The sequence below is a fragment of the Acidimicrobiia bacterium genome (assembly GCA_036396535.1).
Lineage (GTDB): Bacteria > Actinomycetota > Acidimicrobiia > Spongiisociales > UBA5794 > DASWKR01.
This window is the reverse complement of record DASWKR010000072.1, coordinates 1-57671: the sequence shown is the minus strand read 5'-3', so window position 1 is coordinate 57671 and position 57671 is coordinate 1. Positions and strand designations below refer to the sequence as shown.

Sequence of the window (57671 nt, the reverse complement as noted above, 5' to 3'; positions counted from 1 at the left end):
TGCTGACCTCCGACGGTGACGAGGCCCGCCGCCTCCGGTCGCAGTACTTCAGCTCGGACGACGGCCGGATCACCATGGGACTCGCCACACGAGGACCGGGCTTCTGCAAGCCGGACGTCGTGCGTCATGACTGGGAGCTGGCCAAGGAGCTCGGCATCGACATCACGGTGCACGTCGCCATGGACCGGTTCGGCTACACGAAGGGGCAGATCACCGCGTTGCGCGACATGGATCTCCTCTATCCCGGCACGACCTACGTCCACGCCTCGCACTTCACCGACGAGGAGTGGCAGTTGGTTCGCGACTCCGGGGGGAACGTCAGCTTCGCACCGCAGATCGAGATCCAGATGGGACACGGGTGGGCGCCGGCGGTCACCGCGGTCGAGTACGACATTCCGATCGGGCTCTCGTCGGACGTTGCGACGACCGCACCGGCGGATCAGTTCACCCAGATGCACGCTGTCTTCGGCACCGAGCGCGGGCGCAAGCATCAGGCGGCTTGGGACGACGGCCTGGATGGCCTGCAGGCATCGCCCGGTCTGATCACCTCGCGTGACGCACTCTCGTGGGCCACGATCGGTGGAGCCGAGGTGGCGGGGATCGCCGATCGCACCGGGTCGCTGACCCCCGGGAAGAAGGCGGACGTCGTGATCATCGACGGGTCGGCCGTGAACATCGCGCCGATCATCGACGCCGTGGGTGCGGTCGTCTGCGCGGCCGACATCTCGAACGTGAAGACCGTGCTCGTCGATGGCGAGGTGCTCAAGGAAGACTTCAAGCTCGAGGCGTCGCTCGATGCGCCGCGCAGGGCCGTTGAGGCGTCGCGTGACTACCTGCTCGACAAGTTCGGCGATCCCGAGCCCGGCTGGCTGGTGGCCGGCCGCTGACTGACCACCGGCGAGCACGGCTGGTCGGGAGATCCGTCGGCGATGGCTGTCGGCTTCTGCAATAGTCAAGCGGCGCGTGACACCCCGCCCCGGACTCAAGTGGAACTCCTTCGAGAGTGACGTCATCGGTGCCTGGGTGGCGGAGATGGACTTCGGTCTTGCACCCGCCATCACTGAGGCGCTCCACGCTGCGGTCGACAGAGCGGACACGGGGTATCCCTACCCGGCTGCCTGGAACGCCGTGGCCGAGACGGCATCAGTATTCTGGGCCGGACGCTTCGGCTGGCGGGTGGATCCCGGTCGGGTCTTTCACGTGCCCGACGTCGTCGAGGGTCTTCGGAGGGCCGTGATGCATCTCACTGCCCCCGGCTCGCCGGTGATCCTCCACCCACCGATCTACCACCCGTTCTTCACGATGGTGGCGGCGGCAGGCCGGGAGCACATCCTCGTGAGGTCGTACCCAGGTGAGGACGGTCGCTGGTGCCTCGACCTCGACGGGATCGATCGTGCCTTCGCCGCCGGGGCCGGGTCGATCGTCCTCTGCAATCCATGGAACCCGGTCGGCCGGAGTCTGACGGCTTCCGAGGTGTCAGATGTGGTCGCCGTTGCGGAGCGCCACGGAGGGCGGGTGGTCGCCGACGAGATCCATGCGCCGCTCACCTTCCCCGGACACAGTCATGTGGTAGCCGCCGGCCTGTCCCCGGCCACGGTGGTGACCGTCACCGCGGCAACGAAGGCTTGGAACCTCCCCGGTCTCAAGGCGGCCCAGGTGGTGCTGACCAACGACCACGATGTCGATGTGTGGTCTCGACACTTCGTTCCTCACATGTGGGGGGTCGGAACCTTCGGCCTGCTGGCGAGCGCTGCCGCGTACCGGGACGGCACGAGCTGGTTGGAGGACGTGCTGGCGAGGCTCGAGGCGAAGCGGGCGACTCTCGGCAGCTTGTTGGCCGAACTGCTCCCCGGAGGGCGCTACACGAGGCCCGAGGCCACATACCTCGCCTGGGTGGATCTCAGCGCCTACGGATGGGATCCGCCCGGGGCGGTCCTGCTGGAGCGGGCGAGAGTGGCGGTCTCCGAAGGTGCCTTGTTCGGCCCCGGAGGAGAGGGACATGTCCGTGTCAACTTCGCAATGGACGACGGCCTCCTCGTCGAGATGGTCGAGCGGATCGCCGCCATCGTCTGAATGATCGGCGACGGCCTTGTCACCATCGAACCCGTCGGCCGCAAGGCCGGTCTGGTCCGTGCAACGAGTGACGCTCCTCGAGTCGGCACGTCCTCCGGGAGCGAGCCGTCGCGGCAACACGCGGTACCGTGCGGGGATGCTGCGGTACGACGTCGTGACAGCCGGTGCACAGTCGGTGCGTTCGATGCTCGAACCGGCACTTCGGGTCGAGGCGTGACGTGACGACGCCTCGGCTCGACCTCACGCGGGCGCAGATACTCGCCTTCCGGCGGCGGGTGGGAGCACTCGACGAGCGGCTCCCACCCGGACGGCGCTCGCTACGCCGAGCCGCCTGGGTGGGCCTGCAGGACAGCATGCCTCGAGCCGCGCTCCTCTCGATCCACGCCCGCCTCGAGGGGACCCAGCCCACGACCTGGGAGGATCCCTCCCTCGTCCAGATCTGGGGTCCGCGGTACAGCGCCTACGTCGTCGCCGAACGCGATCTCGCAATCTTCACGCTGGGGAGGCTGCCCGACGATGCAGGCGCCCGGCGGATCGCCGAGGATCTCGCCGGTCGCCTGGGCGCCCTTCTGGACGGGACCCGGATGGCGTACGGTCAGGCAGGGCGCGCCCTCGGCGAGCAACACAACCGGCTCAGGTACGCGGCAACCACCGGCACGGTCGTGATTCGGTGGGACGGCGCTCGACAACCGATCATCTGGACCGTGCCGCCACCTGACGTCGCACCACGGGACGCCCGCCTCGAGCTCGCCCGCCGGTACCTCCACACATTCGGTCCCGCCACCCCCGAAGCCTTCGCCGCCTGGGCCGGGATCGCCTCACGGTCGGGCATCGCGGCGTTCGACGCCCTTCGCAGATCGCTGACCCCGGCGAGGACCCCCATCGGGGAGGCGTGGATCCTCACCCGCGACGAGCCGGCTTTCCGCGCCGCCCCCGGGCCGGTAGCACCCGCCCGGCTCCTCCCGAGCGGGGACGCCTATTACCTCCTCCAGGGTGACGACCGCCAGCTCCTGGTCGCCCAAGCCGATCATCGCGCCGCCCTGTGGACCTCTCGCGTGTGGCCGGGCGCCATCCTCGTCGACGGCGAGATCGTCGGGACGTGGCGGCGTTCCCAGCACACGGTGACGATCCAGACCTGGCGACGCATCTCCCGCGGCGCACGCGAGGCGGTCGAGTCGGAGGCGACGTCCCTGCCCGTACCCGGTATCGCGGGGCCGATCCTCACCCGCTGGGATGACTGACACGAGCTGCTCCCGCGCCGGCGAGCTCGGACGACCCGGAGGATCACTCAACGGCTGCCCGCGTGATGCCGGCCCCCCATGCTCTTCGCGTACGCTGTGCCGCGTGTCCCGCTTCGTCGACCCGAGATCCGATGGCAGGTCGGTGTGAGGGCAGTCGTCTACGACCGTTACGGCCCGCCCGACGTGCTGCGGGTAGCGGAGGTCCCGGCGCCGTCTCCTGACGCCAACCAGGTGCTCGTCGCGGTGGCGGCGACGTCGCTCAACCTCTCTGATTGGGAGTGCTTGCGCGGGACCCCGCTGTACGCACGGATCGGCGGGCTGCGCGCACCGGCGCGCCGGACGCTCGGCTCCGACATCGCCGGGCGGGTCGAGGCCGTCGGGTCCGCCGTCACCCGATTCCGTCCCGGCGACGAGGTGTACGGCGAGATCCAGATGGGCGGCTTCGCCGAGTACGCGGTTGCGCGCCAGTCGGCGCTCGCCCACAAGCCGGAATCGTTGACCTTTGCCGAGGCGTCGACGATCCCGCAGGCGGGTGCTATCGCGCTCCAGGGAACCGCCGGAGTGGGGGAAGCGCAGCGGATGCTGATCAACGGTGCCGGCGGCGGATCGGGGTCCTTCGCCATCCAGCTCGCCAAGCGTGCCGGTGCGCACGTGACCGCCGTCGACAATGCCGGCAAGCTCGAGTTCATGCGGTCGCTGGGAGCCGACGAGGTGATCGACCATCGCAGTCAGGACTTCACCCGCGGCGAAACGTACGACCTCGTACTTGATCTCGTCGCCCACCGTTCGGTGTTCGCTTACCGACGGGCGTTGGCTCGCGGCGGTCGCTACCGCTGCGTCGGCGGGTCCGTGTCGGCCCTGCTGAGGGTCGTGACGATCGGGGCCATCGCCGGTCGGCTCACGGGCCGCCGGCTGGGCCTGCTCGTCGTGAAGCCGGGCCCGTCGCACTTCGAGCCCGTCGCCGATCTGTGCGTCTCAGGCGACCTCCAGATCCACATCCACGGCACGTATCGGCTCGATGAGGTGCCTCGAGCGCTGGCGGAGGTCGGTGAGGGTCGCGCCCTGGGCAAGGTTGTCGTCGACATCGCCTGAAGACGGCACATACGACACCAGTCAGAGCGACAGACACGTCCGGTCCGCCGGCAGGTGATGCCTGATCCGACAGCCGCGCCCGAGCGAAGCCGAAGAAGCCACGGCAGGTGTGCCCACGGTACCGTGGGGGTCGTGCCGCACATCGAGGAGATCCCGCCCGAGAGCGCCACCGGGGCGACGAAGCGTGCCTACGACGAGGCGATGCGCCGAGCGGGACGCATCTGGAACATCGTCTCGATCATGAGCCAGAACGGCCCGGCGATGGGTGACTCGATGCGCTTCTACGCCACCGTCATGTTCGGTGAGTCACCGCTGAGCCGGGCACAGCGGGAGATGATCGCCGTTGTCACCTCCAAGGCGAACGGCTGTCACTACTGAATCCGGGCGCATCTACACGACCTCAGGTTGGAGGTCGCCGACCAACAGATGGTGGACCGGTTCACCGAGGATTGGCGTACCGCCGGCCTCGACGAAGCGACCGAAGCGCTCCTCGCCTTCGCCGAGAAGCTCACCCTCACCCCCATCGCCTGCACCGCCGGCGACGTCGACGAGCTGCGCCGCGCCGGTTGGGACGACCGTGCGGTCCACGACGCGGTGCAGGTGTGCGCCTGGTTCAACTACATCAATCGGGTTGCCGAGGCTCTCGGCGTTCACCCGGAGGAGTGGATGGACGAGACCGGGCGGCCGCTGACATAGATCAGCCGAAGCCCGGCGACTCAGTTCGGACGGCTCGTCGCGGCACAGACGCGAGGGCGGTACAGAGGAGTTCGGCGGGGCCCAGCCGGAACCCGTTTGGGATCGAGCCGGTATCGGCCTTGATGCCGGTTGAGTTGCCGCGGATCTTGCCGTGCTCTCCGGCCGACTCACCCTGTGGACCCGTGGGTCTGGGCTGATCAAGTCACGACGCCATGCTTCGGTCCCCTGCTCACGCCGGCTCCAGCGTGGAGGTCGGGTAGAAGCGTCGCCGCGCCCAGAGGGCGACGTAGACAAGTCCGACGAGGACCGGGACTTCGATGAGGGGTCCGACGACGCCGGCGAGAGCTTCGCCTGACGTCACCCCGAACACGCCGATGGCAACGGCGATGGCGAGCTCGAAGTTGTTGCTGGCCGCGGTGAAACTCATCGACGCGTTCTTGGGGTAGGGCATGCGAAGGCGCAAACCCAAGGCGAAGGAAGAGGCCCACATCAGGACGAAGTAGAGGAGGAGTGGTATTGCGATACGGGCGACATCGAAGGGTCGGGCGGTGATGGTTTCCCCTTGGAGGGCGAAGAGCACGACGATCGTGAACAGGAGCCCGTAGAGGGCCCAAGGGGCGAGTCTGGGGAGGAACCGGTTCTCGTACCACTCCAACCCGCGGCTGTGTTCACCCCATCGCCGCGTCACGTATCCGGCGACGAGGGGGATGCCCAGGAAGACGAGGACGATCCTTGCGATCTCCCACATCGACACGTCCAGACTGGTGGTATCGAGGCCGAGCCATCCCGGGAGCAATTCGAGATAGAGGTAGCCGAGGACGGCATAGGCGACGATCTGGAAGACAGAGTTCACGGCGACGAGGACCGCGGCAGCTTCCCGGTCTCCGCAGGCGAGATCGTTCCAGATCAGGACCATGGCGATGCAGCGGGCCAGCCCGATGACGATCAGCCCGGTGCGGTATTCGGGCAGGTCGGGGAGCAGCAGCCACGCGAGAGCGAACATGAGGGCCGGGCCGACGACCCAGTTGAGAGTCAGCGAGGTGGCCATGAGTGTGCGGTCGGTGGCGACATCGCCGATCTGTGAGTACCGGACCTTGGCCAGCACGGGGTACATCATCGCCAGCAGGCCTACGGCGATGGGAAGTGACACGCTGCCGATCTTGACGGTGTCGAGCCAGTCGTTGAGGTCCGGAATCAGCCGTCCCAGGACGAGCCCGGCGACCATGGCAGCGCCGATCCACAGCGCAAGGAACCGGTCGAGCGTCGACAGCCTCTCGAGGACCGGAGCGTCGCGTTGAAGCGTCATGCTCCCACTCTCTCCTTCGACGCAGGTGAGACGCCCCGCCGGCACAGCACGATGACCCCTCCGCCGAGCCGCCTGATCGGGACGTCTCGGTGGCGCGCATCCTCCCCTGGACAGCGGGGTGGCCGAGCCTGAGGAGCGTCGCCGCCGTCGACAGCGACCGCGAACATCGAATGCATGGGTCTCGTGTCAGCCTCCGACGTCGTAACCGTCACGCCGTGCCGCCTCGCGTAGCTCCGCCGCCGGGTAGAACCCGATCGCATCCTCGGCGTCGTCGGCGACCGTCTCGGCGACGGATCCCTCGGCGTCGAACCCGTATGTGATACACCCTCCTTCGAAGGTGAAGTACCAGGAGCCCCGGTAGAAGACGTTCGGCACGCTCTCTTCGATGATCTCGAGCGCCTTGTCCGGCGTGATCCCGCGGGCCGTGACCGCCGGATCGCTCCCGCGCAGCTCGACGGTTCCCTCCGCGGCGTCGAGCTCGTCGATGATCCAAACGTAATCGGCCTGCTGCACGGCCCGGTCGACGCGTGAGCGTATCGGCTCGTCGAGGCGGTCGTCGATCGTCAGTATGACTGGGCGGTGGTCGATCTCGGCTCCCCTGAGCTCGTCGGCACTCGAGCGGGCCCGCACCATGGGTTCCTCGCCGGCGGGGACGATGGTTATCGTGATCTGAGGCGGTTGCGACGTGACGTCCTCGTAGCGCTCGATGTCCTCATGTCCGGAGGTCACGCTCTCCGCGGTAGAGACGTCACACGACTCCGTCACCGTCACGGTCAGGAACGGGTCGAACGTGTGGACGATCTCCATGCCGGCCCGGCCGTCTTCGAAGAACCAGTGCACCTCGTCCCAGCCGAGGCGGAGCTCGTCCAGGCAAGGCGTGTACCTTGCCGAAGGAACTGCCTGCACGGTGAGGATGGTCGCCGGGGACACGGAGCGCTGACTAGGCGTGCAGTCGGCTTCGCCGAGCCCCAGGTTGCCGCACGCGGTCAGAGCCGAAGCCAGCGCCACGATCGTGATCCCATGCCTCACAGGACGCCCGCCCCCACGACCTCCTGGGCCACCAGGACTACGAGGAGGGCGACCACCAGTGCGGTTGCCAGCGTCAGCCAGAGGCGACGCGGCGTCCACCGTTGGATCGAGATCGGCTCGGTGGCGGGTGCCAGTCGGCGGAACTCCTCGACCAGGTCGATGCCTTGCTCTCGCTTGAAGAGCGCCAGGGAGCTGCGGGACTGTGTCGGAAGGGTGACGCTGCGCGTCGCCGCGAAGGCCTCGGCGATGTCCCGAGGAGCGAACTGCAGCAGCGCACGGTCGTACACGCGCTGCGCACCGACTCGCAGCCCAAGGATGACCATCATGTTGGCGAGGTCGACCGCCTGACGCCACGGGCTGGGGCGGACGGTGCCGAAGGCGACGTCGATGAGCACGACGCGTCCGTCGTTGAGCATGACGTTGGCCGGCTTGATGTCGCGATGGGCGAGACCGCCGTCCCACATCGAGCGGATCACCCGGAGAGCGTCGTCGATGACCTCGTCGTCGATCTCGGCCCGGGTGAGCTCCACCGAGCCCTCCAGGAACTCGCTCACCATCAGATACTCCCGCTCCGGGCTGATCTCGACGATGCCGAAAGGCCTTGCGCTGGCGACGCCGGCATCTCGCATCAAGCGCTGGACGTAGTCCTCGTACTCGACCAGGCGCCGCACCGACGTGAAGCGCACCTCGTTCTCGAGTGACCCATAGAGGATCGTCCGGGCGAGCTTGTACCACCGATCGGAACGGAGATGGGTTTGGCTGTAGAGCTTGGCGAAAACGTGCTGGTTGGGCTCACCGCGAACCTCGAGGCGCAGCGGCGTCGATCCACCCGAGCCTTCCAGGCCGAACGGCTCGATACTGAGCACTTCCATGCCGAGCTGCTCTCCCATGGCGCGTGAGATCGCCTCACCGCGCGCACCGGTCACGTCGAGATGCGCCGTGACGCCCCGCTTCCAGGTCACCGGGAACGCCGCTTCGGGCGCGAACCAGCGAAACACGACGACGGTCACGGCCACGGAGAACGCCGCGGCGACGACCGTGTCGGTCGGATGGTTGACGCCGAGGTAGAGCAGCGCCAGGCTGAGGAGCACGATGAGGGCGGCAGCCGTGCCGAGGGCGTAGCGGCGCCAGCGGCCACGCGGCACGATTGCGTATGCGATCGCCGTCAGCGTCAGGCCGAGGGCCGCGACGGGAGCCGACGGGTGTGACGGTCCTTCCCACGAACCGATGATCGGGACGAATGGCCGGGGTCGCCCGACCGCCTCACGGACCGCGTCGACGGCCCCCGCTACGACGAGGACGGTGATCATCACCGCGAAGAAATGCCGCCAGCGACGTACGAAGACGAGCGCCAGCAGGGTGCCTACACGCAGGATCCGAACGAACCAGGTCTCGCCGAGCACGGCGACCGCGTTGGCGATGGTCGTCAAGGGGTCGCTGCGAATGGCAACGAGCCGCTGCGACAGAGCGTTGTCGTGACGGGTCCACCAGTCGGCCGTAGCCGGAAAGGCGAACAGTGATATCCAGAGCACCACGGTGACGATGCCGCTGAGGAGCCACACCTTCCCCGCGGTGCGCAGCTCGCGATGCATCGGAGCCTTCTCGCCGCTGGGGCGGCGCCGTCTACCCGAGACACGGATTCCCGCGATCCGCATCTCGCGACGTTGGGCGACGGCGGGAAGCTCGCGCTCGATCGGCCCAGGCGGCTCCGGCGATGCGTCTCGTGTCTCCACACTCACCCGACTGGCGGTATCGCCGCGACGCTACAGGAATGCGTCAACGGTATGGCCCAGCCAGCCCATGCTCGTCATCGGCGGGGCCGGCGTCCCGCTGCGAGGCTCGTGATCCGGACGTCGCCGGTGCCCGGACTCCTCGTGACGCGATGACGGGCCCACCGATCGGAACTCAGACGTTCTCGTACTCCGGTGGCGCCGCCTCGAGGACGTGGCCCTCCACGGCGATCCTCGGGGTGAGCCGATCGAGCCACTTGGGCAGCCACCAGTTGGCGTCACCGAGGAGCTCCATCGTCGCTGGGACGAGGAGCATGCGCACGACGGTGGCATCGAGCGCCACGGCGCTGGCGAGGCCGATCCCAAACAGCTTGATGATCCGATCGCTCTCACCGATGAAGCTGCCGAACACCACGACCATGATGGCGGCAGCCGCCGAGATGACCCGGGCAGTGGCGGCGAGGCCATCGGCCACCGAGACTCGGCTGTCACCCGACTTGAGGTATTCCTCCCTGATCCTGGACAGCAGGAACACCTCGTAGTCCATCGACAATCCGAAGAGGATGGCGAACATCATCATCGGCACGAAGGGCTCGATGGGCGCCGGTTCGATGTTGATCAAGCCGCCGAGCCAGCCCCACTGGAAGATGGCGGTCACGACGCCGTAGGCCGCCCCGATGGAGAGCAGATTCATGATCACGGCCTTGAGCGGTACGAGCAGTGACCGGAACACGAGCATCAGCAGGACGAACGAGAGCGTGAGGACGACGCCGATGAAGGCGGGCAGCCTCGCGGTCAGGTACTCCGAGAAGTCCACGGTGGCGGCGACGCCCCCGGAGACGGCGATCTCGAGCCCCGTGCCTTCGGCGGCTCCCGGTATCACCTCGTCTCTGAGCCGGTAGACGAGCTCAGTGGTCGCCTCATCCTGTGGTGCCGTGGTCGGGAAGAGCCGCCACAGCGCGGCGCTCGGCGCGGCGGGGTCGTTGGGGATGGCCGGGGTGACGAAGGCGACGCCCGGATCACTCGCCAGCGCGCTGCTCACCGTTTCTAGCGTCGCCGGGTCTGCTCCGCTCGGGATCTCGGTGGCCAGGATGAGCGAGCCATTGAACCCGGGACCAAACCCTGCGGCGAGCAGGTCGTATGCCTTGCGAGTCGTCGTGTCCTCCGGGAAGTTGCCCTCGTCCGAGAAGGCGAGGCGGAGGCTGAAGAAGGGAAGCGCAAGGGTCACCATGATGACGACACCGGACAAGGCGGCGATCCAGGGCCGGCGCTGGATGAACCTGCTCCAACGGTAGGCAACGGTCTCGCGGAGGGGTCGACGTGCCCGTCGGGGCACCTCGCGGCGCAACGGAGCCACCGCCAGGCTGGCGAGGATCACGACGGCGGCGAGGGCCAGACCGAAGATGGCCAGGGGCTGGACGGCGAGGGCGACACCGACCAGGCCGATGGCGACGAGCAGTGCCGCGGCCAATCCCCGCCATCTGGTCACCTCGACGCGCTCCGCCGCGAAGCCGAGGAGCGCAGGCAGCAGCGTGAGCGACGCCACCGCAGTCACCGCCACGACGGCGACCGATGCCACTGCCAGGCCCGTGATGAATGCGAGGTTCATCAAGACCATGCCGAGGAGCGAGATGACCACCGTGGTGCCGGCGAAGGCGACCGCCCGTCCGGCGGTGTCGATGGCCAGGACGGTCGCTTCCTCGATCGAGGCCCCATTGTGCAGGTTCTCCCGATAGCGGGTCACGATGAAGAGGGCGTAGTCGATCCCGACACCGAGGCCGAGCATGACTGCGACCGTCGTCGCGAAGTCGGGGATCGAGAAGACGTTGCTGAAGAGCCCGGCGAGCAACGAGCCGAGCCCGATGCCTGCCAGCGCGATCCCGACCGGGAGGCCCATGGCCAGCACTGAGCCGAAGGCGAGGATGAGGACGATGATGGCGAAAGCGAGGCCGAGCAACTCCGAGCTCGGGACCTCGAACTCGGCGAAGATCTGCCCGCCGATCTCGACTTGCAGCCCGTCCACCGTCGGGATCAGCTCCTTCAGCTCGGAGCTGATGACCGTCGCCTCCTCGAGCGTGATGTCACGCGGGACACCGATCTGCGCGTAGGCGATCAGTCCGGCCTCGGGCCCCTGCGATGCGACCTGTTGCGCTCCCTCGGGTGTGTACGGGCTCACCAGTGTGATGCCCTCGATCTGACCGGCAGCGTCGAAGAACTCGGTCATCGCCGCCTGGACCCCTGGGTCGGTGACGCCCTGCTCGGCTCGGAACACGATCGTCCCGCCTTCGCTGCCTGCCCCCGACTCGGTGAAGTGCTCGTCGATGATGTCGAAGCCGCGCTTGCTCTCCACGTCGGGTAGGGCGAACTCGGTGCTGTAGGCGGTGCCGACCACGTTCGTCAGGGTGACGCCGAGCACCAGCGCCCCGACCCACATGAGGGCCACCTTGCCTCGATTGCGAAAGCACCACCGGCCCAGCGCCGCGAACAAGTCATCTCCTCGTGTCGAGTCGGTCGAGACTACCGGACTCGGGGCCCCCCGCCGCCTCGGAGCCAGTTCGCACGTGTTCCCGCCTTCAGTTGGGATGCAGGAGCCTGTCGAGACCGTCGAGGATCAGCTCGAGTCCGATCTCGAACTCGTTGCCGTGGTCATAGCCGGGCTGGAGGACATGCTCCGTCGCCAACTCGGCGAGGTGGGGATACTCGTCGGAAGGGAACTGCGCAATGATGGCCCCCGCCACGTCCGGAGCCGTCTTCCTGTCGAATGGCAGGACGGCTTCCTGAAGGGCGAAGCCGTACACGTAGCTGTCGAGCAGCGAGTAGGCGTGGGCGGTCATCTGGATGGAGAAGCCGGCGGCGCGGAGGGAGCCGATCACTGCGTCGTGATGCCGCAACGTGGCCGGGCCGGGGTTCGTTCGTGACTCCATGAGCGGGGTGGCCCAGGGGTGGCTTGCGAGCACGCGGCGGGCAGAGATCGCACGGTGACGCATGGCGGACCGCCAGCCGGCGTCGGCTGGGGGGAGTTCGATCTCCCCGAACACGACATCGATGATGCCGTCGAGGATCTCCTCCTTGTTGGCGACGTGGTGGTACAGGGACATGGGCTTGACGCCGAGCTCCTGGGCGAGCGACCGCATCGTCAACGCTGCGTTGCCTCTCTCGTCGGCAATGGCGATGGCACTGCGGAGCAGCCGTTCGCGGCTGAGCGGAACCCGCTTCGTCGCACCCTCGCCGACCCTTGCGGGCATGTCACATCCTCACCTGTCGTCGGAGCCCGGACTCCGCACGTGCCCAGGGCAGTCCCTTTTGCCAACCGGCAGCATAGCCTGTACCGTACTTAGTAAGCGTACTTAGTACGGTCAGACCGGCAGGGATCGACGCCCTCCCGGCTCCACAGCAGATAGGACACGACCATGGAACAAGCGCAGCGAATCGAACAGGCGCCCGAAGTCGCGGCGCCGAGCGCCCGCGAACAAGTCGAAGGCCCTGCACCGCAGCGCCCCGAAGGTGGTGTGATGCGAGCCATCGTCCAGGACGGTTACGGCTCGACCGAGGTGCTCAGACTGGCGGAGGTCGACCGCCCCGACATCGCGCCGCACGAGGTGCTGGTGAAGGTCGGCGCCGCCGGGATGGATCGCGGCACCGCGCATCTCATGACCGGCAAGCCGTACCTGATGCGCATCCTGGGGTTCGGGTTTCGCCGGCCGAAGAACCGCGTACCTGGGCTGGACGTGGCCGGAACGGTCGCGGCGGTCGGGTCCGAGGTGACGAGGTTCGCGCCCGGTGACGAGGTGTTCGGCGTCAGCCGCGGGTCGTTCGCGGAGTACGCGGCCGCTCGCGAGGACAAGCTGGCCCACAAGCCGGCGAATCTCACGTTCGAGCAGGCGGCGGTCGTTCCCATCTCCGCCTCGACTGCCCTCCAGGGCCTGCGCGATTCCGGGCGCATCGAGGCAGGACAGAAGGTCCTCATCATCGGTGCGTCCGGCGGCGTCGGCACCTATGCCGTGCAGCTCGCCAAAGCATTCGGAACTGAGGTCACCGGGGTGTGCAGCATCTCGAAAGTCGATCTCGTGCGATCGATCGGTGCCGACCACGTCATCGACTACACCCGGGAGGACTACCTCGACGGTGCCCGGCAGTACGACCTCATACTCGATATCGGCGGGAACAGCGGGCTTTCCCGACTGCGACGGACGCTCACTCCCGCCGGGACGCTCGTCATCGTCGGCGGGGAAGAGGGCGGCAACCTCATCGGAGGATTCGACCGCCAGCTCCGTGCCGTGGGCCTATCGCTCTTCGTGCGTCAGCGACTCACCATGCTCGTCGCCAAGGAAGACCACTCCTACCTGGAAGCGCTCAACCCGTTCATCGAGAGCGGCGAGGTCGTTCCGGTCATCGACAAGACCTACCCGCTCTCCCAGGTGTCCGAAGCCATGGGACACCTCGAATCCGGACGAGCGCGAGGAAAGATCGCCATCACGATCTGATGCGTGGTCGGGAAGAGAGAGGCAGATGAAGCGATCGAACGACCGACGAAGAACGGTGCACCGATGATGGTCGTCCCACATTCGATGATGGGTAAGACCGTCTTGATCACCGGCGGTACCGGCGGGATCGGCAGGGCGGCGGCGATCGGCCTGTCCTCCATGGGTGCTCGCGTGGGTGTCACCGGGCGCGATCGAATGCGCGCCGAGCGGGCCGCTGCCGCCATCGCCGACGAGTCGGGTAACCCCGCCGTCGACGTCTTCGTCGCCGACATGTCCTCACAGGCCGAGGTCCGGCGCTTGGCCGACGAGGTTCTCTCCGCCTACCCCCGGCTGGATGTTCTACTCAACAACGTCGGCGGGTTCTGGGCCCACCGTCACGTGACGGCCGACGGGTTGGAGCGCACGTTCGCCCTCAACCACCTCGCGCCGTTTCTGCTGACGGGCCTGCTGCTCGATCGGCTGACAGCCAGCGCGCCGGCTCGCGTCGTCACCGTGTCGTCCAGAGCACAGGCCTTGGGCAAGATCGACTTCGAGGACTTGATGGGCGAGCGGAGGTACTCCGGGAAGCGGGCGTACAACCAATCGAAGCTCGCCAACGTCATGTTCACCCATGAGCTCTCCGGGCGACTCGAAGGAACGAAGGTCACCGCCACGGTGCTGCACCCCGGCATGACCCGCACCGCTTTCAGTGCGGAGGACCCCGCCCGTGCGATGGCCCCGATGGTCGTCGCCATGCGACCCTTCATGAAGAGCCCCGAGAGGGGTGCGGACACCGCCGTCTACCTGGCCGGCTCGCCCGAGGCCGAGGGTGTCACCGGCCAGTACTTCGCCAACCGCAAGGCCAGGAAGTCCCATAAGTCCTCCTACGACTCGGCGACCACCGCCCGACTGTGGCGAGTCAGCGCCGATCTCGTCGGCTTCCCGGTCGGCGCACCGCACTGACCCGGAGGTGCCGGCTCACGAGAGTCACGGGGCGGCGGCTACGTTTCGCCTCGGGTAGACGGACCGCACACGGGTCCACAACAGGACCCGCTCTGGCGTCCCACGGTCGCATATGTGCGACGTGGGGACGCAAGAACGGGAGGGGAGGGGCGGGCCGACCGGCGGAGTGTCGCGTCGGCTGTTTCTCACACTTGGCTATGGTCGATCCGATGCGCAGGGCACCTTGTGAGCCGCAAGCGATCGACGAGTGAGACGGCTCACGCTGGCGCAAGCGCGGCGAGCTTCGATCGCCGCCCAGGGACTCGCCTCGCCGCGTCCCGAGGTGACGCCGAACCTCGGGCACGTGCGCCGGGCGGTGCGCACGATGGGGATCCTGCAGATCGACTCGGTGAACGTCGTCGAGCGGGCCCACCATCTCACCCTGTTCTCCCGGCTGGGTCCGCACGACCCCGACCTGCTGTGGCGTGCCCTGGAGGAACGCCGACTCTTCGAGTACTGGGCCCGGATGGCGTCGTTCTCGCCGATCGAGCACTTCCCGCTCTTCAGGCACCGCATGGACCGGCACGCCGAGGGCAACTGGCGGAGGATCCGGGAGCTGAAGGCCAAGGCGCCCGGGTATGTCGAGTCGGTGTACCGGCAGGTCGCCGAGCGTGGTCCCCTGACGGCGGCCGACCTCGACGAGCCGGGGCAGCAGGGGCGGCGGGGGGACCCATGGTGGGGCTGGGCCGACGGCAAGGTCGCCCTCGAGTACCTCTTCGCGGCGGGCCGGCTCGCCGTGTCCCACCGCCGCAACTTCACCCGCTACTACGACGTGTCAGAGCGAGTGATCCCGGCCGAGCAATTCGACATCCCGGCGCCCGACAGGCGGGCGGCGCAGAAGCAGCTCGTCCTCCAGGCGGCGCAGGCCCTCGGCGTGGGGACGGCCCGCGACCTCATCGACTACTTCTCGATTCGGGTCGCCGAGGGCATGCCGGCGATCGACGGCCTCGTCGCCGAGGGTTCGCTCGTGGAGGTCGAGGTCGCAGGCTGGCCCAAGCCCGCCTACCTGCTCGCCGGGTCGGTCATCCCGCGTAGTGTCAGGGCGAGGGCGCTGGTGAACCCCTTCGACCCACTGATGTGGAATCGGGAGCGCATCGAACGCCTCCACGACTTCTACTACCGAGTGGAGATCTACGTTCCCCAGCCCAACCGCGTCCACGGCTACTACGTGTTCCCGTTCCTGCTGGGCGACGACCTCGTCGCCAGGGTCGATCTCAAGGCCGACCGCAAGGCCGGGGTCCTCAACGTCCCGGGAGCCTTTCTCGAGGATGGCGTCGATCCTGTCCACGTCGCCCGGGAGCTGGCGGCCGAGTTGCACGAGATGGCACGCTGGCTCGGGCTGGGTCAGGTCGCTGTCGGGGGGAAGGGCGATCTGGCCAGCCACCTCCGCCGAGTGGTGTGAGCTTGCCTTCGGCGCGTCATGGCATCCCCTCGATCGTCCGTCCCAAGAGCCGGTTGAAGGCGTCGGGGTCCTCCATCATCGGGAAGTGCCCGACCCCTGGCATGATCACGGTGCCCACCCCGTGGGCGCCGAGGGCCGCCACGTCGGTCGGCCGGTAGTCCGGGTTGATGGCAACCACCGTGAGGTCGAGCTCTCGCAGACCGGAGACGACGGCTCCGTCGTTGGTGAAGGCGTGCTCCAGGGCGTCGACCGCGACGTCGACGGGCGCGGACGACATGTCGGACGCCACCCATTCGACGAGGTCGGGGTCGGACGACGGCACGAAGAACGTGTGGACGAGCCTGCGGGTCGCCGTGACGAAGTCGCGGCGGAACGGAGCTATGAACGCCTCGAGTTGGTCGGACGTTCTCGATTCTCCAAGCGTCCTGTAGGTGTCCACCCAGACGAGGCCGGTGACCCGACCCGGTAGTTTGCGGGCAGCTTCGACGACGACGTCGCCGCCCATGGAGTGGCCGATGAGCACCGCCTCGTCGAGCTGGAGGCTCTCCACGACCGCGGCCACGTCGTCGCCGAATGCGGGCATCGTCCACGCACTCCGGCCGGAGCCCGATTCCCCGTGGCCCGCCAGGTCGACGGCGACGACTCGGTGCCGCTCGGCGAAGGTGCCCACCTGGCGGCTCCAGTAGGTCCGGTCGCACGACCATCCGTGGACGAAGACCAGAGCCGGCAGCCCGGAGCCGTCCACATGGAAGCGCACCGGGACGCCGTCGGCGGAGGCTGCGACATTCGTCATGAGGGCCCACGCATACCATGGCCGGCTGGACATTGCATCGCGAGCGGAGCGTCAGATCCGAACCGGGTGGACACTTGGCGGAGTCGAGCAGCATGGCGGGGGGACGAGTGCGAGCGATCGAGTCGCACGAGATCTCGCCGCGCCCCCCGATCCAGGTCGCGTCCGGAGACCGCGTCCAGGTGGGCGAACGGGACACGACCTGGCCGGCGTTCGTCTTGGTGACGACGGAGACCGGTGAGGGGTGGGTGCCGAGCCGCTACCTCGACGCCGACTCCGGGTGGGCAACGGTCGTCACCCGCTACGACACGACCGTGCTGTCGACCGTCTCCGGGGAGACGCTGGAGGTTCTCGAGCGGGACGACGAGAGCGGCTGGCTCTGGTGCCGCAACGCCGCCGGCCGAGAGGGATGGGTTCCGACCCGAGCGGTGGCGCCCACGGCGTGAAGCCGGTCGACTCATGCCCGCGCCCGCGACCGGCGATATCGGCGCACGGCCAGTGGTGCGAACACGGCGATGATGATCGCGATCCAGAGCAGCGCGTAGAGCGCCGGGTTCCGGAGCGACCAAGCGGTCGGCTCCGCCGCTCCCGGCGGGATGTTGCCGAAGAGCTGGCGCGCAGCGTGGGTCACCGCCGAAACCGGGTTCCACTCAGCGAACACCCGCAGCGGTGTCGGCAGGTTGTCGGCGGGGACGAACGTGTTGGCGATGAAGGTGAGCGGGAAGATCACCATGAACGAGGCGTTGTTCACCACCTCGACGCTCGGAACCAAGAGCCCGACATAGGCCATGACCCACGAGATGGAGTAGGCGAACAGGAGCAGCAGCCCGAAACCGAGCATGGCCTTTCCAATCCCGTTGTGGATCCGCCATCCGACCGCCAAGCCGGCACCCGCCATCACCAGCAGCGACAGCGCGTTGTAGATCACGTCGCTGGCTGTTCGTCCGAAGACCACCGCCGAGCGTGACATGGGCAGTGACCGGAACCGGTCGATGATGCCCTTCTGCATGTCGTCCGCCAGGCCGGCGCCCGTGAAGGTGGCGCCGAACGTCAGCGTCAGGGCGAACGCCCCGCCGACGAGGAACTCCCGATACGAGCCGCCGGGGATCTCGATCGAGCTGCCGAACACATAGGCGAACATCAGCACGAACAGCAGCGGAGTGATCAGCACGGACACGAGGATCTCGGGCACCCGCCGCACCTTGATGACGTTCCGCCTGGCGATGGTGACGCCGTCGGCGATCGCATATCCGATCCGCTCCATCAGCGAACCTCCTTCATCGACACGAGCTCCCCATTGCCCGAGGCTTGGTCGAGCTTCTCGCCGCGGTCGACGCCGTGGCCGGTGAGGGACAGGAACACGTCGTCGAGCGTCGGCCGTCGCAGCCCCACGTCGTGCATCTCGACGCCGGCGGTTTCGAGCATCCGGAGGGCTCGAGTGAACGTCCTGGCACCACCCGAGATGGCGACCGTCACGGAGCGCTCCCCGATGCGCGGCGCGTCCAGGGCGAACCGAGCCAACACGCGGTGCGCCTCGTCGACGCCGGCACTCGTCTGGAGTGCAACCTCGATGCGCTCGCCTCCGACTTTCGCTTTCAGCTCATCCGCCGTGCCATGTGCGATCACGCGGCCGTGGTCGATGACGACGATGTCGTCGGCGAGCTGGTCCGCCTCCTCCATGTACTGGGTCGTGAGGAGCACCGTCGCACCGCGACCGACCAGGTCGCCGATCACGGCCCACAGCTGGGCTCGGCTCCTCGGATCCAACCCAGTCGTCGGCTCGTCGAGGAAGAGAACGGGAGCCTCCGCCACGAGAGCGCCGGCGAGGTCGAGGCGCCGCCGCATCCCACCGGAATAGGTCTTGACGGGGCGGTCCGCCGCGTCGGCGAGGTCAAACCTGTCGAGCAGCTCGCGTGCCCGCTTCTTCGCGGCCCGGCTCCCGAGGTGATAGAGCCGCCCGATCATGTCGAGGTTCTCGAATCCGGTGAGGTGCTCGTCCACGGCGGCGTATTGACCAGACAGGCCGATGCGCTTCCGCACCTCGCGGGGCGACGCCGCAACGTCCGCTCCGGCGACGCGCGCCGTCCCGGCGTCGGGCTCGATGAGCGTTGTCAAGATGGACACGGCGGTCGTCTTCCCGGCTCCGTTGGGGCCGAGCAGGCCGAGGATCGTCCCTTCCGGGACCGTCAGGTCGAGCCCGTCGAGGGCGACCACGTCGCCATAGCGCTTCATGAGGCCCCGAGCCTCGATGACGTCGCCTTCCCAGGGCGACTCGGTGGTGTGGATCATGCTTGTGTTTCCTCCCGATTGACGTACGAACACCGTCGTACGTTGTAAGTTGTACGACGTAAGGTAACCATACGCCGTAAGACTGTCAAGGAGATCGGCACGGCGGGCCGGTTGGCGTCATACCCGGATAGACAAGAGGCCGGAGGTCAGGGCTTGTCGCGGAGCCTCTCGAGCCCGTCGAGAATGAGGTCGAGCCCGAACTCGAACTCGGTTTGGTCGTCACACCAACCGAGGGTCGAATCGGGGTCGTCGTGGGCGACCTCCATCATCATCTCCACGATGTATGGAAGTTGGTCTGCCATCTCCTCGAGGATGGCGGTCGCCGCATCATCGCCGCCGTCCTCGGTGTCCGGCTCGAACATCTCCTGGGCGAAGCCCATCGCCCGGCTGCCGAGGGCGTGCATGGCGTGGTGCGCCAGGTCGTAGGAGAAGCCCCCTTGGCGGAAGATCCCAAGGAGCCCGTTGAAGTATCTGACGGTCGCCGGGCTCATGGCATTCCGGCTCTCGAGCAACCCAGGCGCCCAAGGATGGCGGAGGAAGACGTCGCGCGCCGTGAGGATCCTGGCGCGCATGACCGTCTTCCAGTCGTCCTGCGCGGAAGGCCCGCTGATGGCACCCACCGCCTCGTTGACGTCCTCGACGACGAGCTCGGCGACACCATCGAGGATCTCGTCCTTGTTGGCCACGTGGTAGTAGAGCGACATTGCCTCGACGCCGAGCTCCTGGGCGAGGTTGCGCATCGTGAGCGACTTGATGCCGCCTCGGTCGGCGAGGCCCACCGCGGCTCGCAGCACCCGCGATCTGCTCAGCGGGACTCGGGTCACTGGATTGGTGTCTGTGGACATCCTGGCTCCGTTGCCCTCATCTTAACGTACAAGGTAAGTCTGAGCCCGGCACTCGGCAATCCCGTCACGTCGCAGGGCGAGCAGAATGGCTGTCGAACGAGGAGGTCCATCATGCGGAAGCTCATCTACTCGATGACAGTATCGCTCGACGGCTTCATCGCCGGGCGCGGCGGCGAGATCGACTGGTCGGCGCCGGACGAGGAGCTGCATCGGTTCCACAACGCACGGACCCTCGAATTGGGCGCGCACCTCCTCGGACGGCGGCTCTACGAGGAGATGCTGGTCTGGGAATCCGGCGATGAGGAACGATGGACCTCAGACCCCGAGCTCGAGTTCGCCCACATCTGGAGGAGCCTGCCCAAGGTCGTGTTCTCGAGGACGCTCGAGGCCGTCGAGGGCAATGCCAGATTGGTGAGAGACGGCGTAGCCGATGAGGTCGCCCGGCTGAAGGAACAGCCGGGTAAGGACCTGGGCGTCGGGGGCGCCGGCCTGGCGTCCAGCCTGACGAGGATGGGCCTGGTCGACGAGTACGGGCTCTTCATGAGTCCAATCGTGTTGGGGGGCGGCACACCATACTTTCCGACATTGGACGAGAGGTTCGACCTGGAACTGGTCGAGACACGGACGTTCGCCTCGCACGTCGTCTACCTCCATTACCGGCGGGTCTGACGCCCGGCAGCCGGAGCGTCAAAAGTCGACGCCGCGACATGCAGTGAGGCCGGGTCCTACGGCCCTACGGGCGGCACCAACGCGGGAGATAACCTGCATCCATGAGCCGCAACGTGCGCTGGGTCGTGCTCATGACGATCGGAGGGCTGGCCACGATGACGATCGTCTGGGTGCTCACCAACAGCCTCGGATGGGGGTTGGTGGCGCTGCTGGCCTTCGGAGTCGTCTTCAACGTGTTGTTCGGCGGACACTCCCACCGCGGGAGCGATGATCGTCGGCGCGATCCCGCCTGACACCCGTCCGCCGATCGACATTCTAGGTGGTGATCAAAGAGTGCCCGGCGAAACCAGGATCGACCTGTATTGGATCCCGCTCGGTGCAGGGGGCGCCGGCTTCGTTCGGTTGAACGGGCGGGTATACGAGGCGATCAAGGCGCGCCTCGAGCGGAGGCGCCCTCTCGATCTCTACCACACGGCGCTCGAGGTGAACGTGCCCGATGGACGGTTCACCATCGAGAACGCTTGGCCCAGTCCAGACACCGACAGCGCATCGCGTGGGGTCCTGGTCGAGGGCCCGGTCGGCGGCCGCCGGATCGCCCGGTTCCGCGCCTTCCGGTACGAGGTGCGCTGCTGGCGGGACGGGGTGATCCCGGACGTCGGCGAGGCGGTTGCGAGCCCGCTACTCGTCAGCGACGACCCGCTGCTGGCGCGACGGCTTCTCGACCTGGTGGCAGCGGTGCCGCCCCTCCTGTGGGGTCGCGACGAGCTGGGGACGGGGGAGATGTGGAACTCGAACTCGGTGATCTCGTGGCTGCTGACTCGGAGCGGGTTGCGGGTCGACGACCTCGAGCCACCGCCCGGGGGCCGCGCTCCCGGGTGGCGGGCGGGTGTCGTCGCGGCTGCGGGCACGGAGCGCACCGAGGGGAGGGCTCGGAGCAGCAACGGAGAGACCGAGTGAACTGCCGGTCGCTCCGCCGCGGTGGGTTCAGACCTTGGGTAGCTTGAACCCCGACTTCTCAACGACGTAGTCGCGGGATTCCAGCACGGCGCGGCGAACCGCAGGCCAGTCGACGTGGAGGAGTTGCCCGTGGCGCTTCATCACCCGGCCGCCGATCAGGACGGTTTCCACATTGCTGGTGTCCATGGAGGCGACGACGGCGGCAGCCGGATCGTTGAGCGGTGTGACGTTCATGCGGTCGGTGCGGAGCATGATCACGTCCGCCTGCTTGCCGGGGGTCAGGGTGCCGACCTTCGACTCGAGGCCATTCGCCCTGGCGCCCTCGACCGTGGCACAAGCCAAGACGTCGCGAGTGGCCATGGGCGCCTTGCCCTCTGCGGAGGCCAGGGCCCGCTGCAGGCCGAGCACCGAGCGCATCTGATTGAACATGTCGTTCGGCACGTTGGTCTCGACGTCGATGCTGAGGCTGGGACGCAGACCCCTGTCGAGGAACTTCTGGATCGGAGGCATCCCGTGGCCCATCATCATCTCGACGGGAGACGCCAGCGAAACGGTACCGCCGGTGTCGACGATCATCTGGATCTCGGTGTCGTTGAGCGTCGTGCAGTGGATGTAGGTCGTGTCCGGACCTAGAAGCCCCGCCTTGCCCATCTCCTGGACCTTGGCGTCCTGGCCGTAGCTGCCCACTCCCACATGCGTGGTGATCCTTGCCCCCGTCTCCCTGGCCAGCTTCCAATGGTCTCGTGACACCTCGAAATCTGTGAACTCCGGGCCGGGCGCCGCCAGGGCCAGCGTGAGCATCTGGTCCTTCGACGAGAAGTGCTCGGTGGCGGCCCTGACGAACCAGCTCGGCTGCCGCTCCTCCCACTTCCCCCACCACGGGAACCCGTAGGCGAAAACGGCCCTCATCCCCGAGTCCTTCAGCGCCTGGATGACGGCATCGGTATGGGCGGGAGAGCCCTGGATGTGCGACCAGTCGAGCAGCGTCGTGATCCCGGCGTCGATCGCTCCGAGCGCGGAGACCAGGTTGCCGACGTAAGCGTCCTGGGGCCGAAAGGCGGGCGCCAGCTTGTGGAGCACGAACGAGATGTAGCCGTTGCGTCCTTCGAGAGGCACGTCGGTGCCGATGTTGCGAAGCAAGCCTTCCCAGATATGGCGGTGGGTGTCGACGAACCCGGGCATGACGATCATTCCGGTAGCGTCGATCACCTCCACCTCGCCATTGCTCAGCTCAGGGCCGACCCGGACGATGGTGGCGCCGTCGATCAGCACGTCCCCGGTGAAGTCGCCGACGCTCGGGTCCATGCTGAGCACCGTTCCGCCCTTGATCAGCTTGCGATCGGTCGAAACGACGCTGAAATCGATGCCTGCCGGGTAGTAGGCGGGGAGCTCTGCCTGCTTGGCGGCGCGGCTGCCGATGACGAGGCGTCGAGCCCGCTTGTAGTTGCGCTTCACCAGCTCCTTGAGGTCTCCCGCCTGGAAGAGGACGATCCCGATCAGGACGAGGACGCCGATGATCATGGCGCCGTCGTTGGCTGAGAGGCCGAGGTAGGGCAGGACGGTGAGGATGAGGGCGAGGAGGACCGCCGCCACTGTGCCGCCGATGAACGTCGCTCTTCCCCCGGCCAGCGCCGCCCCGCCGAGCACGGCCGCGGTGATGCTGTTGAGCGCGAACGTGGAGCCGACCTGAGCGTTGCCGATCGGCGATCGAGCCATGACGAAGAACGAAGCGACGGCCGCCAGCACCGCGGAGAGGAGGAGGGCACGCACTCGCAGCCAATTGGTGCTGACGCCTCCTCGCTTCGCCGAGCGCTCGTCGAATCCGACAGATCGCAGAGCGAGGCCCGATCCGGATCCGTGGAGCCACAGGTCGAGCAGGGCGGCGCCGAGGACGATCACGATGAAGGCCACCGGGATGGGTCCGATGCTCGCGGTGAGGAAGGAAACGAGGTCGCCGCTGATCACGCCCTGGGCGGTCGGGCGCCGGGTGAGCGCGATGCCGTCCAGGATGCTGAGCGTGGCCAGGGTGGCGATGATCGACGGGATCTTGAAGCCGCGGATGAGGGTGGCGTTGACGAGACCGAGAGCGACTCCACAGAGGAGGATGAGCCCGGTTCCGAGGAAGATCTGGGACATGCTCGCCTCGGCACCTATGTAGAACGATGCGAGAACCACACCGAGGCTGATCATCGCTCCTACCGAGAGGTCGAGGTAGCCGACGAGCAGGGCATGGGTCTGGGCGATCGTCACCACGATCAGGGGAAGGGCCAGGATGAGGATCTGCTCGACGTTGGTGGCGTTGATGAAGCCGGGGAACCGTGTCGTCGTGTACCAGAGCAGAGCACCGATCAACAGCAGCTGGAGGGCGACCGGCATCCACAGCCGGAACTTGACGATCTTCCTCCATTTGTTCTTGTCGCGGGCGTCGCGGATCACCTTCCTGACGGCGCGCCTCGCCGAGTCGACGCGTGTGCTCACGGTGCTTCCTTGACAGGTGGCGCCTTGGGCATGGCGACACCGAGCGGAGAACGTCCCGCCTTGGAGAGGCCAGGGCCTCGCACGATCGCCTCGACGATGCGCAGTTCGGTGAGCTCGTCGCCGGGGATCTCCTCGATGAACTGTCCTCGTGACATGACCAGAACCCGGTCACAGAGTCCGGCCAGCTCGATTGGGTCGCTCGACTTGACGAGGAGTGCGGTCCCGACATCCGTTCTGGCCCGCAGCGCGTTGTAGATGTCGAACCGGGAGCCGACGTCGACGCCCTGAGTTGGCTCGTACGCCATGATCACCACGGGTTCCCTGAGGAATGACCTGGCCACCGAGACCTTCTGCTGGTTGCCGCCGGAGAGGAACTCGACCGGCTGGTCGAGCGACGGCGTCCTGATCTCCAGCTGTTCGACCAGGTCGGAGACGGTACGCCGCTCCGCCCGTCTTCGGAGCAACCCGAAGGCGGAGAAGCGGCGCAGAGACTGGATGGTCGCGTTCACCTTGACCCCGAGCACCGTCATGAGCGCTTCGTGCTTGCGGTCGCCGGGCAGCAGCATGAGACCGGCCCGCACCGCCTCGTGGGTGGAGACGAGTGACAGTTCCCGACCGTCGCACACCACGCGCCCGGCCTTGGGTGCTTGGCGGCCGGCGAGGCAGTCGAAGAGCTGTGCTTGGCCGTTTCCCTCGGCTCCGGCGATGCCGACGATCTCTCCGTTCTCCAGGGTGAAGCTGACCGGACCGAACGACTGGCCCTGGAGCCCTTCGACGGTGAGGACGTCGCGGCGCTCGGCTTCCAAGAGAGCGGGTGGAGGAAAGGCCGCCTCGAAGGGGCGGCCGACGATCAGCTCGACCAGCTCCGCTTCGGTGGTCCGGCGAGCGTCGAAGGTGCCTTGCTTGCGGCCGTCCCGGAGGACGGTGATCCGGTCGGCGATCTCCAGGACCTCGGGCAGGCGGTGGCTCACGTACACAACACCGACTCCCCGGGCCCGGCATGCGGCGACGGTGCGATGGAGCGCCTCGACCTCGTCCGGTCCCAACGCCGTGGTCGGCTCGTCGAGGAGGAGCACCTTCGGGTCGGTGACCAGCGCCTTGGCGACCTCGAAGAGCTGGCGGTCGGCCAAGGTGAGTAGGCCTGCGGGGGCATCGGGGAACAACTCGAGATCGAGATCGAAATCGGCGAGCAGCTTCCTCGCCCATCTCTTCCTCCGCCAGTACGGAGGCCGCTGCTCCTCTGGTGCCGCCAGATAGAGGTTGTTCTTCACCGGCTCGGCCAGGACGAGCGATGTGTCCTGATAGGCCATTGCCAGGCCCAGCCGCCTGGCCAACGCAGGAGAGTCGCGACGGAGGGTTCTGCCCCCGATCTGGACGGTGCCCAGATCGGGGTCGACGAACCCGCTGGCGATCCCGAGGAGGGTCGACTTGCCGGAGCCGTTCTCGCCGACGACGGCGTGGACCTCGCCGGCGCGGCAGTCGAAGCTGACGTCGGTCAGCGCTCGGACCGCCCCGAACTGGCGGGACACACCCGTCAGCTCGAGGACGACGTCACCCGGCATCGACCCTCCTCTCGGATCGCCCTCGCTCATCAGCCGCCGAACATGAGTCGCAGCACCGGGTCGGGCACCAGCGACGTCCCGGACACGGCCTCGGTCGCCCGATCCGGGTTGCAGTCGTCGGCCGTCACTTGTCGCATCACGTGCGGCACGATGATCTGGCCTGGGACCTCGGCCCCTTTCTCGTCGAGCATGGCTGCGGTGACTCCGATCCGAGACTGGAAGTTGCCACCGGCCGAGTAGAAGATGTTGTACGTCGGGTCGTTGCGCTCGGCCCAATCGCAGAACAGGCTCTGCTCGTCCGTGCGCAGGGCCATGGTCGTTCCCTCCAGGGAGATTCCCAGCTCGGTGAACACGGGGAGCCCGAAGAACATCCCATCGGCGTACTCGTAGGCCCAGCCCTTGATGTCGGGGTTGGTGGAGAGCAGCCCGCGGAACACGTCCGGGATGATCGGCGGGAACCAGCTGGTGTCGCCGGTGGTGCTGTCAGCGTTGGCCGGTGGGTTCGCCAGCTCCACCTCGCCGCCGAGAGCATCGATGGTGCATCGCTGCCATCCGAGCGACAGAGCGTTCCCCGGGGTGCCGCCCAGGAGTGCCACCTCGCCGGTGCCGACCCCATCGTTCAAGACGGTGGCGAAGCTCTCGCCGAGATCACACAGGTCCTCGCCGACCACGGTCAGATGGTCCTCACCTGGGATGAGGGCGCCTTGCTGATCGGGAAGACCGACGTAGCCGGCCGAGAAGGCGATGTACTCGATGCCGGCCGCCTCTGCCTCGCGAACGACGTCGGCCAGGCCCACACCCTGATCCGGGTAGCCGACGATGAAGTCGACGCCCCGCTGGATCAGGAACCGGATGTCGTTGACGTGGACGGCCACATCAGGGTTGAAGTCGGCCGCGGTCGAGACGATGGCTCCGATCTCGGGGTAGGTGAGGGCCTGGAGGATTGCCTCCATGTGACTGACTGCCCGCCACACGTTGACGGTGTTGCCGCCACCGTCGGCATAACCCATCACCAGCTCACCGCCGCTTCCGGTGTCACACTCCTGGTTGCTCCAGCACTCGATCGCCTTGTCGATCCTGGCCTGATCGAGGTCCTGGTTGGCGCGGGCCACCGACGCCAGGATGATGTTCCAGCTCGCCTCGTCCGATGGCGTCACCGGTCCCAGTGCCTTGTCGATCAGCGCCGGATCCGCATCGAGAGTCTCGCCGTAATCGGCGAGCGGGTTGTCACTCGGGGCCGCGGTGGTGGTCGCCGCCGCCGTGGTAGTGGTCGACTCCCCGCCGCCGGCGGCAGTCGTGCTCGGGGCTGCTGCGGCCGTCGTCGTCGTCTCTCCGCCGCCGACCGTGGTCGTGGTGTCGTCGCCGTCGCCGCCGCAGGCAGCCGCGACGAGCACGAACACGGCCAAGAGGCCGATGATTCTGCTCGGTTTCATGTTCCTCCTCCAAGAGAGCCGTTGGCTCTTGTCCTCGTCTTCCGATTGAGACTCGTCAGGATGCGCGTCTCCTTTCTCAACCCGTCTCGTCGATGGAGCTCACCGTTTTTCGTACTTCCGGATGACTCGATCGTCGCCGTTCGCGGAGCAGCCGCTCCACGCCTTTGATGATCCGATCGCCCGAAACCAGCATGCCGCCGATGATGACCAGGCCGAACACCACGAACTGGAGAGCCGTCGGCAGGCCCATGGTCCGCATCATCTGATTGAGGCCGGTGAGGAAGAAGGCGGCGGCGAACGTTGAGAGGGGGCTGGCCAGGCCCCCGGTGAGTGAGGCGCCGCCGATCACGACCGCGGCGATGGGCCCGAGCAGGTACTGGCCGCCGACGCTTGCTCCCGGACTGCGAAGGAGGCCGGCCAGGGCGATCCCTGCCGCGGCGTAGAACACCGCAGCGACGGCGTACACCAGGATCTGATTCAGGCTGACGCGCACCCCAACCACCGAAGACGCCACCGGGTTCGCTCCCACCGCCTGGAACCTCCGGCCGATGTTCGTGTAGCGCAGCCCGACGATGAGGACGATCGTCAACGCCACCCCCAGCCAGAAGACCGGGCTGGCTCCGAAGACGCGACTCGAGGTCCAGTCGGACAGCGCCGGCGGCACCGGGCTCTGCACGGGGAACCGTGCGCTGTACCGGCTGACGAAGCCGATCACGATCTGGCCGACGGCCAGGGTGACGATGAGCGCGTTGAGCTTGAGGGCGCCGATGAGGATGCCGTTGACCAGTCCGACGAGGGCGGCGGCGCCGAGGGCGGCGGCCAGAGCGATCCCGAGGTTCTCGTTCGAACCGCCACCGACCCCGACGACGATCACGGCAGCCAGGCTCATCGTGCCGGGAATGCTGAGGTCGATGCCGCCGGTCATGATCACCAGCATCTGGCCGAGGGCAGTCACGGCCAGCAGGGCTCCGTAAGGGAGCATGGCACGGATGGCGACTTCGCTCAGCGCCGCCGGAGCCCAGATCGATGCGACGACCAGGAGCAGGAGGAGCGCCAGGTAGACCGGCAGGTAGCGAGAAGCGACGACGAAGGAGGTGATGGCGGCGGACGGAGCGCGGGTCGTGGTCACCGCTCACCTCCTGAGACCGTCCCCACGATCAGCCCGGCGGCGGCGCCGACTCGGCCCTGTGCCGCGGTCGCCAGCTTTCGGGCCCGTGCCACGTCTGCCTGGAGGACGCCGCCGCGCATGAGTGCCCTGCCTGCTACGAAGACCGAGTCGAGGTTCGACGTGTCCATGCCCCACACCACTGCACCGATCGGGTCGTTGATCGGGAAGACGTTCGGGCGGTCGGCGCGCAGCACGACGATGTCCGCCTGCTTGCCCGGCTCGATCGATCCGGTGACGCCACCGAGGCCGGCGGTGCGAGCGCCGTCGAGCGTGGCGTAGCGGATCACGTCTCGGGTGCTGAGGAGATTCGGGATTCCGCCCTTCCCGGCGAGCTTGAGGTCGAAAAGCGTGGCGTGCTGGAGCGAGATCAACGCCCGCATCTGGGCGAACATGTCACCCGGCGCCACCCGTTCGTCGTCGACGCCGAGTCCGGGCCGGATGCCTCGGTCGATCAGCTGCTGGGTCGGGGGCCTCCCTCGACCCCCGGCCATGTCACTCGCAGGCGTCACCGACACCGCAGTCCGGGTCGAGGCGATGGCGTCGAGCTCGGCGTCGTCCAGGTGGGAGCAGTGGACGAGCGTGACGTCCTCGCCGAGGAGGCCACGCTCGGCCAAAGAGGAGACGACGCCTCGGTCGGACGCCTCCGAGCCGGCGTGGGCATGGATGCGGAGGCCGAGCTCTCGGGCCAAGGCCCACTCGTCGGCGGCGCGGTCGAGGTCGGACCGCTTCGGATCGATCGGCCCGTAGGCGAACGTGGTCGGCGACCCCGGGGCGCTGGCGCTCATGCCGGCGAGACGGCGCAACGCCGGTCTGACATCCTCGTGGCTCTCGGCCCAGTGCGGGGCGGAGTGGACGAACACCGTCCGCAGCCCGGCGTCGGCGTGCGCCTGCAGGGCGGCATCGGTGTATCGGGCGTCGAACTGGATGTCGGACCAATCGACGACGGTTGTGATACCTGCCTCGACCGCCCCCAGCAACCCGGTGAGGGTGGCGGCGTAGACGTCCTCCGGGCGATGGTGATGCCCGACGACTGCCGCCGGCACCGGGCCCGCCCCATCGGAGCCGCCGTCACCGAGACTCTTGAAGAGCGACTTCCAGACATGTCGGTGGGTGTCGACGAACCCCGGCATGACGATGGTGCCCGAGGCGTCCACGACCTCGGCGTCACGGTCACGCAACCCGGGACCGACTTCGACGACTGTGCCGTCCTCGACGAGAACGTCGCCCTCGGCGAGGTTGGCTGTCTTGGCCCCCAGAGTGAGGACGTAGCCGCCGCGGATCAGGGTCTTCGAGGTCACGACCTGCTCCGTGACGATCGCAGGCGCTGTCGTCGCGCTTCCCGTGCGACAGCCATCGCTCCCAGAGACCTGCATGTCGCGCCAGAACCGGCCATAGTTCGCCCCATGGTCACCCGCCCTGGGCTTCTTCGGCGAGGGCGGCTTCGAGGTACGCCCAGTCGCGGGCGAATCGGTACGAGTGCCTCGCCGGGGGCTGGGGCGCTTGCGTTTCCAGCCATGTGACGCGGCCAGTTCCGATGTTGCGGAACTCGTGGACGCATCCCACACCGGCCCAGGCGACGTCCCCGGGACCGAGCTGGTACGTCGTGCCATCGAACGCCGCCTCGACCTCCCCATCCAGGATCAGATAGGCCTCCTCGAGAGGATGGTCGTGGGCACCGGCGAACCCTCCGAGCTCGTACTGCACCATGAACATCGTCGAGAGGTCGGCGCCCAGGTCCGAGTCGACCATCATCTTGACGCTGATGCCGCTGTAGACCAGCAGCGCAGTCCGCATGCTGGCACTGACCGCCAGACGGTCCTGGGTCTGCATGGCCGGATCCATCGATTCGGCGTCGATGTGACCGAAGCGACGGTTGCGCGGATCTCGGACATCGATGACCCTGGCGGGGCCGCTCGGGAGGGAGGCGGTGAAGTGAGTGTCGAAGGCGGCACTCTGACGAGGCAACGGCGCCTTCATCTCGGCGAACGAGACCGGCAGCGCCGAGGTGTTGCTGAACGAGTGGACGACGCCGACAGGCAGCAGTCCGTAGTCGCCGGAGGTCAGCTCGAAGGCGCCTTCCGGCGTTGTGACGATCAGCGAGCCGTCTACCACGTAGAGCGACTCCTCGAACGAGTGGAGATGGCTTTCTACTCGACCACCGGGCTCGAGCCTGGCAACGCGAAAGCCCATCTGAACCGCCCCGCCCGCTTCGTCGACAACCGAGTCGGCGCTGTACCCGCGGCTCTTGTCCGAGAACTCGACCGGTGTCGAGTACCGCAGATCACCTGCGCTCTTGACGATGTGATCGGCCATCAGACCTCTTCACCCCCGAGGAAGGCTCGGGCTCGAGTCTTGGGCTCCCCATCCCTCACCCCTCTGCCGCTCTAATCCGGCTGGGGGACGGTCTCGCCGCTCTCAGCGACCGGCGCCTCCCGTCCAATCGAGGCCGATCACTGCCACGACAGGATCGGAGTTCCCCTCACGATCAGTGACACTACACACGGACTGCCCTCCTGAGCCATGCAAAATGACGGAATCCTCGTCGCACCGGCCATACCGTGTCTGGGACAGCTCCGTGCCTGCCACGGCTCTGGATCTCGATGACGGGTAGGGACGATGCGGGTCCGATGGCCGGATCGTTCAGCCTCACTGCACACGGCGAGCCCGGACGTATATGCTCAGTTCACTTCGAGGCGAGGAGTCGTGACATTGGCCGAGGGCTCAGTTCTCATCGTCGGCGGGACGGGTGGCCTGGGACGGGAGGTCGCTCGCCACTACCAGGCACGTGACGCACCTGTGATCATCACCGGTCGCGACCCGGCGCGGTCGGCCGAGATCGCCGCCGGCATCGGTGACGGCGTCACGAGCCTCGGGATCGACCTGAGCGACCCCGAGTCGATCGCCGGCTCGCTCAGCGAGGTGGGACCGGTCTCACGGCTCGTCCTCGCTGCCATCGCCAGAGACAACAATCCGATCCGCGACTACACGGTGGCGTCGGCCCTGTACCTCACGACGATGAAGCTGGTCGGATACACGCAGACGATCCACACCCTCATCGACAGGCTCTCGACCGACAGCTCCGTGGTTCTGTTCGGCGGCCGAGCCAAGGATCGGCCGTACCCGGGCTCCACCACCGTGACCACCGTCAACGGAGGAGTCAGCAGCCTCATCCGAACGCTGGCGATCGAGCTGGCGCCCATCCGCTTCAACGCCATTCATCCCGGGATCGTCGGTGACAGCCCGTTCTGGGAAGGCAAGCAGTTGGACGCCGTGGTCCGCCAGACACCAACAGGGCGCCTCGCCACCATGGCCGATGTGGTCGACGCCACCGCCTTCCTCCTCGAGAACAAGGCAATGAACGGGATCAACCTCTATGTCGACGGCGGATGGATGTTGATGTGAGCGACGGGCAACGGGCGGACCTCCTCGACAATCTCGAGCGGATCGGAGATCGGCTCCGCGAAGAGCGAACCAACGCCGGCATCAGCCAGCGCGAGCTCGCCAGACGGCTGGGCTTGTCGGCCAGCATGATCTCGCAGGTGGAGAGCGGCCTCTCGAAGCCCTCCGTGGGCACCCTGTACGCCATCGTCACCGAGCTGAACGTGTCCCTCGACCGAGTGATCAGGGGCGACGACTACGACGACAGCGATCGCCCTGTCGCTTCAGCGGATGAGGAATCGCCGCTCGTTCGTCCCGAGGACCGTCAGTGGATCGACCTGGAGTCCGGAGTGAGGTGGGAAGAGCTCACTGCCACGTCGGAGGACGGGGTCGACTTCCTGCACGCCACCTACGAGGTGGGCGGCTCGTCGACACCGGATGAGTCGCTGATGCGCCATCACGGGCGCGAGTACGGCTATGTGATGTCCGGCACGCTCGGTATCCAGATCGGCTTCCACGAGTACGAGTTGACACCGGGCCACTCGATCGCCTTCGACTCCACCAGGCCTCACCGCCTCTTCAACAAGGGGGACGTCCCGGTTCACGCCATCTGGTTCGTGGTCGGGCGCGAGAGTGGGAACGCCGCTCCCGTCTGACGCCCGAGGGCGTTCCTTCCCGTCCCGTTCGACTGGCCCGTTCTCGGAGCGACCGCTCGAGCGAACCGGGATGGGCCGGTCACCCGGCGGTGGCTTTCCAATCGAGGATCTGTCTCTGCACATCGGCTGCGTTGAACCAGGCGTTCTCGTAACAGATGAGCCCGTCGCGCAGTTCGAAGATGTGGAGGATCCGCACCTCGACCGGTGCTCCGGCCCCGTCCATGCCGGCCCACTCACCGCGCACATGGCCGGTGAGGACGGACTCGTCGACGACGAATCGTCCGCCCTCCCCGGTGAATCGCTTGACCGAGTCGAGCACGACATCCGGGATGGCGTCGATGATCGAGGAGTACACATTCCCGACCGCTTCCTTCCCGTGGAACGGCGCATCGGGGTGGGTGACGTCGTCCCAGACGATGTCGTCGGTGTACGTATCCAGCGTCGCCTGGACGTCGTGGGCGTTCTCGGCGGCGAAGTGCCTGTCGATGATGTCCAACCCCGCCTCCTCGTCGATCGGTCCACCGAGCACCGCGTGGCCCGGGCCGCCGAGCGTAGCGAGGCCCCAACCCGCAGGTGGTGGCCGCCGGGCGACCATGCGGCGGGAGCCGTCGCCGTCCTCGTGTGGGAGAATGGCTTGTGGCGACCGTTTCGGTCGCCGGCCGGGAGGCACTGATGGGAACCAAGGACAAGGGCGGCAGGAGCAGCAAGAAGGCGGCCGCCAAGGGTCTCAAGGAAAAGCGCCTCGACAAGAAGGCGAAACGAGAGGCTCACGACAGCAGCGCCAACCAATCGGTTGGCCGCACCTTCGGGCACTGACGGAGCCGGCGACCGCATCGCCGTCACGACGCGGTGAGTCGATCGGTCTCGTGATCCAGCCGTATCCGGCACCCCGCCGTGGCGTGCCCGGCATCGTCCCCGCCGTCCCGAGGTACAGCCGTCCCGAGGTACAGGGCTTGGCCCCAGTCACATGGTCGTGGCACCAGGAGCTGCGGCGGCGTATTCGGCTGCGATCTGCAGGGCGCCGATGCCGGCGAGCGTCGACTCGGCCCCGCGGTTCTCGTTGACCGCATTCTCCATCAACCCGTCGCACGTGGACCCGGTCGCGTCGTCGTAGAGCGTCATCCCCGTGTCGTTGCGCCCCACGAGCCATTGGGCGGCCCTGAGCGCACGGACCCTCCACGCCCCCTCGCCGGTCACCAACCATGCCCTGTGGCAGGCCTCGGCCATCGCCCACGCCTCGATCGGCTGCTGGTCGAAGTCGGGGCGCGGGTCACCAAGTGCCCACCCGGTGTTGGGAGTGAAGCTGAAGTGGTCGCCCGTCGTCTCGACTCGGGCCAACCACTCGAGCAGCCGAATGCCTACGAGGATCAGATGGCGGCGATGCAGCGTCGCTCCAGCCGCCAGCAGAGCCTCGGGCAACCGCGCGTTGTCGTAGGTGAGGCGCGCCTCGGGCCACGGGATCGTCCTGCGCGCCGCGTCGAGCAAGACACCCGAGGTGTGCTCGAGCAGTTCCGTGGCGGCTCGGTGGAGCGGGTCGGCCGCCAGCATCTCGACCGCGCCGAGGGCGGCGTACGCATTGGCGCGCAGGTGAGGCGAGTCGAACGACGTGCAGGTGGCGAAGGCGTCTGCGCCGGCCTGACGCATCCACGGCAGGTGCCCGAGCCGGGCAACCGTGCCCAGCCCCCACCAGGCGCGACCCTGGCAGTCGTCGCCGCCGACGTCGTCGGTCCAGGCTCCGCTTGCGTTGCGGCGATTGTGAAATCGACCTGAGGCGGTTCGGGCCTCCAGCACGAACTCGAGATACGTGGCAGCGAGATCCACGACGCCGTCGGACGGCGCCGGTTCTCGTGACACGACGATGAGGGCCCTGGCGTTGTCGTCGGTGCAAAAGCCGTGCTCGATGCGTGGTGTCGAAGCCCGCGCGTGTTCCCACAACCCCGTTGTGTCGGTGAGCCGCGCGAGGTGATCGAATGCCGGCGCCGGCAATCGTGTCCGCCAGCCGGACGACGGGGCAGCAGGATGGCCCGACCGGTCGGCCCATTCATCCGGCGACACGCGCCACCTCCTGGCCCGCACGCCGGTGAGCAGACCGTCGGGCGTCTGCCATGTCTGACATCATCGAGCCGAATCGCCGTCCGATGGTGGGCCAGAACCAGCCGTCCGCCAGCCTGCGAGCATCCATTCGCATACGCGACGTCAACCGGCGGTCGGTCAGCAGGCGTCGCAGCTCGGACGTCATCGAGGCGGGATCGCCATGCGGCACGGTGATTCCGGCTCCTTCAGAGAGCAGTTCCACCGCATGGGGAAACCGGGTGGCGATCACCGGCTTCGCCGCGGCGATCGCCTCCACCAATACCCCGGACGTCACCTGTTCGGTCGATGCGTACGGGAGGACGACGAGATCGGCGCTCCGCACCATGAGGGCGAGACTCCTGCGGTCGAGGTACCGGTCGTCGAACTCGATCATCTCCTCCAACCCGAGACGGCGCACGAGCGAGACCAAGCCTTCCCGGTACGCCTCGCCGGAGGACTCGATGACGTGGGGGTGGGTTGCACCGGCGATCAGGTAGCGGGGAAGGGGCTCCAGATCGGCCAGGCCGGCGAAGGCCTCGATCACCCACTCCAAGCCCTTGCCGGGCCCGATCAGACCCCAGGTCAGAACGAGCGGGCGGTCGCCGGCGACCAGCGAAGGTCCGCCGAAGAGGGCATCGGCGCCGTGTGGGATGACCTCGATCCGATCCGGGTCGGAGCCGTACCGACGGATGAGCCTGTCAGCTGCGGTCTCGCTCATCACCACAGACCGGTCGGCACGTTCGGCGAGATGTCGGATGATCGTCCTCTGATGGCGGCTCGGCTCGTCGAGCACCGTGTGAAACGTGACGGCCGTCGGAACCGTGAGCCCGGAGACGAGGTCGAGAACCTCATCACCGTCGGGTCCGGAGAAGATCCCGAACTCGTGCTGAATCGACACCGTGTCGTACGAGTTCAGTATCCGCGTCGCCCGCTCCAATGAGGGGCCGTGTCCGATCGAGTGGTGGAACACCACATCCCGTCGTGAGGCGTCCGCCCAGTTGTCACCGACGTCGACGACCCCGAGGCCGGCCCGAGAACCGCGACCCAGGGCAACGGCGTCGACCAGCGAAGCCGTGAAGCTGGCCAACCCGCAAACCGTCGGCGGATACGTGCTCACGAAGCCGATCGACGAACCATGCGCGCCGTTTCTCATTGCATCCTTCCCTGATGGCGCCCACTAGGAGGCGAGCCGAGGTGGATCACCTTCCAGCAGGAGAACCGGATGTCAAAGCGGAGGTTCTGCGAGCAAGTGAATCAGCGACCGAGGCGCCAACACCAACAAGCGTACTCCGTTGCACGGGCTACCCGGCCGTCGGCGTCCCACGGATCTGGGGGACCATGAGAGTCGGCGCTCCTCGCGTCAGCTGCGACGGTTTCGCTGGCGATGCTCGGCGAGATCCCTGGTCAGCCGGGGCGGCCGTTGCTGCGGAGATGCGGGAAGTTCCTCAACCATTGGGTTGACGAAAGGAGTCGCGAGCCCTAGGGTCGCGTATTCAACCGAATGGTTGAATACATGGAGGGCGAGTGTGACGGCAGATCCGCTTTCGAAGATGTTCTCGGCATTGGCCGACCCGACCAGGCGCGACATCGTGGCGAGGCTCGCCATCGGAGACGCCACCGTCGGCGAGCTGGCCCGGCCCTACGACGTGACCGTGCAGGCGGTCTCGAAGCACCTCAAGGTGTTGGAGGGTGCCGGACTGGTGAGCCGCAGCCAGGATGCCCAGCGTCGCCCAGTGCACCTCGAAGCGGAGGTCTTCGACTTGATGACCAAATGGATAGAGCGCTACCGCCTCCGGGCCGAGGAGCGGTACCGCCGCCTCGACGGCCTCCTCCGGACCATGCCGGACGACATCGAACCCATGCCACCAGAGACAGGAGCACCGCGATGACCACGAACACCCACGAGACCGAGATCATCTCCGACCCCGACGTCCCCCTCGTCCGAATCATCCGGGGATTCGACGCCCCCAGGGAGAAGGTCTTTCGGGCTCACACCGATCCTGAGCTGGTCGTCCAGTGGCTCGGGCCGCGCCGCCACGAGATGCGGATCGACCACTTCGACTGCCGCACCGGAGGGTCGTATCGATACCTGCACGTCAGCGACGGTAGCGAGTACGGATTCCACGGCTGCTTCCACGAAGTGCGGCCGTCGGAGACGATCGTCCAGACCTTCACGTACGAGGGGGTTCCAGACGGCGTAGCTCTCGAGCGTCTCGTCTTCGAAGACACCGGCGACGGCCGCACCCTCCTGACGTCGACGTCGCTGGTCGACACGTTCGAGGGCCGCGACGCCTTCGTCGCCAGCGGTATGGAGGACGGCCTCCGCGAGGCCTACGAGCGTTTGGACGAGCTGCTGGCAGGTTGACCCGTCGAGCCCGCCATGCCGGATCGCACCTCCACGACGGCGTCGGGCTGGAACTCGAGACCTGACCTGCCACCGGTCGCATTTCCACGCGGCCAGCCTCGGTTACCGTCCCTCCCTCGTCGTTTCGCCGCCATTGAGGAGTCGTGATGCGTCTCGGGACGTTCGTGCCGCAGGGCTGGAAGCTCGACCTCGTTGGAGTTCCCGTCGAGGACCAGTGGGCGCGGATCCTCGACACGGCGCGCACCATCGAAGAGGTCGGGTACGACTCGTTGTGGGTCTATGACCACTTCCACACTCACCCCATGGTCGCCCAGGAGAGCGTCTTCGAGGCGTGGAGCCTCATGGCGGCGCTCGCCACCGTCACCGAGCGGGTTCGGATAGGTCAGATGTGCACCTGTGTCGCCTACCGGTCGCCCTCGCTGCTGGCCAAGCAAGCCCTGACGGTCGACGCCATCGCCGGAGGCCGCCTCGATGTCGGCATCGGCGCCGGATGGTCGGACAAGGAGTTCAAGGGCTACGGCTACGAGTTCCCGCGGGCGTCGGTCCGCCTCGACATGCTCGAGGAAGCCGCCCAGGTCCTCATCGAGATGTGGACCAAGGACGAAGCCCACTTCTCGGGTGAGCACTATCGGATCGAGGGCGCCATCACGCGACCCCGCTCCGTGCAGCATCCCCACCCGCCCCTGTGGATCGCGGGCGGCGGGCCGAAGCGGACGCTGCGGATCGTCGCTCGGTACGGTGACTTCTCGAACTTCTCGGGCGACGTCGCCGAGTTCATCGAGCTGTCGGGCATCCTCGCCGACCATTGCGAGGCCGTCGGTCGCGACTTCGAGGAGATCGGCAGGACGGCGCACCTCATGTCGGTCGTGGGTCGCGACGACGCTGAGGTGGCAGCTCGTCTCGAGGTGGCGGCGGAGCGCCGCGGAACCACGCCGGACGAGTTCAGGGAGGAGCATCTCGTCGGAACCGTCGGCGAGGTCACCGAGATCCTCGGTGCGTACCGCCAAGCGGGCTGCGTCGAGATGATGCTCTACTTCTACGACATGGGCCGGTACGACAGCCTCGAACTGGTGGCGTCGGACGTCCTTCCTCACCTGAGGTGAGTTGCGGACGCCACGGATGGTTCTGCGAGGTCCCAGCCGAGTACCTCGTCTGCCGGCTCCACCACGAGCGCAAGCAGGCATGACGGTCGGGTGAGAGCATGACGGGAAGCGAGTACGAGCGGAAGCGCCGGTTCGAGACGACTCCCGAGCCGCCCCCGCCCGCCGTGTCCGGAGACGTCGACCCGGCGACGGCGCCACCCGGGGAGCTCTTCGTCATCCAGCAGCACCACGCAACCCGGCTCCACCACGACTTCCGGCTGGAGATGCTCAACGGCTCGACTCCGGTGCTCGTCTCTTGGGCGATCCCGAAGGGGCTGCCGCGCACCAAGGGTCAACGTGCCCTGGCGATCCGCACCGAGGATCACCCGATCGAGTACGCGACGTTCTCGGGCAGCATCGCCGAGGGCAACTACGGCGCAGGGGAGGTCCGCATCTTCGACGAGGGCACCTACGAGATCGTCGATCGCGACGACACCAAGCTCACGGTGCGGCTCGAGGGGAATCGCCAGCGCGGCGTCTATCACCTCGTCAGGACGAAGAGCCGAGGAAGCAAGGGCGAGTGGCTGGCGATCCTCTCCGTCGACGAACGACCGCCGCCGGACGAGCCTCCGCCGCCCGAGCCGATGCTCGCCACCCTGGCGGCGCAGCCGTTCGACGATCCCGAATGGGCGTTCGAGCCGAAGTGGGACGGGATCAGGGCGATCGCGTCGTGTGACACCGCAACCCGTCTCATCACTCGCAACGGCCGGGACGTCACGAACGGCTACCCGGAGCTCCAGAGGATCCACGACCAGCTCGTCGCCTTGGACGCGATGCTCGACGGCGAGATCGTGGCGTTCGCCGATGGCATCCCGTCCTTCCAGCGCCTCCAGCAACGGATGCACGTGCGCGACGAGCGCCAGCTCGCCGGCCTTTCCAAGCGCATCCCCGTCGCATACATCGCCTTCGACCTGCTCTACCTCGACGGACGTGACCTGACGAGCCGCCCGTATCACGAGCGGCGCTCGCTGCTCGAGGAGACCCTGGTGACCTCCGACGTCCTCCAGCTCTCGCCGCGCATCGAGGCCAGCGGGGTCGCCCTCTTCGAGGCGTCGGCAAACCAGGGGCTCGAGGGCGTCGTCGCCAAGAAGCTGACCTCGCGCTACGAACCCGGCGCCAGGTCGCGGTCATGGCTCAAGGTCAAGGTCACGTTCGACGCCGACGTCGTGGTCGTCGGCTGGACGGAAGGGGAGGGGAACCGTGCGGGAACCCTCGGATCGCTGGTGGCAGCCGTCTACGACGGTGGGGCGCTGCGCTTCGTGGGCAACGTCGGGACCGGGTTCGACCGAGCTTCGCTCGCCGAGACCCACGCCGCGCTCGCCGGTCTGGGAGCGGCACCCCCGCCGTTCGACGAGTCGGTGTTGCGCGCCAGACCCGACCTGCGGCGAGCTCATTGGGTGCCGCCTGTACTGGTCGCCAAGGTCGAGTACCGCCAGGTGACCGCAGCCGGCATGCTGCGCGCCCCTTCGTTCCAAGGGCTCCGCGACGACAAGCGTCCTGACGAGTGCACCTTCGACCAGCTTTCGCCGGCGGGATAGCGACGAGGAGGTCGTCCTTTCCGTTCCTGCGTCCGTGCATCGCACAGATGCGATGAGTGGACGCAGGAACGGAGGATGCTGGCGTCGCCGTCCCGCCGAGATGAGATGATGTATTGACAGGGCACGCGATGCGGAACGGTGTGATCGCGGGAGGTTCGGTTGGCATGACCCAGGAGCCCCATGGCCGTGAAAGGGACGGTGGATCGCCACCGGTGCACCCGGCGGGCCACCATGGCCAACACACCGCCGAGGAGGTCCGCCACTCCGGCACCGGTGACTCCGGCAGTGGTCAGTCCGGCGTTGGTCACTCTGAGAACGATCATGCGGCCAACGGTCACTCGGGCCACGACAAGCACGCAGGGCACAGCCTCGCCATGTTCCGCGACAGGTTCTGGCTCTCGCTGGCGCTGACCGTTCCCGTCGTCGTGTACAGCGAGACGATCCAGGAGTGGTTCGACTACACGGCTCCCACGTTTCCGGGGTCGGACTGGCTGTCGCCGGTGCTCGGGACCGCGATATTCGTGTACGGAGGCTCACCGTTTCTCCGAGGCGCTGTCGCAGAGGTGCGCGACCGCCAGCCGGGCATGATGCTCCTGATCGGGATGGCGATCACGGTCGCCTTCGCAGCCTCGATGGCGACCACGCTCGGCTGGTTCGATCTCGAGTTCTGGTGGGAGCTGGCTGCGCTCATAACGATCATGCTGTTGGGCCACTGGATGGAGATGAGGGCGATCGGCCAGGCCAGCAGCGCTCTGGCGGCGCTCGCCGAGCTGCTGCCGGACGAGGCGGAGAGGATCACCCGCGACGGTACGGAGCAGGTGGCGATCGCGGCTCTCACCGTCGGTGACGTCGTGCTGGTCCGCCCGGGCTCGAGGGTGCCGGCGGACGGCGTGGTCACCGAGGGCGCCGCCGAGCTCGACGAGTCGATGGTCACCGGAGAGTCCAAGCCCGTCCCCAAGCAGCTCGGCGCCAAGGTGATCGCCGGCACGGTGGCGACCGACAACGCAATTCGGGTCGAGGTCGAAGCGGTGGGTGACGACACCGCCCTCGCCGGCATCCAGCGCCTCGTGGCCCAGGCCCAGGAATCGCGTTCGCGGGCCCAGGTGCTCGCAGACAGAGCGGCGGCCGTTCTGTTCTACGTCGCCGTCGGCGCGGCCGTCGTCACCGTTGCCGCTTGGCTCGTCGTAGACCAGCCGGAGGAGGCGGTGGTGAGGACCGTCGCAGTCCTCGTCATCGCCTGTCCCCACGCCCTCGGTCTCGCCATCCCCCTCGTCATCGCCATCTCGACCGGACTCGCCGCCCGCAACGGGATCCTGGTCAGGGACAGGCTGGCGCTGGAGCAGATGCGCAACATCGACATCGTGTTGTTCGACAAGACGGGGACGCTCACGAAGGGAAGCCACCGGGTCAGCGGGATCACGACCACGGAGATCGGAGACGATCGCCTCCTGGCGCTCGCCGCCGCAGTCGAATCCGACTCGGAGCATCCACTCGCACGAGCGATCGTCGCCGAAGCGACGTTGCGCGGCGACGTTCCCGCGGCGAGCGGATTCACGTCCATGTCCGGTCGGGGTGTGGAGGCCGCCGTGGGAGACACCGTCGTGGCGGTAGGCGGCCCCAACCTCTTGAGGGAGCGGAGTCTCGCAGTTCCGGCAGATCTCGAAGCGTCCGTCGACGCTTGGAGCGATCGGGGCGCCGCCATCCTCTTCGTGGTGGTGGACGGTCGAGTGGCGGGTGCCCTCGCCCTGGAGGACGAAATCCGTCCCGAGTCACGCCAGGCGGTCGATGAGCTCCACAGCCTCGGCGTGAGGATCGCCCTCATCACCGGCGACGCCCGCCAAGTGGCGGAGGCGGTCGCATCCGAGCTCGGCATCGACCAGGTGCTCGCCGAAGTGCTGCCGGAGGACAAGCATCACGAAGTCGAGAAGCTCCAAGGCCAGGGATTGCTGGTGGCGATGGTCGGCGACGGGGTCAACGACGCCCCCGCCCTCGCCAGAGCCGATGTGGGGATCGCCATAGGCGCCGGCACGGACGTCGCCATCGAATCGGCCGGGATAGTTCTCGCTTCGGACGACCCGCGTGGCGTGGTCGGGATCCGGCGGCTCTCTCAGGCGGGTTACCGAAAGATGCTGCAGAACCTCGCATGGGCGACGGGGTACAACGTGGTGGCTCTCCCCCTGGCAGCAGGCGTCCTGGCGTGGGCCGGGATCGTCCTGGCCCCGGCGGCGGCCGCGGTGTTGATGAGCGCATCGACCGTCATCGTGGCGATCAACGCCCAATTCCTGCGCAATCTCGACCTGCGGCCGAGCGGGGCCGAGGTCCCCGATTGAGCCTGACGGGTGGCGACCTCGGTGACGTTGGTTGGCGGCGCGCCCTCACGCGTTGGGCGATGCGAGGAGGGGGGCGTTGTCGCCGATCCGATGTCACCCGGCGTAGCCGAGCCAGTCGTCGATTCCCTCGGCCCGGCGGGCACGTATTCTCGTGTGGAGGACGAGAGATGGCGATCACACCACGTCGAGGAGGCGAGACGACTTGAACACTCCGGACCCTGAGATCCTCAGCCGTATCGGCCAGCTCGTCGACGAGGAGCGCACGCTGCGGCGCGGTCACCGGGAAACGCCGCTCGAGCCCTCGGCTCTGGAACGCCTCGAACAGATCGAGGTTCAGCTTGACCAGTGCTGGGATCTCCTCAACCAACGGAGGGCGCTCGCCGAGTACGGCCTCGACCCTGACGCGGCGACGCTGCGTGACGAGAGCACGGTCGAGGGTTACGAGCAGTAACCGACCTGGAGTCAGCCGGCAACGAAGCGGATCTCGCTCTGCTGGAGACGCCGGTACGTTCGGATGGCTCTCCTGATCGGCCACCAGTCGTACAGGTAGATCTCGAGGGGGCGCCACAGGGCCACCCATCCGGCGACTGCCAGGCCCTCGCGGAGGACCTCGAGCCAACCGGTCGCGTTGGCGAGCATGCGCGACGTGGTCACGAACCCCACCAGCGCCAGCAGTCCGAAGGCGAGGCTGATCCGGCCGCCTCGGAAGAGGTCTTTCAACTTGCGGACCTGCGACCCGACCTCGTCGGCGAAGGCGGCCCTGACCGCCTCTTCCGCCGTCGCCGCCCGCCCGTCGTCCACGTGCTCCTTGACGTGGACGACGAGCTCGATCTCGGCGTCCGTCGGCAGCTCATGGGCCCACGACATCACGAAGTCGGTGACGTACGGGTTCAGGCTGCGGCCGGGCACCGGCGTCGGGTCGCGCTCGTCCAACAGGTCGTCGAGCCGATCGATCCGCACCTCGATCGGCTGGCGCTCGGTCTTCGTCGTCATCGGCGTTACTCCGTGGTCTCCGGCGTGGATGCGCCCGAGTATGGCCGTCGAAGCCTCTGCCGCCCGGCATCGCCTTCCCGTCACCGGCTGTGCGCCCCCCGGAGATCGAGCCGTCCGGATGGCCACGGTTGATATCGCCTACCGATATCGACGGCCGTTATCATCCCGCCATGGTCCTCGATGAGCTGCGGCGCGGGGTGGTCAGGGTTCACATCCTCCATCACGCATCCGAAGGGGAGGTCGACGGCGCCTGGCTGGCGGCAGAGTTGTCCCGTCACGGCCACCGGATCAGCCCGGGAACGCTCTATCCGGCCCTCCATCGAATGGAGGAGGCGGGGCTGCTCGTTTCCGACAGGCGCAGCGTCGAGGGGAAGGTCCACCGCTTCTACACGGCGACGGCGTCGGGGAGGCGAGAGCTGGCGGCGGCCAGGAGGATCCTCACCGAGCTCGTCGGCGAGGTGCTTCCGTGACCGAGCGACCCGAGGAAGGTCGCTCGGGCCGCATCGGCGAGCTCGCCGCTCTCTTCGGCCGGCTCGGCACGACGGCCTTCGGAGGGCCGGCGGTTCACATCTCGATGATGCACGACGAGGTGGTCACCCGTCGGGCGTGGATGGACGACCAGCGCTACCTAGACCTCATCGGAGTGACCAACCTCATCCCAGGGCCGAACTCGACCGAGATGGCGATGCACGTCGGCCAGGAGCGGGCCGGATGGCGCGGGCTGGTAACGGCGGGCGGCGCCTTCATTCTCCCCGCCACGCTGATCGTGCTGGTTCTGGCGTGGGCGTATGTCGAGTACGGCGACACCCCGAGCGGAGAGGCGCTGCTCTACGGGATCAAGCCCGTCGTCGTCGTGATCGTCGCCCAGGCGCTCCTCAAGCTCGGGCGATCGGCGGTGAGGGGACCAATGACCGCCGCCGTGGCGCTGGCGGCGGCGGCCGCATACGTCCTCGGAGCGAGCGAGCTCGCCATCCTGGGCGTCGGCGCGATCGCCATCCTCGCCCTCCGGAGGATGGGTACCCCCCTCCTCGGGGTCCTTCCCCTCGGCGGTCTCGCCGTGCAAGCAGCCGCCGATTCGGCGTCCCTGGAGCGGATCTTCTTCGTCTTCCTGAAGGCCGGCGCCTTCCTGTACGGGTCCGGCTACGTGCTCCTGGCCTTCCTCCAGAATGATCTGGTCGATCGGTACTCGATACTCACTCAGCAGCAGCTCCTCGACGCCGTCGCCGTCGGGCAATTCACGCCCGGGCCACTCTCCACGACGGCCACGTTCATCGGGTACGTCCTCGCAGGGGTGCCGGGAGCCCTGGTCGCCAGCATCGGGATCTTCCTTCCGTCATTCGTGTTCGTCGGCGCCGTCACCCCGCTGGCGCGGCGGATCAGGGATCGAGAGTGGTCCGCCGCTCTGCTCGACGGCGTCAACGCCGCTGCGCTCGGGCTCATGGCGGGGGTGACGCTGCAGCTGTCGGGCGACGCGGTCGTCGACTTCGTGACGGGATCTCTGGCGGCCGTCGCCGCTCTCGTCCTGTGGCGCACCAGGGTGAACACCGCCTGGGTCGTCTTGGGAGGCGCCGCCGCCGGGCTTGTCGGAGGACTGCTCGACATGGCGCCGGTCTGAGCCCGTTCTTGCGTCCCGGCATCGCAGTGGTGCGACCAGGGTACGCCGGAACGGAGAGAGCCGGAGGCCGATAGACCCTGGTCGGCGGCGGAGGGCAGGCCCACAATGGTGCCATGCCGAGGTGGGCGCGCGGTCCGGTTTTCGGTGGGTTCTCGATCATCCTCATCGCGTCGTGTGCTGGGTCGCCCGCTCCGGCCACCTCGGCGACGCCTCCGCCTGCCACCTCGACATCGACGGCGCCGATCGACTCGACATCGACGGCCCCGACGACATCGACAGTCCCGACGACGACGGCGTCTCCCATCACGACCACGACTGTTCCGCAGACAACCGTTCCAGACAGCTCGACCACCGGCGCCCCGACCACGAGCCCGCCCGACTCGACGACTGCGCCGCCTGCTGCGGCCTCGCAACTCGTGTGGCAGGGCCCCGCCGACCGGCACGCCGTCGCCTTGACGTTCGATGCAGGCTCGGATCGCGGGTACGCCGAGCAGATCCTCGACCTGCTCCGTGCAGGCGAGATCCGGGCGACGTTCGGGATGACGGGGCGGTGGGCGGAGTCGAATCCCGACCTGCTCCGGAGGATGGTGGAGGAGGGCCACACGCTCATGAACCACACGTACGACCATCCCCACATGGAGACCCTCTCGACGCGGCAGCGACTCATGCAGCTGCGGCGCACGGAGTCGATCGTCGCGGCGGCGACCGGGGCGACGATGCTCCCGTACTTCAGGCCGCCGTACGGGGCATACAACCAGCGGGTCCTCGTGGATGTGGGCAGCGCCGGGTACGGGTACTCGGTGATGTGGACCGTCGACTCCCTCGGGTGGCAGGGCCTGCCGGCCGGCGAGGTCGTCGACCGATGCCTGGCCGGAGCGGAGCCGGGGGCGATATTCCTGCTCCACGTCGGGGCCGCCTCCACCGACTCGGAGGCCCTCCCCGGAATCGTGTCCGGACTGCAGGGCGCCGGATACGAGTTCGTCACGATCACGGAGCTGATCCCATGAGACCCGACAAGCGTCACTGGCTTGCGGCCGCTCTCGTCGTGGTGACCTCGTGCACGGGGCCCTCGGAGACGACGACTACGGCGGCAACGTCGACGAGCCTCCCCCCAGCGACCACCACGATGCCGGTCGACACCACGACGGTGCGACTGGACGAACACGCCGCCTACTTCTTCTTCGCCGGCTATCCGGTCGAGCCGGGGCCTTATCTCGTCCCCGTCGCACGGGCAGGATCGCGCGACGTCGCCACCGCCCTCGTCAGCCTCCTCGACGGTGTGACGGATACCGAATCCGGGATGGGACTCTCGACTCCGGTTCCCGAAGGGACGCGCCTTCTGGGCGTCGACATCGAGGGCGGGATCGCGGCTGTCGACCTATCGGCGGAGTTCGAGACGGGCGGCGGCTCATTGAGCGTCCTCGGCCGGGTGGCACAGGTCGTCTTCACTGCTACACAGTTCGACGGCGTCGACAGCGTGGTGTTCCTCATCGAAGGGACACCCGTCGACGTGCTCACGGGCGAGGGCCTCATCGTGGACATCCCACAGACCCGATCCGACTACGAGGACCTCCTGCCGGCGATCCTCGTCGACGTGCCGTACTGGGGGAGCGTCGTGGAGACGCCGGTCACGGTCGGTGGTCTCTCCGACGTCCCGACGGTCAGCTACACCATCGTCGACGCGGCGGGAGACATCGTCGCTTCAGGCACGGTCGCCGTGGAGGACGCCACGCGGCGAAGCTCCTTCGCCTTCGATGTGACGGGCGACGTTCTCCCAGGTCTCGGCTCGATCATCCTCTATGAGGCGGCTCCCGACGGAACCCAGCGGCACGTGATCGAGTATCCCATCTCGTTCGTGCCGTGATCAGGACTCCCGGTCCGAGAGGCGGCCGGTAACCGGCGCAGCACGTTCGCAGACCGTGCCTCAGCCGTCGAGGCCGCCTGCGCGTGTCACGCCAGGCCGGCGGGCACCCGGGACGGCGCCATGATGCCGTCTGCGAGCCCGTACTCGACGGCCTGCTCCGCAGTCAGCCATCGATCGCGGTCCGTATCCGACGCGATCGTCTCGATGCCCTGTCCCGTGTGGCGAGAGAGGATCGCGGTCATCTCCTCCTTCTGCCTGATGATCTCCCTGGCGTGGATCTCGATGTCGGACGCCTGCCCCTCGAGGCCTCCCGTGAGGTGCGGCTGATGGATGAGGATCCTCGAGTGGGGGAGCACGAACCGCTTGCCGGGCTCCCCCGCCGCCAGGAGAACGGCGGCAGCGGAGGCGGCGAGCCCGATGCACGTCGTCGACACCTCGGGCTTGACGTGCTGCATGGTGTCGTAGATCGCCATCATCGAAGACATCTCGCCGCCGGGAGAGTTGATGTAGATGGACACGTCCTTCTCGGCGTCCTCGCTCTCGAGGTGGATGAGCTGGGCAACGATCAGGTTGGCGATGTCGGCGTCGACCGGGCGGCCCAGGAACACGATTCGGTGACCGAGCAGCCTCGAGTAGATGTCATACGCTCGCTCACCTCTGCTCGTCTGCTCGACGACTGTCGGGACCAACATCACGGATCCTTTCTGCAACCGACTGATTGCACGTGACTCTACACGAGACGCAACTGCTAAGTTGCAGGTGTGGACTGCGATCATCACGAGGAGGGGGATGTGGCGGTGGAGCGGTCCGTCGAGCTCGCCGCCGATCGAGCGGTCGTTTGGGACCACGTCACGAACGGCGACATGCTCAGCCGTTGGATGGACGGCGACGTCTCGATCGACCCCCGCGTCGGTGGGTCGATCACCATGAGGCGCCCCGGCGACTCGGACGTCTGGGGCGTGGTCGAGCACGTCGATCCAGGACGAGAGCTCCAGTGGTGCTGGCGGACCGACGACGGGCTCCCGACCATGGTCGAGATCACCCTCGAGCCGGCAGAGGACGGCATGCGGCTGACGGTGCGTGAGACGTTGCTGCCATGGCGCTCGACCACCTTCGAGCCGCGGTGGCTGTCCGGTGAGGTGTCCCTGCGACGTCGCGGCCTGTCGCTCGCGGCGTGATGCACTCCCACGAGTTGTTTGCCGTTCTCGGGGATCCCACCCGCCTCGACGTGCTGAATCGGCTGGCCGGTACCGGGCCTGCGACGGCGACTGAGCTCGCAGCGTCGATGCCGGTGTCCCGCCAGGCAATCGCCAAGCACCTGGCGGCGCTCGGCTCGGCGGGGCTCGTCGCTCGGCGTCGCGTCGGACGCGAGGTCAAGTACGAGTTCGATCCCGGGCCGCTGGCAGACGTGATCGAGTGGGCGTCGGCGGTTGGAGATCGGTGGGACCAACGACTCGTGCGGCTGCAGGAGGAGCTCGGATCCTGACCACACACCTGCGACCTCTCGAAGGCAGGCTCCGCCTAGCGAGGCCTGAAGAGCCGCTCCACAGAGTCGAACACGTGGGCGGATCCACCGTCGCGAGCTCGTAGCTCGGCAGCCAGGGTGAGGAGCTCCCCTTCGGGCGAGCCGGAGTTGAGTGCGAACAGCTCGAACGTCGGAGCTGCCACCGTCCCGTCGTCGAGCGGCTGGGCGACGAGGTACCGAGCGAGCCTTCCAAGCACGTCCCCCATGACTCGATAGAGACGGCGCACCGCGTCGCTCTTGTCGTCGCACGGGCTGAACAGCTCTTCGAGGAGGAAGAACACGTACCGGTAGCCGGCGTTGAAGAGGTGGGACGCCGTCCTCGCCGGTTCCGGGTAGTCGGCCGTGCGGGGGTTGGCCCGGATCGGCAGGACCGCACCGAGCGGGCTGGTCCCATCGACGATCTGGAGCAACTTGTGATAGTGGGTGAGCTCCTGGTGGGACGGGTCGGCCCAGCGACTCGTGCTGAGGCCCTCGCCCTGGTGAACGATCACCTCGAGCGCCTGGCGGGCCGTCTCAGCGTCCTCCACGAGCACGAGGCCGCCACTGTCTTCTGCGTCGTAGGCGACCGGCGCGTAGAACGCCGGATCGGCGAGCTGCCTGGCCCGCTGCGGATCGGCGAAGAGGTCGTGAGATATCGCCACGTCCCTGATCCCCATCTCGAGGGAGTGATAGAACTGGCCGAGGGTCGCGAACCCTTCCCCGCGGGTCGGTTCGTGGAGCTCAGGCTGTTCGACCCGCATGAACACGTCCTCGATGAGGCGTCGCGAGCACGGCTCCAGGCTGAGCGGGAGCGGCGGATCGTGGTGGGGGAGCAGGCCGGGGTACGTCGGGAACATGTCGGGGTCCGTGAAACGAGGGCTCCCGCCGATCGCCAGCAGGACGTTCGTTGCGAGGGACGTGTGGAGCATCTCCTCGACGACGATGCTCTTGAGGAGCAGCGCAGCCTCCGAGGCCTGGTCCTCGAGTGAGTAGATCGCGAAGAGGTACGGCGGGATCGTCGACAACTCGACGCTGATCGCCAGCTCGATGTGGTCTCTCAGCTGCTGGGGCGTCTCGATCCGCATCGGTGGCTCCCGTCCGCCACGGGGAATCTACCTCGCCTCTACACGCCGCCTCGGGATAGCGCTGCGGGGTCGGGGGAGGTCGAAACGTTCGTCTCGACCTCCCCTCGCCCGCATGTGATCGCCGTCAGGCGATCGTGACCTCGACCGGAATGGACCGCGTGTCCTTCGGCAATTCCTCGGGCATGGTGATGCGCACCGTGAGTACGCCTTTGTCGTAGTTCGCAAACATCTTGTCTGCGCTCACTCCTTCCGGCATCGGAATGCGGCGGAGGAACTTTCCGTAGCTCCGTTCGTGGAGATACCTGTCGTCGTCCGAGATCTCCTTCTCGGCGGACTTCTCGCCCTTGATGGCGAGGATGTCACCTTCGAGCGTGACCTCGAGGTTCTCCGGCTCGATGCCGGGCACCTCGGCAGTGACGATCAGGTCGCCGTTGCTTCTCAAAACGTCGATCGACGGGCGGAACGCCATGTCGGCCTTGTGGAGGAAGCTTGGGAAGTCGAACAGCCTCCACTCCTTGTCGATGTCGAAGAATGGCGCCAATACCTTGAGCTCCATGTGATCACCTCCCCGCTCGAGCCGAATCCCAAGCGCGACAGGAGCCCGAAGCCTGTCGGGTCGCTGACATCAGCATCAGGGATCGGCGCCTGCCGAGACAGGGCCGAATGGCCGTTCTGTTGCCCGAGTTCTTCTTGCGGGCGCTCGGGAGGCGCCGACTCCTCGTCCGGCTCAGTAGCGCAGCACAGCGGCGATCGGACCAGGTCCAGGGATCGCTTCGGGCTCGACGGCGTGCACCCTGCCTCCGGTCGCCCATGTCGAGGTCCCGATCATGTCGAGGAGGTCGATGTCACCCGGCTCCCACTGCTCGTGGACTGCGACGGCGGGCTCCTCCGGGTCGACGTGACCCTCTGGGTCGACGTGACCCTCTGGGTCTACGCGACCCTCTGGGTCTACGCGACCCCAAGCGTGGATTCCGAGTGGGATGATCACGGACGACAGACGCCCGTTGCGTGCCGCCGAGACACCATCGAGGAGCGCCGAGATCGCCCTCTCGCCTGCCGAGGCGAAGGCTGCGGCGTCCTCGACAAACGGTCTCTGAAGCAGTGGTTCGACCGCCGCCACCGCCCTGGGATGGAGCGCGTCCGGCTTGGCGAGGTCGAGGTTGCCGGAAACCGCACCTTCCACGACTCGCTGATGCCCCGTCACTCTGCGGAACATGGCGATCATCTCGACCACGCCGCCGAGCACGAGCGGCGAGTCGGGGTCGAGCAGATGGCGAATCCCGCCGTCGACCGCCCGCAGGAAGAGCTCGAGCCTGGCTTCGTCGTTCTCGTCAGGCGTACCGTGACCGTGGAACGTCGCAACGACCCTGTCGCGTCCGACGCGCCCCGAGCCGTGCAGCTGGAGCTGCCGCTCCGGGTCGTCGTACCAGAGTGCCTGGGCAAGGCTCGCCGGCACGTCCTCCGGGAGGTCGACCTCGCCGATCTGGAACCGGTTCGCCCACAACAGCCGGATCTCGTTGCGGCTGAGTGCGAGTACGTAGAAGAGCTCCCCGTCCGAGAGAAGGGGCCACAGCGGTTTGACGTGGAAGCTGTCGGCCACGACGACCAGTTCGTCGAACGCCACGGGGAGCCGGTACGTCCGTGTGCCGTCCGACGCGACGAAGATCGCAAGCCCGTCCTCTTGGTGCTGCCAGAAGTCGTCGTTGCCCGCAAGGGCCGTCACCTCTCCCAGCAGCGCGTCGGCTGTGCGGCCCCGCATACCCGATCCCACGAGCGCCTCGCGGGCCCCGGCGATCAGGTGGCCCAGTCGCACCCGCCCCTGACGGGTCTCGCGACCGAACCGGTGGGTCGGCATGTACATCGACACGCACGGACCTTCCCGGGTCCTCGTGAGCGACTTCATCGTCGAGGATGTGATGATGTCCAACTGCTCCACCTCCATTTTGGTGCGTTCCCTACGGTGCCGTCCTTCAAACCTCGCCGGCTCTCATGGCCTTTGGTCCCAACCCGGCTGCATCCCTCGGTGCGGGCCCTTTAGGCTTCGGGGTTGCCCGGTCAGCCGAGGAGGAACCGACGTGGACGTGGATGTCGTGACCGAGACCATGATCCGGCAGCCGGTCGACGTCGTGGCGAGCTACGTGGGTGATCCGGCGAACGCCCCGGATTGGTACGCCAACATCGAATCCGTCGAGTGGGAGACGGAGCCGCCGATTCAGGTTGGGTCGCGACTCGCCTTCGTCGCCACCTTTCTCGGGCGCACCCTCGCATACACCTACGAGGTCGTCGAGCACGAGCCGGGCGTGCGCCTCGTGATGAGAACCGCGCAGGGTCCGTTCCCGATGGAAACCACGTACACGTGGGAGCAAGCCGGTGTCGACGGCACACGGATGACTCTGCGCAATCGCGGAACTCCTTCCGGATTCTCCAGGTTCGCCGCACCCGTCGTACGCGCTGCGATGCGACGGGCGAACGACAAGGACCTGGCGCGGCTCAGATCGTTGCTCGAAGATGGCGGCGCCCCGACTTGAGATGGCGGCGAGCGGCTCGCTGGAGGCCGTGGGCGTCACCCCCCCTCGTCGCGATGGGGCCCGAGCAGTGCGGCCAGCCGCTGGGCGGCATCCGAGTGCGCGATGGCGAGTACCTCGTCACCCGCTTCGAGGATGACGGCGCCCTCGACCGGTATGAGGTTCCCTCCCCTGATGAGGGCGAGGATCTGACATCGGGCGGGCCATGCGACATCGTCCACCGTGCGTCTCGCTGCAGGCGAGTCCATCGCCACCTTCTCCTCGACGAGGGAGTACTGACCTCGGCGCAGCTTCAGCAGAATCGTCATCTCGCCGAGCGACATCTCCTCTGCGACGAGATGCGCCAGCAGATCGGCCTGGTTGAGAGCTACGTCGACGCCCATGTCGGCGCCGAACAGCCACGCATTGCCGGGGTCGACGACCCTGGCGATCACTCGTGGAACACCGAACTCGAAGCGAGCAAGCGCCGCGACCACGAGGTTCGTCTCGTCGGCACCCGTCACGGCGGCGACGACATCACAGCCGCGTACTCCGGCCCGCTCGAGCACGGCGGCCTCCGTGCCCGACCCTTCGACCGCAGCACCCTCCCCGAACCTGGTACGGAGCTCCGCGACCCGTTCCTGCCGAGCCTCGACGACACGGACGTCGTGAAGCCCTTCGATGAGCAAGGAAGCCAGATGCGCGCCGACCTTGCCACCACCGACGACGATCACGGATGACATCACCTGCCTCGATTCATGAAACGGACAAGAGTTGCTGGAGGCGCACGACCGCATCGCTGGTGACCGCGATCGAGACGACGTCGCCCGCCTCGATCGGTGTGGTCCCGTCCTCGAGAAACGTGCGCCCGCCGCGAGTCACGGTCACCAGCCTCGCCTCGCCCGGGATCTCGAGCTCAGCCGATCGCCTACCCGACATCGTGGGTGGCACTCTCGCCTCGACCAGCTCCACCTGGCCACCGCCGAGGACGGCGACCGGAGAGATGTCGCGGACGCTGATCAGGTGACCGAGCCTCGAGATCCCCCACTGGACAGGTGAGATCGTCAGGACGCCGAGCCTCTGGTAGAGATCGGCCTGGCGTGGGTCGTACATCCTGGCGACGACGCGAGGGACGTGAAGGCGCTGCGAGGCGATGCGGGCCACGACGGCGTTGACCTCGTCGCGGCCGGTCACCGCAGCGACGGCATCGGCCTGCCCGATGCCTGCTGCTTCGAGGACGTCACGATCCAATGCCTCGCCGACGATGCGCCTGGCTCGTGTGCCGGGGCCGAGCCGATCGAAGGCCCTCGTATCGCGATCGACGACTGTCACGACGTGACCGTCCGTCTCCAATCGGTAGGCGAGGCCTGACCCGACCCGGCCACAGCCGAGCACGATCACATGCATCACTTCCTCCTTCGGCGGGCGCCGACGACCTTGCGGACCTCGTCTGCGATGGGCAACAGGGGGATTCCGGCGAGTAGCCACAACCACCCGATCGGCGGGAACGGGGCGGTGCCGATGGCATCTCGAAGGCCCGGCAAGTAGACGACGAGGGCGATCACGACCAACTCGGAAGCGATGCCCCACCAGATCAGCCGGTTGCCCCCGAATCCCATGCGCCGCAGGGGCACCTGGTGCGACCGTTGCGCGAACAGGTTGCCGATCTGGGTCGAAACGACTGCCCCGAGCGCCATGGCCGTCGCAGAGTTGTACACCGGTCCCGAGGATGGCAGGTCCCCGAATCCTCTCAGCCCGGCCAGCCAGAACGCGCCGAAGAAGGCGGCCATCACGAAAGCCGCCTGCAGCGGACCCAACCACAGGTAGGCACGCGTCAGGAGCTTGCGGTCGATGAGATGGCTGTCGAGCGCCCTTGGCGGACGGTCCATGACACCGGGTTCCGGTCGCTCCGCTCCGAGAGCCAGGGCAGGCGCCAGGTCTGTGCCCAGGTCGATCGCCAGGATGTGCATGACATCGAGAGCGATCGGGACTCGCCCTCCCGAGAAGGCGAACACCACGAATGGCACGGCCTCCGGCGTGTTCGACGTGAGGATGTATGTCGTGAACTTCTTGATGTTGTCGTAGACGGCCCGGCCCTCCTCGATGGCCGCGACGATCGAGGCGAAGTTGTCGTCGAGCAGGATGATGTCGGCGGCTTCCTTGGCGACATCCGTGCCGGTGACACCCATCGCCACCCCGATGTCCGCCTTCTTGAGGGCGGGGGCGTCGTTGACGCCATCGCCGGTCACGGCGACCACCCCGGAGAGAGACTGGAGCGCGGCGACGATGCGGAGCTTGTGAGTCGGCGCAGCCCTAGCGAAGATCACCTCGTCCTCGAGGATCGCCGCCAGCTCTTGATCTGTCATCCGGTCGAGCTCTTCGCCGTTCACGACGCGGGTCGGGGTAGCGCCGGTCATCCCCACCCGGCGGCCGATCGCCTCGGCAGTCACTCCGTAGTCGCCCGTGATCATGATGATCCGAATTCCGGCGGATCGGCACTTCGAGATGGCGTCCGCCACCTCGGGCCGGGGTGGATCGTGCATCGCCAGGAGGCCGAGGAACTCGAGGTCGACCTCGACGTCCTCGCCCGGCATGGGCATCGCTGCCAAGACGCGTCTAGCAACCCCGAGCACCCGCAGGCCGTCGCCTGCGGCCGCGTCGAGCCGGAGATTCACCACTCCTCGATCGGCGTCGCCGAGCGGCTGGCTTCCATCGGGCCCCTGCCACGTCGTGCAACGCTCCAGCAGCTCCGCCGGGGCTCCCTTCGTCGACACGGCCAGTTCCTCGCCAATGCGATTGATCGTGCTCATTCGCTTGCGGCCCGAGTCGAACGGAACCTCGAGCACGCGCGGGCAACCAGCCGAGAGGGCGACGAGATCGACGCCTCCCTTGACGGCCGCAACGAGTACGGCGCCCTCAGTCGCGTCGCCGACCACCCTCCATCGCGGCACGGCTCCGTCGCCGTCTTCCGTGAGCCGTGCATTCGACGCCAGGGCCGCTGTGGACAGAAGCAGCCCGAGCCGGTCGTCGGCTGGAGGGGTCACCGCTCCGAGCGGCGCGTAGCCAACGCCACCGAACTCGTATGTCCTCGCCCCGACCATCGCCAGGCGCACGGTCATCTCGTTCTGCGTGAGCGTGCCCGTCTTGTCCGTGCAGATGACGGTGGTGCAGCCGAGGGTCTCAACGGACGAGAGCCGCTTCACGAGCGCATTCCTGGCGGCCATGCGTTGCGTTCCCATGGCAAGGGACAGCGTGACGGTGGGGAGGAGGCCCTCGGGTACGAACGCCACGATCATCCCGAGGGCGAACACGAACCCCCTCGTCGCCGAGAGCCCGCCGAGCGCCAGAGCCAGGACGTAGAAGGCGGCACCGACGGTGACGGCGATCACGCTGACCGTGACACTCACATGCCTCAGCTCGCGCTGGAGAGGGCTTGGCATGCTCGTCATCGACTGGGTCAGGGTGGCGATCCTCCCGAACTCGGTTGCCGGACCTGTGGCCGTGACCACGAGCCTGCCTCGGCCGGCGGCCACCGTCGTGCCCGTGTGCACGACGTTCGGTATCTCGAGGCGGGTCATCGCCGTGGCGTCGACGGGCTCGGACGCCTTGCGGATGGGACGCGACTCACCCGTGAGCATCGATTGATCGACCCTCAGGGAGACATGCTCCACCAGGCGGCCGTCCGCCGGGATCCTGTCGCCTTCTTCGATGAGCACCACGTCACCGGGGACGAGCGTCGCCGCGTCGACCTTCTCAGGGGAGCCGTCCCGCATGACCGTTGCTGTGATCGGCAGGAGGCGCATGAGCGCCTCGGTTGCACGCTCGGCTTTGTGCTCCTGCCAGAAGCTGAAGACTCCGTTCACGACGTTCACGACCCAGATGGCGACGCCGAGCTCCGGTAACCCGGCTGCGAAGGCCACGGCGCCTCCGACCCACAACAAGATCGCCATGACGTGGACGAAGTTCGCTGCCAGCCGGGGAAGCAGCCGTGACGACACCGCGACGCTGATCGTGTTGGGCCCCGACTCGGCCAGCCTCACACCTGCGTCCACCGATGAAAGGCCTGCGGCGGAAGTTCCGAAAGCGGCGTATACCTCGGTCGAGGTGAGGCCGGCGACTTCACCGGGTGAGATCGTCAGGGCAGCGTGGGCGAGTTCGACCGACATCCCGTCTCGGGTCTACCCGCACCGTGCCGGGGTCTCACGTCGACGCCCGGCAGACCGGAAGCGATTGTGGCGGCTCTCGATCATCCCAGCATCACCGGGTATTCGCGGATGTTCGTCATGCTGCCGTCCTCGGTCGAGCACTGGCGCGATGTGCCTCATGTCCGGATCGTCCGCGCCGCCGGGCGCCGCCTGAAGGGCAGAAGGTCACTTCTCCTGACTCTGCCCGATGGGGAGACTCGGCCCGGTCTACGGAACACCCCTCGCCGGCGCCCTCAGGCGCTTGCCGCAGGGGCGCCGCCCATCACTCGGGCCTTCTCGATGATCGGCCGCAGGACGTCGGAGAAGTTCGGGCTGCCGACCTCGACGGACTCGTATGCCGCGTGCCTCAACGGATGCCCTGCGTCGATGATGCGGCCGAGCTCGATCGGCGTTCCCGTGACGACGACGTCGCATGGCACCCGCTGGATGGTCGCCTCGAGCTCGGCGAGCTGCTGGTCGCCGTATCCCATTGCGGGTAGGACGGGGCCGAGGTTCGGGTATGTCTCGAAAGTCTCGGCAAGAGAGCCGACCGCGTAGGGCCGCGGATCGACGATGGCGGCTACCCCGGCTGCCCGAGCCGCGACGGTTCCTGCGCCGAAGGGCATCCCTCCATGGGTGAGCGTCGGGCCGTCCTCGACGATCAGAACGGATCTGCCCGCGATGACGGGTCCGGGCTCGAGATGGACCGGGGACGCTGTCCTGATGACGTCGGCTTGCGGGTTGAAGGCGGCGACGTTCCTGATCGTGGTCTCGACGTCGGCCGGATCGGCGGTGTCGATCTTGTTGATGACGACGACGTCGGCCAATCGCAGGTTGACCTCTCCCGGGTGGTACTCGGTCTCGTGACCGGGGCGCAGCGGGTCGAGCACGGTGATGAACATGTCGGGCCGGTAGAACGGGAAGTCGTTGTTGCCTCCGTCCCAGATCACCACGTCCGACTCGGCCTCGGCGGCATGGAGTATCTCGCGGTAGTCGACGCCCGCCCACATGAGGAGGCCGGCGCTAACCGGCGCCTCGTACTCCTCCCTCTCCTCGATCGTCGGATGCGATGCGTCGATGTCGTCGATGGTCTCGAAACGCTGCAAGCGCATACGCTCGAGATTCCCGTAGGGCATCGGGTGGCGAATGAGAGACACCCGCAGCCCGGCGTCCGTGAGGATTCGGCCGATGAGCCGACTGGTCTGGCTCTTGCCGCAGCCGGTCCGGACGGCACACACCGCGACGAGGGGCTTCGTGGCAGGGAGCATGGTGTGCGTCGGACCCAGGAGTACGAAGTCGGCACCATGAGCCATGACCATCGACGCCTTGTGCATGACGTCGAGGTGTGACAGGTCGGAGTAGGCGAAGATCACCTCGTCGACCCGTTCGCGTTCGATGAGATCGGGCAGCTCGACCTCATCGACGATCGCGATGCCCTCGGGATACAGTGGTCCGGAGAGCGCCGATGGATAGGTGCGCCCGCCGATCCCCGGGATCTGGGCAGCCGTGAAAGCGACGACGCGCACGTCCGGGTCGTCGCGGAACACGACGTTGAAGTCGTGGAAGTCGCGGCCCCCGGCTCCCATGATGACGATCCTCTTCATGGATGGTTGCACCTCCCCGTGTTCGTGACGTGATGGTCACGGACGCCACGCAAGCCCGACAAGAGGAGAAGGTCCCGGCCGGGGGTCTGCTGACTGTTGGGCCCCCTCGACTCGGTCCCTGGCGGGACGCTTTCTTACGTTGTCTCCCGCTTTGCGGGGGAGCGGATTCACCCTGCTTGACCTTTCCCTGCTCGGTGTGGCACTGATCAGGTCGAGCAGGGTGAACAAAGCGCCGCAGGCCGAGCCGAGGGGGTGGCGGCTGCCGGGTTGTGGTGACGGTTGGCCCCCTCGACTCGGTCCCTGGCGGGACGCTCGTCGATCCCCCGGCTCTCGCCGGGGAATTGCGTAGGTGGGGGGGCCCACGGCGGGGGATGCGTATGGCGGGTGGGCTCTCGGCGGGGGATTTGCGTAGGTGGGCGGGCTCACGCTGGGAGATTGCGTCGCAGGCCGAGCGGAGGGGGTGGCTAATGGAGGCCTAGCCTGCTCGGCGGGAGGGGTGCTTGTCGGAGAACTACGACGTGGCGGTTGTCGGGGCGGGGATCATCGGGCTGGCGACTGCGACGGCGATCACGGCGCAGAGCCCGGGCGCTTCCGTCGTCGTGCTCGACAAG

Annotated in this window: 57 protein-coding genes (1 of these 57 running past the window's edge); 30 read left to right on the top strand and 27 right to left on the bottom strand. The window is 67.5% G+C overall.

Translation table 11 applies throughout. The features are described from left to right. The 6 genes from VGC47_13785 to VGC47_13760 all read left to right on the top strand — a co-directional run. A protein-coding gene (locus tag VGC47_13785; GenBank protein ID HEX9856380.1) for an amidohydrolase family protein crosses the window boundary here: on the top strand, positions 1–887 show its 3' portion. It extends 511 nt beyond the left edge of the window; 887 of the gene's 1398 nt are visible here — the last part of the coding sequence; the start codon falls outside the window, past its left edge; it ends in the stop codon at positions 885–887. A 76-nt stretch (positions 888–963) separates the two neighbouring features. Next, on the top strand, positions 964–2073 hold the full coding sequence (locus VGC47_13780; protein ID HEX9856379.1) for an aminotransferase class I/II-fold pyridoxal phosphate-dependent enzyme: 1110 nt from the start codon (positions 964–966) through the stop codon (positions 2071–2073). 218 nt (positions 2074–2291) lie between these two features. Further along, a complete protein-coding gene (locus VGC47_13775; GenBank protein ID HEX9856378.1) occupies positions 2292–3314 on the top strand; it encodes a crosslink repair DNA glycosylase YcaQ family protein in 1023 nt (340 codons plus the stop codon). Between the two features lie 144 nt (positions 3315–3458). Continuing rightward, a complete protein-coding gene (locus VGC47_13770; GenBank protein ID HEX9856377.1) occupies positions 3459–4406 on the top strand; it encodes an NAD(P)-dependent alcohol dehydrogenase in 948 nt (315 codons plus the stop codon). Positions 4407–4538: 132 nt separating this feature from the next. Next, positions 4539–4784 (top strand): carboxymuconolactone decarboxylase family protein, encoded by a 246-nt coding sequence (locus VGC47_13765; protein HEX9856376.1) that lies wholly within the window; start codon positions 4539–4541, stop codon positions 4782–4784. 27 nt (positions 4785–4811) lie between these two features. Then, positions 4812–5102 (top strand): hypothetical protein, encoded by a 291-nt coding sequence (locus VGC47_13760; protein HEX9856375.1) that lies wholly within the window; start codon positions 4812–4814, stop codon positions 5100–5102. Positions 5103–5331: 229 nt separating this feature from the next. On the opposite strand, the gene arsB is transcribed toward VGC47_13760, so the two are convergent. From arsB to VGC47_13735, 5 genes are all read right to left on the bottom strand, one after another. Then, entirely contained in the window at positions 5332–6408 is a 1077-nt protein-coding gene (arsB, locus tag VGC47_13755) for an ACR3 family arsenite efflux transporter (GenBank protein ID HEX9856374.1), read from the bottom strand. Positions 6409–6594: 186 nt separating this feature from the next. After that, positions 6595–7416, bottom strand: coding sequence for a hypothetical protein (locus VGC47_13750; protein ID HEX9856373.1), 822 nt, complete (start codon positions 7414–7416; stop codon positions 6595–6597). A 17-nt stretch (positions 7417–7433) separates the two neighbouring features. After that, entirely contained in the window at positions 7434–9029 is a 1596-nt protein-coding gene (locus tag VGC47_13745; GenBank protein ID HEX9856372.1) for a phosphatase PAP2 family protein, read from the bottom strand. Positions 9030–9342: 313 nt separating this feature from the next. Then, complete coding sequence (locus VGC47_13740; GenBank protein HEX9856371.1) at positions 9343–11655, bottom strand: MMPL family transporter; 2313 nt, start codon at positions 11653–11655, stop codon at positions 9343–9345. Positions 11656–11740: 85 nt separating this feature from the next. Beyond that, positions 11741–12412, bottom strand: a complete 672-nt coding sequence (locus tag VGC47_13735; GenBank protein HEX9856370.1) for a TetR/AcrR family transcriptional regulator — start codon at positions 12410–12412, stop codon at positions 11741–11743. Between the two features lie 267 nt (positions 12413–12679). Here VGC47_13735 and VGC47_13730 point away from each other — a divergent pair, with 267 nt between their 5' ends. From VGC47_13730 to VGC47_13720, 3 genes are all read left to right on the top strand, one after another. Beyond that, on the top strand, positions 12680–13651 hold the full coding sequence (locus VGC47_13730) for an NAD(P)-dependent alcohol dehydrogenase (GenBank protein HEX9856369.1): 972 nt from the start codon (positions 12680–12682) through the stop codon (positions 13649–13651). Positions 13652–13654: 3 nt separating this feature from the next. Beyond that, positions 13655–14593: an SDR family NAD(P)-dependent oxidoreductase gene (locus tag VGC47_13725; protein ID HEX9856368.1), complete on the top strand. Its 939-nt coding sequence runs from the start codon at positions 13655–13657 to the stop codon at positions 14591–14593. Positions 14594–14840: 247 nt separating this feature from the next. Beyond that, positions 14841–16034, top strand: a complete 1194-nt coding sequence (locus VGC47_13720) for a crosslink repair DNA glycosylase YcaQ family protein (GenBank protein ID HEX9856367.1) — start codon at positions 14841–14843, stop codon at positions 16032–16034. A gap of 16 nt (positions 16035–16050) precedes the next feature. On the opposite strand, the gene VGC47_13715 is transcribed toward VGC47_13720, so the two are convergent. After that, the gene (locus VGC47_13715) at positions 16051–16827 is read right to left on the bottom strand and encodes an alpha/beta hydrolase (GenBank protein HEX9856366.1); all 777 of its coding nucleotides are present in this window, start codon (positions 16825–16827) and stop codon (positions 16051–16053) included. 92 nt (positions 16828–16919) lie between these two features. Here VGC47_13715 and VGC47_13710 point away from each other — a divergent pair, with 92 nt between their 5' ends. Beyond that, entirely contained in the window at positions 16920–17270 is a 351-nt protein-coding gene (locus VGC47_13710; GenBank protein HEX9856365.1) for an SH3 domain-containing protein, read from the top strand. 11 nt (positions 17271–17281) lie between these two features. Here VGC47_13710 and VGC47_13705 read toward each other — a convergent pair whose 3' ends face one another. The 3 genes from VGC47_13705 to VGC47_13695 form a co-directional block, all read right to left on the bottom strand. Then, positions 17282–18088, bottom strand: coding sequence for an ABC transporter permease (locus VGC47_13705; GenBank protein HEX9856364.1), 807 nt, complete (start codon positions 18086–18088; stop codon positions 17282–17284). Continuing rightward, the gene (locus VGC47_13700; GenBank protein HEX9856363.1) at positions 18088–19113 is read right to left on the bottom strand and encodes an ATP-binding cassette domain-containing protein; all 1026 of its coding nucleotides are present in this window, start codon (positions 19111–19113) and stop codon (positions 18088–18090) included. The genes VGC47_13705 and VGC47_13700 overlap by 1 nt, the downstream gene beginning before the upstream one ends. Positions 19114–19259: 146 nt before the next feature. Beyond that, entirely contained in the window at positions 19260–19958 is a 699-nt protein-coding gene (locus VGC47_13695; GenBank protein HEX9856362.1) for a TetR/AcrR family transcriptional regulator C-terminal domain-containing protein, read from the bottom strand. Between the two features lie 111 nt (positions 19959–20069). Between VGC47_13695 and VGC47_13690 the strand changes: the two genes are divergently transcribed. The 3 genes from VGC47_13690 (at position 20070) to VGC47_13680 (ending at position 21584) form a co-directional block, all read left to right on the top strand. Beyond that, on the top strand, positions 20070–20627 hold the full coding sequence (locus tag VGC47_13690; protein HEX9856361.1) for a dihydrofolate reductase family protein: 558 nt from the start codon (positions 20070–20072) through the stop codon (positions 20625–20627). Positions 20628–20728: 101 nt separating this feature from the next. Further along, positions 20729–20920: a hypothetical protein gene (locus tag VGC47_13685; protein HEX9856360.1), complete on the top strand. Its 192-nt coding sequence runs from the start codon at positions 20729–20731 to the stop codon at positions 20918–20920. 40 nt (positions 20921–20960) lie between these two features. Then, entirely contained in the window at positions 20961–21584 is a 624-nt protein-coding gene (locus tag VGC47_13680) for a hypothetical protein (protein HEX9856359.1), read from the top strand. 27 nt (positions 21585–21611) lie between these two features. Here VGC47_13680 and VGC47_13675 read toward each other — a convergent pair whose 3' ends face one another. From VGC47_13675 to VGC47_13650, 6 genes are all read right to left on the bottom strand, one after another. After that, positions 21612–24062 carry an amidohydrolase family protein gene (locus VGC47_13675; GenBank protein ID HEX9856358.1) on the bottom strand — a complete coding sequence of 817 codons (2451 nt, stop codon included), beginning with the start codon at positions 24060–24062 and terminating at the stop codon, positions 21612–21614. After that, positions 24059–25624: a sugar ABC transporter ATP-binding protein gene (locus VGC47_13670; GenBank protein ID HEX9856357.1), complete on the bottom strand. Its 1566-nt coding sequence runs from the start codon at positions 25622–25624 to the stop codon at positions 24059–24061. The genes VGC47_13675 and VGC47_13670 overlap by 4 nt, the downstream gene beginning before the upstream one ends. A 29-nt stretch (positions 25625–25653) precedes the next feature. Next, a complete protein-coding gene (locus tag VGC47_13665) occupies positions 25654–27057 on the bottom strand; it encodes a substrate-binding domain-containing protein (protein ID HEX9856356.1) in 1404 nt (467 codons plus the stop codon). Positions 27058–27133: 76 nt separating this feature from the next. Further along, positions 27134–28186, bottom strand: a complete 1053-nt coding sequence (locus tag VGC47_13660) for an ABC transporter permease (GenBank protein ID HEX9856355.1) — start codon at positions 28184–28186, stop codon at positions 27134–27136. After that, positions 28183–29523, bottom strand: a complete 1341-nt coding sequence (locus VGC47_13655) for an amidohydrolase family protein (protein ID HEX9856354.1) — start codon at positions 29521–29523, stop codon at positions 28183–28185. Before VGC47_13655 ends, VGC47_13660 begins: the two co-directional genes overlap by 4 nt. A 109-nt stretch (positions 29524–29632) precedes the next feature. Further along, entirely contained in the window at positions 29633–30538 is a 906-nt protein-coding gene (locus VGC47_13650; protein ID HEX9856353.1) for a cupin domain-containing protein, read from the bottom strand. 390 nt (positions 30539–30928) lie between these two features. On the opposite strand from VGC47_13650, the gene VGC47_13645 reads away from it, so the two are divergent. Both VGC47_13645 and VGC47_13640 read left to right on the top strand, forming a co-directional pair. Next, positions 30929–31627 (top strand): SDR family oxidoreductase, encoded by a 699-nt coding sequence (locus VGC47_13645; GenBank protein HEX9856352.1) that lies wholly within the window; start codon positions 30929–30931, stop codon positions 31625–31627. Then, positions 31624–32259, top strand: a complete 636-nt coding sequence (locus VGC47_13640) for a helix-turn-helix domain-containing protein (protein ID HEX9856351.1) — start codon at positions 31624–31626, stop codon at positions 32257–32259. Before VGC47_13645 ends, VGC47_13640 begins: the two co-directional genes overlap by 4 nt. A gap of 79 nt (positions 32260–32338) precedes the next feature. Here VGC47_13640 and VGC47_13635 read toward each other — a convergent pair whose 3' ends face one another. Next, positions 32339–32755, bottom strand: a complete 417-nt coding sequence (locus VGC47_13635) for a nuclear transport factor 2 family protein (GenBank protein HEX9856350.1) — start codon at positions 32753–32755, stop codon at positions 32339–32341. A 176-nt stretch (positions 32756–32931) separates the two neighbouring features. On the opposite strand from VGC47_13635, the gene VGC47_13630 reads away from it, so the two are divergent. After that, a complete protein-coding gene (locus VGC47_13630; GenBank protein HEX9856349.1) occupies positions 32932–33075 on the top strand; it encodes a hypothetical protein in 144 nt (47 codons plus the stop codon). A 147-nt stretch (positions 33076–33222) separates the two neighbouring features. Here VGC47_13630 and VGC47_13625 read toward each other — a convergent pair whose 3' ends face one another. Together VGC47_13625 and VGC47_13620 are read right to left on the bottom strand one after the other, a co-directional pair. Continuing rightward, positions 33223–34194 (bottom strand): glycosyltransferase, encoded by a 972-nt coding sequence (locus VGC47_13625; GenBank protein ID HEX9856348.1) that lies wholly within the window; start codon positions 34192–34194, stop codon positions 33223–33225. 106 nt (positions 34195–34300) lie between these two features. Next, positions 34301–35485, bottom strand: coding sequence for a glycosyltransferase (locus VGC47_13620; protein HEX9856347.1), 1185 nt, complete (start codon positions 35483–35485; stop codon positions 34301–34303). 397 nt (positions 35486–35882) lie between these two features. Here VGC47_13620 and VGC47_13615 point away from each other — a divergent pair, with 397 nt between their 5' ends. The 6 genes from VGC47_13615 to VGC47_13590 all read left to right on the top strand — a co-directional run bounded on the left by VGC47_13615 (position 35883) and on the right by VGC47_13590 (position 42158). Beyond that, positions 35883–36221 (top strand): metalloregulator ArsR/SmtB family transcription factor, encoded by a 339-nt coding sequence (locus VGC47_13615; protein HEX9856346.1) that lies wholly within the window; start codon positions 35883–35885, stop codon positions 36219–36221. Then, entirely contained in the window at positions 36218–36697 is a 480-nt protein-coding gene (locus VGC47_13610; protein HEX9856345.1) for an SRPBCC family protein, read from the top strand. The genes VGC47_13615 and VGC47_13610 overlap by 4 nt, the downstream gene beginning before the upstream one ends. Before the next feature lie 146 nt (positions 36698–36843). After that, a complete protein-coding gene (locus VGC47_13605) occupies positions 36844–37800 on the top strand; it encodes a TIGR03560 family F420-dependent LLM class oxidoreductase (GenBank protein ID HEX9856344.1) in 957 nt (318 codons plus the stop codon). 98 nt (positions 37801–37898) lie between these two features. After that, positions 37899–39377, top strand: coding sequence for a non-homologous end-joining DNA ligase (gene ligD / locus VGC47_13600; protein HEX9856343.1), 1479 nt, complete (start codon positions 37899–37901; stop codon positions 39375–39377). A 164-nt stretch (positions 39378–39541) separates the two neighbouring features. Then, positions 39542–41707 (top strand): copper-translocating P-type ATPase, encoded by a 2166-nt coding sequence (locus VGC47_13595; GenBank protein ID HEX9856342.1) that lies wholly within the window; start codon positions 39542–39544, stop codon positions 41705–41707. 202 nt (positions 41708–41909) lie between these two features. Then, positions 41910–42158 (top strand): DUF2630 family protein, encoded by a 249-nt coding sequence (locus VGC47_13590; protein HEX9856341.1) that lies wholly within the window; start codon positions 41910–41912, stop codon positions 42156–42158. 11 nt (positions 42159–42169) lie between these two features. Here the strand turns inward: VGC47_13590 and VGC47_13585 are convergent, their stop codons facing one another. Next, the gene (locus tag VGC47_13585) at positions 42170–42700 is read right to left on the bottom strand and encodes a hypothetical protein (GenBank protein ID HEX9856340.1); all 531 of its coding nucleotides are present in this window, start codon (positions 42698–42700) and stop codon (positions 42170–42172) included. Between the two features lie 170 nt (positions 42701–42870). Here VGC47_13585 and VGC47_13580 point away from each other — a divergent pair, with 170 nt between their 5' ends. The 4 genes from VGC47_13580 to VGC47_13565 all read left to right on the top strand — a co-directional run bounded on the left by VGC47_13580 (position 42871) and on the right by VGC47_13565 (position 46179). Further along, positions 42871–43170 carry a PadR family transcriptional regulator gene (locus VGC47_13580; protein HEX9856339.1) on the top strand — a complete coding sequence of 100 codons (300 nt, stop codon included), beginning with the start codon at positions 42871–42873 and terminating at the stop codon, positions 43168–43170. Then, positions 43167–44315 (top strand): chromate efflux transporter, encoded by a 1149-nt coding sequence (gene chrA / locus VGC47_13575; GenBank protein ID HEX9856338.1) that lies wholly within the window; start codon positions 43167–43169, stop codon positions 44313–44315. The genes VGC47_13580 and chrA overlap by 4 nt, the downstream gene beginning before the upstream one ends. 113 nt (positions 44316–44428) lie before the next feature. Next, entirely contained in the window at positions 44429–45322 is an 894-nt protein-coding gene (locus VGC47_13570) for a polysaccharide deacetylase family protein (GenBank protein ID HEX9856337.1), read from the top strand. Continuing rightward, a complete protein-coding gene (locus VGC47_13565; GenBank protein ID HEX9856336.1) occupies positions 45319–46179 on the top strand; it encodes a GerMN domain-containing protein in 861 nt (286 codons plus the stop codon). Before VGC47_13570 ends, VGC47_13565 begins: the two co-directional genes overlap by 4 nt. A gap of 86 nt (positions 46180–46265) precedes the next feature. On the opposite strand, the gene VGC47_13560 is transcribed toward VGC47_13565, so the two are convergent. Next, a complete protein-coding gene (locus VGC47_13560) occupies positions 46266–46871 on the bottom strand; it encodes an ATP-dependent Clp protease proteolytic subunit (protein HEX9856335.1) in 606 nt (201 codons plus the stop codon). Between the two features lie 69 nt (positions 46872–46940). On the opposite strand from VGC47_13560, the gene VGC47_13555 reads away from it, so the two are divergent. Together VGC47_13555 and VGC47_13550 are read left to right on the top strand one after the other, a co-directional pair. Further along, complete coding sequence (locus VGC47_13555) at positions 46941–47357, top strand: SRPBCC domain-containing protein (GenBank protein ID HEX9856334.1); 417 nt, start codon at positions 46941–46943, stop codon at positions 47355–47357. Positions 47358–47371: 14 nt separating this feature from the next. Next, entirely contained in the window at positions 47372–47665 is a 294-nt protein-coding gene (locus tag VGC47_13550; protein HEX9856333.1) for a metalloregulator ArsR/SmtB family transcription factor, read from the top strand. 35 nt (positions 47666–47700) lie between these two features. Here the strand turns inward: VGC47_13550 and VGC47_13545 are convergent, their stop codons facing one another. From VGC47_13545 to VGC47_13535, 3 genes are all read right to left on the bottom strand, one after another. Beyond that, a complete protein-coding gene (locus tag VGC47_13545; GenBank protein ID HEX9856332.1) occupies positions 47701–48768 on the bottom strand; it encodes a ferritin-like protein in 1068 nt (355 codons plus the stop codon). Positions 48769–48892: 124 nt separating this feature from the next. Continuing rightward, entirely contained in the window at positions 48893–49324 is a 432-nt protein-coding gene (locus VGC47_13540; protein ID HEX9856331.1) for an Hsp20/alpha crystallin family protein, read from the bottom strand. A gap of 171 nt (positions 49325–49495) precedes the next feature. Continuing rightward, positions 49496–50695, bottom strand: a complete 1200-nt coding sequence (locus VGC47_13535; GenBank protein HEX9856330.1) for a hypothetical protein — start codon at positions 50693–50695, stop codon at positions 49496–49498. 148 nt (positions 50696–50843) lie between these two features. Here VGC47_13535 and VGC47_13530 point away from each other — a divergent pair, with 148 nt between their 5' ends. Further along, positions 50844–51296: an SRPBCC family protein gene (locus tag VGC47_13530; protein HEX9856329.1), complete on the top strand. Its 453-nt coding sequence runs from the start codon at positions 50844–50846 to the stop codon at positions 51294–51296. A gap of 35 nt (positions 51297–51331) precedes the next feature. On the opposite strand, the gene VGC47_13525 is transcribed toward VGC47_13530, so the two are convergent. From VGC47_13525 to VGC47_13510, 4 genes are all read right to left on the bottom strand, one after another. After that, positions 51332–52015, bottom strand: a complete 684-nt coding sequence (locus tag VGC47_13525) for a TrkA family potassium uptake protein (GenBank protein ID HEX9856328.1) — start codon at positions 52013–52015, stop codon at positions 51332–51334. 13 nt (positions 52016–52028) lie between these two features. Then, complete coding sequence (locus VGC47_13520) at positions 52029–52679, bottom strand: TrkA family potassium uptake protein (GenBank protein HEX9856327.1); 651 nt, start codon at positions 52677–52679, stop codon at positions 52029–52031. Beyond that, positions 52679–55438, bottom strand: coding sequence for a cation-transporting P-type ATPase (locus VGC47_13515; protein ID HEX9856326.1), 2760 nt, complete (start codon positions 55436–55438; stop codon positions 52679–52681). The genes VGC47_13520 and VGC47_13515 overlap by 1 nt, the downstream gene beginning before the upstream one ends. A 272-nt stretch (positions 55439–55710) precedes the next feature. Beyond that, positions 55711–57060 carry a GTP-binding protein gene (locus tag VGC47_13510; GenBank protein ID HEX9856325.1) on the bottom strand — a complete coding sequence of 450 codons (1350 nt, stop codon included), beginning with the start codon at positions 57058–57060 and terminating at the stop codon, positions 55711–55713. A gap of 518 nt (positions 57061–57578) precedes the next feature. Between VGC47_13510 and VGC47_13505 the strand changes: the two genes are divergently transcribed. Further along, positions 57579–57671, top strand: a 93-nt coding sequence (locus VGC47_13505) for an NAD(P)-binding protein (protein ID HEX9856324.1), incomplete at its 3' end; no start/stop codon positions are given.

Bases quoted from the DNA above. Each gene is read 5' to 3' on its own strand.
- VGC47_13710 (HEX9856365.1), top strand. From the start codon at position 16,920: ATGGCGGGGGGACGAGTGCGAGCGATCGAGTCGCACGAGATCTCGCCG.
- VGC47_13695 (HEX9856362.1), bottom strand. From the start codon at position 19,958: ATGTCCACAGACACCAATCCAGTGACCCGAGTCCCGCTGAGCAGATCG.
- VGC47_13705 (HEX9856364.1), bottom strand. From the start codon at position 18,088: ATGGAGCGGATCGGATATGCGATCGCCGACGGCGTCACCATCGCCAGG.
- VGC47_13540 (HEX9856331.1), bottom strand. From the start codon at position 49,324: ATGGAGCTCAAGGTATTGGCGCCATTCTTCGACATCGACAAGGAGTGG.
- VGC47_13560 (HEX9856335.1), bottom strand. From the start codon at position 46,871: ATGTTGGTCCCGACAGTCGTCGAGCAGACGAGCAGAGGTGAGCGAGCG.
- VGC47_13745 (HEX9856372.1), bottom strand. From the start codon at position 9,029: ATGCATCGCGAGCTGCGCACCGCGGGGAAGGTGTGGCTCCTCAGCGGC.
- VGC47_13585 (HEX9856340.1), bottom strand. From the start codon at position 42,700: ATGACGACGAAGACCGAGCGCCAGCCGATCGAGGTGCGGATCGATCGG.
- VGC47_13520 (HEX9856327.1), bottom strand. From the start codon at position 52,679: ATGCATGTGATCGTGCTCGGCTGTGGCCGGGTCGGGTCAGGCCTCGCC.
- VGC47_13595 (HEX9856342.1), top strand. From the start codon at position 39,542: ATGACCCAGGAGCCCCATGGCCGTGAAAGGGACGGTGGATCGCCACCG.
- VGC47_13650 (HEX9856353.1), bottom strand. From the start codon at position 30,538: ATGGCCGATCACATCGTCAAGAGCGCAGGTGATCTGCGGTACTCGACA.
- VGC47_13525 (HEX9856328.1), bottom strand. From the start codon at position 52,015: ATGTCATCCGTGATCGTCGTCGGTGGTGGCAAGGTCGGCGCGCATCTG.
- ligD (HEX9856343.1), top strand. From the start codon at position 37,899: ATGACGGGAAGCGAGTACGAGCGGAAGCGCCGGTTCGAGACGACTCCC.
- VGC47_13670 (HEX9856357.1), bottom strand. From the start codon at position 25,624: ATGCCGGGTGACGTCGTCCTCGAGCTGACGGGTGTGTCCCGCCAGTTC.
- VGC47_13515 (HEX9856326.1), bottom strand. From the start codon at position 55,438: ATGTCGGTCGAACTCGCCCACGCTGCCCTGACGATCTCACCCGGTGAA.
- VGC47_13565 (HEX9856336.1), top strand. From the start codon at position 45,319: ATGAGACCCGACAAGCGTCACTGGCTTGCGGCCGCTCTCGTCGTGGTG.
- arsB (HEX9856374.1), bottom strand. From the start codon at position 6,408: ATGACGCTTCAACGCGACGCTCCGGTCCTCGAGAGGCTGTCGACGCTC.
- VGC47_13605 (HEX9856344.1), top strand. From the start codon at position 36,844: ATGCGTCTCGGGACGTTCGTGCCGCAGGGCTGGAAGCTCGACCTCGTT.
- VGC47_13545 (HEX9856332.1), bottom strand. From the start codon at position 48,768: ATGCGGATCGAGACGCCCCAGCAGCTGAGAGACCACATCGAGCTGGCG.
- VGC47_13580 (HEX9856339.1), top strand. From the start codon at position 42,871: ATGGTCCTCGATGAGCTGCGGCGCGGGGTGGTCAGGGTTCACATCCTC.
- VGC47_13665 (HEX9856356.1), bottom strand. From the start codon at position 27,057: ATGAAACCGAGCAGAATCATCGGCCTCTTGGCCGTGTTCGTGCTCGTC.
- VGC47_13690 (HEX9856361.1), top strand. From the start codon at position 20,070: ATGCGGAAGCTCATCTACTCGATGACAGTATCGCTCGACGGCTTCATC.
- VGC47_13735 (HEX9856370.1), bottom strand. From the start codon at position 12,412: ATGCCCGCAAGGGTCGGCGAGGGTGCGACGAAGCGGGTTCCGCTCAGC.
- VGC47_13570 (HEX9856337.1), top strand. From the start codon at position 44,429: ATGCCGAGGTGGGCGCGCGGTCCGGTTTTCGGTGGGTTCTCGATCATC.
- VGC47_13730 (HEX9856369.1), top strand. From the start codon at position 12,680: ATGCGAGCCATCGTCCAGGACGGTTACGGCTCGACCGAGGTGCTCAGA.
- VGC47_13510 (HEX9856325.1), bottom strand. From the start codon at position 57,060: ATGAAGAGGATCGTCATCATGGGAGCCGGGGGCCGCGACTTCCACGAC.
- VGC47_13615 (HEX9856346.1), top strand. From the start codon at position 35,883: ATGTTCTCGGCATTGGCCGACCCGACCAGGCGCGACATCGTGGCGAGG.
- VGC47_13630 (HEX9856349.1), top strand. From the start codon at position 32,932: ATGGGAACCAAGGACAAGGGCGGCAGGAGCAGCAAGAAGGCGGCCGCC.
- VGC47_13610 (HEX9856345.1), top strand. From the start codon at position 36,218: ATGACCACGAACACCCACGAGACCGAGATCATCTCCGACCCCGACGTC.
- VGC47_13620 (HEX9856347.1), bottom strand. From the start codon at position 35,485: ATGAGAAACGGCGCGCATGGTTCGTCGATCGGCTTCGTGAGCACGTAT.
- VGC47_13715 (HEX9856366.1), bottom strand. From the start codon at position 16,827: ATGACGAATGTCGCAGCCTCCGCCGACGGCGTCCCGGTGCGCTTCCAT.
- VGC47_13700 (HEX9856363.1), bottom strand. From the start codon at position 19,113: ATGATCCACACCACCGAGTCGCCCTGGGAAGGCGACGTCATCGAGGCT.
- VGC47_13685 (HEX9856360.1), top strand. From the start codon at position 20,729: ATGAGCCGCAACGTGCGCTGGGTCGTGCTCATGACGATCGGAGGGCTG.